The 57671-nt window shown below is 42.6% G+C and carries 55 protein-coding genes, 1 pseudogene and 1 riboswitch (1 of these 57 running past the window's edge); of the genes and pseudogenes, 50 read left to right on the forward strand and 6 right to left on the reverse strand.

All coding sequences use genetic code 11. The features are described 5' to 3' along the window. Positions 1 to 322: 322 nt before the first annotated feature. Positions 323 to 1486, forward strand: coding sequence for a TolC family protein (locus L1765_RS05170; RefSeq protein WP_236405592.1), 1164 nt, complete (start codon positions 323 to 325; stop codon positions 1484 to 1486). Positions 1487 to 1650: 164 nt separating this feature from the next. Next, entirely contained in the window at positions 1651 to 2502 is an 852-nt protein-coding gene (locus L1765_RS05175; RefSeq protein WP_236405593.1) for a hypothetical protein, read from the forward strand. Positions 2503 to 2508: 6 nt separating this feature from the next. On the opposite strand, the pseudogene L1765_RS05180 reads toward L1765_RS05175, so the two are convergent. Beyond that, positions 2509 to 2655: pseudogene (locus L1765_RS05180) on the reverse strand (DUF86 domain-containing protein); the annotation flags it as partial. A 338-nt stretch (positions 2656 to 2993) separates the two neighbouring features. Here L1765_RS05180 and L1765_RS05185 point away from each other — a divergent pair. From L1765_RS05185 to L1765_RS05210, 6 genes are all read left to right on the forward strand, one after another. Beyond that, positions 2994 to 4475, forward strand: coding sequence for a S41 family peptidase (locus L1765_RS05185; protein WP_236405594.1), 1482 nt, complete (start codon positions 2994 to 2996; stop codon positions 4473 to 4475). Positions 4476 to 4614: 139 nt separating this feature from the next. Next, entirely contained in the window at positions 4615 to 7419 is a 2805-nt protein-coding gene (locus L1765_RS05190) for a S8 family serine peptidase (RefSeq protein ID WP_236405595.1), read from the forward strand. Positions 7420 to 7446: 27 nt separating this feature from the next. Beyond that, on the forward strand, positions 7447 to 8019 hold the full coding sequence (locus tag L1765_RS05195; RefSeq protein WP_236405596.1) for a hypothetical protein: 573 nt from the start codon (positions 7447 to 7449) through the stop codon (positions 8017 to 8019). Between the two features lie 343 nt (positions 8020 to 8362). Next, positions 8363 to 9904 carry a copper amine oxidase N-terminal domain-containing protein gene (locus L1765_RS05200; RefSeq protein WP_236405597.1) on the forward strand — a complete coding sequence of 514 codons (1542 nt, stop codon included), beginning with the start codon at positions 8363 to 8365 and terminating at the stop codon, positions 9902 to 9904. Between the two features lie 186 nt (positions 9905 to 10090). Next, a complete protein-coding gene (gene metK, locus L1765_RS05205) occupies positions 10091 to 11296 on the forward strand; it encodes a methionine adenosyltransferase (RefSeq protein WP_236405598.1) in 1206 nt (401 codons plus the stop codon). A 248-nt stretch (positions 11297 to 11544) separates the two neighbouring features. Beyond that, positions 11545 to 12492, forward strand: a complete 948-nt coding sequence (locus L1765_RS05210) for a cytochrome c (protein ID WP_236405599.1) — start codon at positions 11545 to 11547, stop codon at positions 12490 to 12492. Positions 12493 to 12570: 78 nt separating this feature from the next. Here the strand turns inward: L1765_RS05210 and L1765_RS05215 are convergent, their stop codons facing one another. Beyond that, on the reverse strand, positions 12571 to 13137 hold the full coding sequence (locus L1765_RS05215) for a DUF502 domain-containing protein (RefSeq protein ID WP_236405600.1): 567 nt from the start codon (positions 13135 to 13137) through the stop codon (positions 12571 to 12573). A gap of 227 nt (positions 13138 to 13364) precedes the next feature. On the opposite strand from L1765_RS05215, the gene L1765_RS05220 reads away from it, so the two are divergent. From L1765_RS05220 to L1765_RS05355, 28 genes are all read left to right on the forward strand, one after another. Further along, the gene (locus L1765_RS05220; protein ID WP_407942204.1) at positions 13365 to 14153 is read left to right on the forward strand and encodes an ABC transporter ATP-binding protein; all 789 of its coding nucleotides are present in this window, start codon (positions 13365 to 13367) and stop codon (positions 14151 to 14153) included. Further along, the gene (locus L1765_RS05225) at positions 14150 to 15598 is read left to right on the forward strand and encodes an ABC transporter permease (protein WP_236405602.1); all 1449 of its coding nucleotides are present in this window, start codon (positions 14150 to 14152) and stop codon (positions 15596 to 15598) included. The genes L1765_RS05220 and L1765_RS05225 overlap by 4 nt, the downstream gene beginning before the upstream one ends. Positions 15599 to 15836: 238 nt before the next feature. After that, a complete protein-coding gene (locus L1765_RS05230; protein WP_236405603.1) occupies positions 15837 to 17348 on the forward strand; it encodes an HlyD family efflux transporter periplasmic adaptor subunit in 1512 nt (503 codons plus the stop codon). A 313-nt stretch (positions 17349 to 17661) separates the two neighbouring features. Then, positions 17662 to 18813 carry a sensor histidine kinase gene (locus L1765_RS05235; RefSeq protein WP_236405654.1) on the forward strand — a complete coding sequence of 384 codons (1152 nt, stop codon included), beginning with the start codon at positions 17662 to 17664 and terminating at the stop codon, positions 18811 to 18813. A gap of 29 nt (positions 18814 to 18842) precedes the next feature. After that, complete coding sequence (locus L1765_RS05240) at positions 18843 to 19517, forward strand: response regulator (RefSeq protein ID WP_236405604.1); 675 nt, start codon at positions 18843 to 18845, stop codon at positions 19515 to 19517. A 57-nt stretch (positions 19518 to 19574) separates the two neighbouring features. Then, positions 19575 to 19994 (forward strand): glycosyltransferase family protein, encoded by a 420-nt coding sequence (locus L1765_RS05245; RefSeq protein WP_236405605.1) that lies wholly within the window; start codon positions 19575 to 19577, stop codon positions 19992 to 19994. A gap of 79 nt (positions 19995 to 20073) precedes the next feature. Next, positions 20074 to 21732 carry a GGDEF domain-containing protein gene (locus L1765_RS05250; RefSeq protein ID WP_236405606.1) on the forward strand — a complete coding sequence of 553 codons (1659 nt, stop codon included), beginning with the start codon at positions 20074 to 20076 and terminating at the stop codon, positions 21730 to 21732. A gap of 107 nt (positions 21733 to 21839) precedes the next feature. Further along, positions 21840 to 22685 carry a DegV family protein gene (locus L1765_RS05255; protein WP_236405607.1) on the forward strand — a complete coding sequence of 282 codons (846 nt, stop codon included), beginning with the start codon at positions 21840 to 21842 and terminating at the stop codon, positions 22683 to 22685. 146 nt (positions 22686 to 22831) lie between these two features. After that, positions 22832 to 24649 (forward strand): DEAD/DEAH box helicase, encoded by a 1818-nt coding sequence (locus L1765_RS16095; protein ID WP_236405608.1) that lies wholly within the window; start codon positions 22832 to 22834, stop codon positions 24647 to 24649. A 248-nt stretch (positions 24650 to 24897) separates the two neighbouring features. Next, positions 24898 to 25488 (forward strand): ComF family protein, encoded by a 591-nt coding sequence (locus L1765_RS05265; RefSeq protein WP_236405609.1) that lies wholly within the window; start codon positions 24898 to 24900, stop codon positions 25486 to 25488. 184 nt (positions 25489 to 25672) lie between these two features. Beyond that, complete coding sequence (locus tag L1765_RS05270) at positions 25673 to 26632, forward strand: metal ABC transporter substrate-binding protein (protein WP_236405610.1); 960 nt, start codon at positions 25673 to 25675, stop codon at positions 26630 to 26632. Between the two features lie 44 nt (positions 26633 to 26676). Further along, entirely contained in the window at positions 26677 to 27444 is a 768-nt protein-coding gene (locus tag L1765_RS05275) for a metal ABC transporter ATP-binding protein (protein ID WP_236405611.1), read from the forward strand. Positions 27445 to 27478: 34 nt separating this feature from the next. Next, the gene (locus L1765_RS05280) at positions 27479 to 28321 is read left to right on the forward strand and encodes a metal ABC transporter permease (protein ID WP_236405612.1); all 843 of its coding nucleotides are present in this window, start codon (positions 27479 to 27481) and stop codon (positions 28319 to 28321) included. Between the two features lie 51 nt (positions 28322 to 28372). Beyond that, positions 28373 to 29209 carry a metal ABC transporter permease gene (locus tag L1765_RS05285; RefSeq protein ID WP_236405613.1) on the forward strand — a complete coding sequence of 279 codons (837 nt, stop codon included), beginning with the start codon at positions 28373 to 28375 and terminating at the stop codon, positions 29207 to 29209. 17 nt (positions 29210 to 29226) lie between these two features. Then, positions 29227 to 29640, forward strand: coding sequence for a Fur family transcriptional regulator (locus L1765_RS05290; RefSeq protein WP_236405614.1), 414 nt, complete (start codon positions 29227 to 29229; stop codon positions 29638 to 29640). Between the two features lie 199 nt (positions 29641 to 29839). Next, positions 29840 to 30025, forward strand: a complete 186-nt coding sequence (locus tag L1765_RS05295) for a hypothetical protein (protein WP_236405615.1) — start codon at positions 29840 to 29842, stop codon at positions 30023 to 30025. Between the two features lie 67 nt (positions 30026 to 30092). Continuing rightward, positions 30093 to 30178, forward strand: a riboswitch (cyclic di-GMP riboswitch). 86 nt (positions 30179 to 30264) lie between these two features. Further along, positions 30265 to 30807, forward strand: coding sequence for an HD-GYP domain-containing protein (locus L1765_RS05300; protein WP_236405616.1), 543 nt, complete (start codon positions 30265 to 30267; stop codon positions 30805 to 30807). 76 nt (positions 30808 to 30883) lie between these two features. Then, positions 30884 to 31315 carry a TIGR03826 family flagellar region protein gene (locus L1765_RS05305; RefSeq protein ID WP_236405617.1) on the forward strand — a complete coding sequence of 144 codons (432 nt, stop codon included), beginning with the start codon at positions 30884 to 30886 and terminating at the stop codon, positions 31313 to 31315. 175 nt (positions 31316 to 31490) lie between these two features. Then, positions 31491 to 31763, forward strand: a complete 273-nt coding sequence (gene flgM / locus L1765_RS05310; RefSeq protein ID WP_236405618.1) for a flagellar biosynthesis anti-sigma factor FlgM — start codon at positions 31491 to 31493, stop codon at positions 31761 to 31763. 29 nt (positions 31764 to 31792) lie between these two features. Next, positions 31793 to 32314, forward strand: coding sequence for a flagellar protein FlgN (locus tag L1765_RS05315; RefSeq protein WP_236405619.1), 522 nt, complete (start codon positions 31793 to 31795; stop codon positions 32312 to 32314). 14 nt (positions 32315 to 32328) lie between these two features. Then, entirely contained in the window at positions 32329 to 33960 is a 1632-nt protein-coding gene (flgK, locus tag L1765_RS05320) for a flagellar hook-associated protein FlgK (RefSeq protein WP_236405620.1), read from the forward strand. A 244-nt stretch (positions 33961 to 34204) separates the two neighbouring features. Next, entirely contained in the window at positions 34205 to 35104 is a 900-nt protein-coding gene (flgL, locus tag L1765_RS05325; protein ID WP_236405621.1) for a flagellar hook-associated protein FlgL, read from the forward strand. Positions 35105 to 35187: 83 nt separating this feature from the next. After that, positions 35188 to 35763: a DUF6470 family protein gene (locus tag L1765_RS05330; RefSeq protein WP_236405622.1), complete on the forward strand. Its 576-nt coding sequence runs from the start codon at positions 35188 to 35190 to the stop codon at positions 35761 to 35763. A 51-nt stretch (positions 35764 to 35814) separates the two neighbouring features. Beyond that, entirely contained in the window at positions 35815 to 36111 is a 297-nt protein-coding gene (locus L1765_RS05335) for a nucleotidyltransferase family protein (protein ID WP_236405623.1), read from the forward strand. Next, positions 36099 to 36500, forward strand: coding sequence for an HI0074 family nucleotidyltransferase substrate-binding subunit (locus L1765_RS05340; protein ID WP_236405624.1), 402 nt, complete (start codon positions 36099 to 36101; stop codon positions 36498 to 36500). The genes L1765_RS05335 and L1765_RS05340 overlap by 13 nt, the downstream gene beginning before the upstream one ends. A gap of 13 nt (positions 36501 to 36513) precedes the next feature. After that, complete coding sequence (gene fliW, locus L1765_RS05345; RefSeq protein ID WP_236405625.1) at positions 36514 to 36960, forward strand: flagellar assembly protein FliW; 447 nt, start codon at positions 36514 to 36516, stop codon at positions 36958 to 36960. 11 nt (positions 36961 to 36971) lie between these two features. After that, entirely contained in the window at positions 36972 to 37226 is a 255-nt protein-coding gene (csrA, locus tag L1765_RS05350) for a carbon storage regulator CsrA (protein ID WP_236405626.1), read from the forward strand. Positions 37227 to 37385: 159 nt separating this feature from the next. Then, entirely contained in the window at positions 37386 to 38735 is a 1350-nt protein-coding gene (locus L1765_RS05355; protein WP_236405627.1) for a flagellin N-terminal helical domain-containing protein, read from the forward strand. A gap of 426 nt (positions 38736 to 39161) precedes the next feature. Here the strand turns inward: L1765_RS05355 and L1765_RS05360 are convergent, their stop codons facing one another. Then, positions 39162 to 40232, reverse strand: coding sequence for a DNA endonuclease (locus L1765_RS05360; protein ID WP_236405628.1), 1071 nt, complete (start codon positions 40230 to 40232; stop codon positions 39162 to 39164). Between the two features lie 158 nt (positions 40233 to 40390). On the opposite strand from L1765_RS05360, the gene flaG reads away from it, so the two are divergent. From flaG to prfB, 10 genes are all read left to right on the forward strand, one after another. Continuing rightward, entirely contained in the window at positions 40391 to 40765 is a 375-nt protein-coding gene (gene flaG, locus L1765_RS05365; RefSeq protein WP_236405629.1) for a flagellar protein FlaG, read from the forward strand. Positions 40766 to 40777: 12 nt separating this feature from the next. Beyond that, a complete protein-coding gene (locus L1765_RS05370) occupies positions 40778 to 42319 on the forward strand; it encodes a flagellar hook-associated protein 2 (protein WP_236405630.1) in 1542 nt (513 codons plus the stop codon). A gap of 340 nt (positions 42320 to 42659) precedes the next feature. Further along, entirely contained in the window at positions 42660 to 43040 is a 381-nt protein-coding gene (fliS, locus tag L1765_RS05375) for a flagellar export chaperone FliS (protein WP_236405631.1), read from the forward strand. A gap of 3 nt (positions 43041 to 43043) precedes the next feature. Next, entirely contained in the window at positions 43044 to 43433 is a 390-nt protein-coding gene (locus tag L1765_RS05380; protein WP_236405632.1) for a flagellar protein FliT, read from the forward strand. A 544-nt stretch (positions 43434 to 43977) separates the two neighbouring features. Beyond that, entirely contained in the window at positions 43978 to 44820 is an 843-nt protein-coding gene (locus L1765_RS05385; protein WP_236405633.1) for a basic amino acid ABC transporter substrate-binding protein, read from the forward strand. Positions 44821 to 45023: 203 nt separating this feature from the next. Next, the gene (locus tag L1765_RS05390) at positions 45024 to 45695 is read left to right on the forward strand and encodes an amino acid ABC transporter permease (RefSeq protein ID WP_236405634.1); all 672 of its coding nucleotides are present in this window, start codon (positions 45024 to 45026) and stop codon (positions 45693 to 45695) included. A gap of 125 nt (positions 45696 to 45820) precedes the next feature. Next, positions 45821 to 46018 (forward strand): cold shock domain-containing protein, encoded by a 198-nt coding sequence (locus tag L1765_RS05395; protein WP_236405635.1) that lies wholly within the window; start codon positions 45821 to 45823, stop codon positions 46016 to 46018. A gap of 278 nt (positions 46019 to 46296) precedes the next feature. Then, positions 46297 to 46845, forward strand: coding sequence for a ribosome hibernation-promoting factor, HPF/YfiA family (gene hpf / locus L1765_RS05400; protein WP_236405655.1), 549 nt, complete (start codon positions 46297 to 46299; stop codon positions 46843 to 46845). A gap of 203 nt (positions 46846 to 47048) precedes the next feature. Further along, the gene (secA2, locus tag L1765_RS05405) at positions 47049 to 49550 is read left to right on the forward strand and encodes an accessory Sec system translocase SecA2 (protein ID WP_236405636.1); all 2502 of its coding nucleotides are present in this window, start codon (positions 47049 to 47051) and stop codon (positions 49548 to 49550) included. A 45-nt stretch (positions 49551 to 49595) separates the two neighbouring features. Continuing rightward, positions 49596 to 50670 (forward strand): peptide chain release factor 2 gene (gene prfB / locus L1765_RS05410; protein ID WP_407942205.1). Its coding sequence is split into 2 segments (ribosomal slippage): positions 49596 to 49640 and positions 49642 to 50670, totalling 1074 coding nucleotides; the frame shifts between segments, so codons are not numbered across the junction. A gap of 138 nt (positions 50671 to 50808) precedes the next feature. Here the strand turns inward: prfB and L1765_RS05415 are convergent. From L1765_RS05415 to L1765_RS05425, 3 genes are all read right to left on the reverse strand, one after another. Beyond that, positions 50809 to 51399, reverse strand: coding sequence for a Uma2 family endonuclease (locus tag L1765_RS05415; RefSeq protein WP_236405638.1), 591 nt, complete (start codon positions 51397 to 51399; stop codon positions 50809 to 50811). 97 nt (positions 51400 to 51496) lie between these two features. Then, positions 51497 to 52741 carry an MFS transporter gene (locus tag L1765_RS05420; protein WP_236405639.1) on the reverse strand — a complete coding sequence of 415 codons (1245 nt, stop codon included), beginning with the start codon at positions 52739 to 52741 and terminating at the stop codon, positions 51497 to 51499. A gap of 303 nt (positions 52742 to 53044) precedes the next feature. Then, positions 53045 to 53635 (reverse strand): VanZ family protein, encoded by a 591-nt coding sequence (locus L1765_RS05425; RefSeq protein ID WP_236405640.1) that lies wholly within the window; start codon positions 53633 to 53635, stop codon positions 53045 to 53047. A gap of 147 nt (positions 53636 to 53782) precedes the next feature. Between L1765_RS05425 and L1765_RS05430 the strand changes: the two genes are divergently transcribed. The 4 genes from L1765_RS05430 to L1765_RS05445 all read left to right on the forward strand — a co-directional run. Continuing rightward, a complete protein-coding gene (locus tag L1765_RS05430) occupies positions 53783 to 54625 on the forward strand; it encodes a transketolase (protein WP_329609991.1) in 843 nt (280 codons plus the stop codon). Further along, entirely contained in the window at positions 54625 to 55566 is a 942-nt protein-coding gene (locus tag L1765_RS05435; RefSeq protein ID WP_236405641.1) for a transketolase family protein, read from the forward strand. The genes L1765_RS05430 and L1765_RS05435 overlap by 1 nt, the downstream gene beginning before the upstream one ends. A gap of 417 nt (positions 55567 to 55983) precedes the next feature. Further along, positions 55984 to 57156, forward strand: coding sequence for an HlyD family secretion protein (locus L1765_RS05440; RefSeq protein ID WP_236405642.1), 1173 nt, complete (start codon positions 55984 to 55986; stop codon positions 57154 to 57156). A gap of 12 nt (positions 57157 to 57168) precedes the next feature. Next, positions 57169 to 57671, forward strand: partial view of an ATP-binding cassette domain-containing protein gene (locus tag L1765_RS05445; protein WP_236405643.1) — the beginning only. It continues 1255 nt past the right edge of the window; the window shows 503 of its 1758 coding nt (coding positions 1-503); it begins with the start codon at positions 57169 to 57171; the stop codon falls past the right edge of the window.

A 57671-nucleotide genomic window follows, 5' to 3' on the forward strand; every position in this document is an offset into this window, starting at 1 on the left:
GATCAGAGACAAACAGTAATTTGATATTCGTGCTCGCAGCAACAGGAATTTGTGCTCAATGATCGATGCTGTCCGTTTAGTTCGCGGGGTCTGATATTGCTACCACCATAAAGATTTACGACTTACCCATTCCCCTGTTCAATTTCAATTATGGAAAGATAACGATGATACAGTAACTAGGTAACTACTGGATGGAATTATTTTCATGCGAATTTGTGACCCTGCGGGTCATGTATGTTTAGTTAAAACAAATATATTGACTGAGCAGTCAACATGAATTACAATTCAATTGTAAACAAAAGAGTAAGAGGAGAGGATAACCATGCTCCAAAAAAAATACAAGGCTAGTTTTATAATTTTAGTTGCAATGCTAATAGTTAGTACTACTGGTATCGTTGGTTTTGCGAATAATGATAGTGCTCCTAAAGAACCAGTAGCAACATTTTCATTGGCTGAAGCGATTCAAATAGCTAATAATGAGTCACTAATCTTAAATAAGCTTGTATTTGACATTGAATTAGCAAAATCAAAGTTGGATGATGCAGAAAAGCTTGAAGATATGGAAATTGAAGATATTGTAATGTTTGTGATAGGTAGTCAAACAAGTACTCCAAGTGCAGTTTCAGAAGCTAAGATTCAAAAAACTGTCGGACTAAAACTTGCTAAAGACGGTGTATATCTAGCAGAGAAGAATTACGAATTTAATAAGTTAAAGACAAAGAAGGAGACTGAGGATGCTTATTTTACTTTTCTTGAGGCACAAGAAGGATTAGTTATAGCCCAGGAGAATGTTAAAAGGGCTCAGAGGGCATTAGAATATACTAATGTTCAATTCGAACAAGGTTTAGTAGCTAAATCTGCTGTTCTTGACTCAGAAGTATTGGTAGAACAAGCAAAAATGGGTCTTATAGGTGCAGAAACTCAGTTAAAGCTAGCGAAAAAAACCTTAAATGATAAACTAGGTAGAAAATTAAATGAGGAACTTAAGGTAGAACAAGTTTCATTAGATGGATTGCCTAATAGTTTAAATGTAGAAGAATTAGAGGAAAAGGCGTTATTGAATCGACCTGACTATTTAGCTACAGTAAAGACAGCAGAAAGCGAAAAAATGAAATATGATATATATAAAAATATTTATGTGTCAGAACAGAATTCAAAAGTAAAAGAACAAAATTACACATATTTAAAAGCAGAATTAGATAAACAAGCGAAAGAGCGTGAAATCAGACTCCAAGTTAATCAAGCTGTAGAAGGATACCTTACATCAAAAGCGAAACTATCAATGTTGGAAAAGAGTGTAGAAAAGGCAAAAGAATCTCTCCGCTTAGCAGAACTTCGTTATCAAAACGGTATGGGTACAAATTTAGAAGTACAATCCGCACGAGTTGGGCTATACCAAGCAGAACTTGACCTATCAAAGGGTAAGTACGATATTCTCCGTGCTAAATCCGCTTTAGAAAATGCAATTGGCACCACTTTAGAATAAATCCATTAAACGATCAATGAACCAGCCAAGTCGAAAGAATGGTTGGTTCATTTCTATTTTCCATATTTACACAGGTCTGGATATGGTATAATGGAACCAACAAATAGCATCATGTAACGGGATGGTACAATATTAAATGAAATAGTCAGGGGAGGTATAATCCCATGAAAAAAAAGATACTTTTCATTTGTTTCCTTTTGCTTGCCGTAACGTTGGGGGCTTCCGTCTACGCCTATTCCGATCACAGTTTGTATGGAGAACTATATGGATTCCCATTGTATAAACTTCTGATTGACGGCAAGGAAAACTCCCTCAAAGCTCTGAACATCTATGGTAAAATCTACATTCCGGCAGACGTCTATTTACAAAAGGTAAATGGCACGATGATTATCGATGATAATAGGAGCGAAATCAGAATTAAAACCAACATCAGGATTCCTAGCAGTTCAGATAATAATAGCACCCATGCTAACAATACCGCTTCAAATCGTTCAGGAACCAACTCAAACACCTTTATCGACGTCATCAATCCAAAGCCTGTGGAGAATTATACGGTAGGCATGCTGTCCCAGGATTTAAAATCCCTGAAACAAATTACCCAGCTTCTGCTAAAAACATCGGACCAGTTTAAACTGCTCTCCTTTAGCGTCATTCAAAATAGGGATGATGCCATCACTTTAAATACGGTAAAGAATCACTGGGAAGTTAGAAAGAGTAACTATGAAGCTTTTGAGGACCGTTTAGATGACATGAAGGATGCGATCAAAGAACTGTTGGGGAGTACAACATCAAGGAATTTTGAGAAAGATACCCTGGATCATATTGAGGATGCCATCTATTACAAGGGGAAAGCGTTGGATAATTTGGAAGACTGGTACAACACCAGCGATGAGGATGATTATGAAGACTATAAAGATTATGACCGCAAAGCAAATGGTGAACTGGAAAGGGCTATCCGCGAAATCGAAAGCCTGGAAACCCGGGCAAAAGGAGCCTTGATCGACTACCTCCGATAGAGCCTGTCACTTCCCGGAATTTGTCGAATTCAGAATCATACGGCTAAAGGATTTAAAGTCATCTAAATGTTCTTCAATGATCTTTCTAACAATCTCAAGGTTGATGGTTTGGTAATCATGAACTGCTATATTTCGAAAACCAACCATTACTTTTCAACATCTTGATTAACCATAGAGTGAACCCCTTTCTTTCACTTTAACCAAAATGCACTGTCTTTCTTCATTCAATAGAGCATACTCTTTCAAAGACTGGTATGCAAACGTCATTCTCTTATGGGGATCATTCTCAAAAATAACTATTATATCCTAAAATAAGTGCCTGTAACTTCCATAATTTTTTTAACTACCAAATGTATTTATTTGGTTCTTCATCTGGTATTTTTCCTCCATTTTCTTGCAGGAGTCAGAAGGTCAATGTCGAAGAGGTAGGGAATATGTTTAATTGTACATAAACGACAATCAACGCTATTGAAGGAGAGGGGACATCAAGAATGGAAAAGGGAACCGCGAGAGAAAGTCTTGTCAAGAGGAGATGGGTCACGTTTATTGCCCTTACATTTTTATTCTTGCAGCTGGTCATTTTTCAGCCAGTTGCAGCAGCCGCCCATCAAATTGACACCACGGAACAGAAAAAAAAGCTAAACGACATCTTCGACTATATCACCCAATACCATGTCAGTGACATCGACCCCGATGCCTTACTGCAAGGGGCCATCAAAGGGATGCTGGATGTGTTGGGAGATAAGTATACCAATTACTTTTCCAATGAAGAATATGAAGCCTTCATAAACAGCATTGAAGGGTCATTTACCGGTGTGGGAATGTATGTGGACCAGAAGGACGATTACATTATTGTCCAGTCCCCGATCAAAGATTCTCCAGCCGAAAAGGCAGGTCTACAAACCGGGGACAAAATCATCAAGGTGAATGATGAAGATGTGGTGGGGCAGGACATCGAAATCGTGACTTCCAAGATCAAGGGAGTGGAAGGGACAACCGTAACCATTACGGTATTGAGGGAAGGAGTAAAGGATCCGCTTACCTTTACCCTGGTTAGACAGAGAATACAGCTCCCGTTGGTGGAATCCAAATTATTAGACGGGAACATCGGCTATTTGCAGGTGTATACCTTTGGTTCAACCTCAGGAAGTCAATTTAAGGAACAGTTAAAATCCCTCGAAGGGGAGGGGGCAGCAGGATACATTATAGACCTGCGGAATAATCCCGGTGGACTTCTAGATGCTGCCCTCTCCATCATTGAAAACTTTGTAGATGAAGGCCCTGGGGTCATCGTAAAGGACGGTCAGGGAAGGGAAAAAAGCCTCAATGTTGACGGGCCCTCAAACTGGACCAAACCGATCGTCGTTTTGGTCAATGAAAATTCAGCCAGTGCCTCTGAAATTGTAGCCGGAGCGCTGAAGGATTATGGCGTGGCATTGGTTGTAGGAACCCAATCCTTTGGAAAAGGAACGGTTCAACAGCTTCTTCCATTGGAATCGGGCGGCGTGTTAAAATTAACCATTGAGGAGTATTTTACCCCGAACCGAGTAAAAATTAACGGAGTTGGGGTTACCCCGGATTTATATGTGACGGATCCGGAACAGCAGCTCCAACAGGCGAAGCATCTCATCCTGAAGGACAATATCATCACCCTAGATTCAAATGACTCCGTTCAACTAAACGGGATCAACCTGGAAAAACCGGAACAGGTTGCAGTTCAGGATAAGGGAGAGTGGTTCGTTTCCCTCCGTAAATTATCTCAGTTATTTGGTGGTAAGCTGGATTGGGACGGGCAAAATCTTCAAATCACTTATGAGTTAAATGGAAATAAAAATCAGTTTTCTTTAAATGATCATCGGATTATGATAACCAATGGAACCTCTTATCTAAAAGTGAAAGAGCTAACAGTTCTGTATCCTTCCTTGAAAGTACAAAACAACGGCATGTCGTTAGAGATCAGCACAACTAGATAAGATAAATTGGACGGAGTTAAAGCATTCACTAAGGACAGTCTTCGAATTCGAACGAAGCGGAAAGTCTAAAGGGCTCTATATAAAAAGAGGAACTTAAAAGAGTAAAAGAAAAATAAAATGGAAAGAATGGGACGGTATGATGGGTCTAAAAAAATTAAGACGTCTGATCCTCGGTATGGGAGTTCTTAGTATCGCCTTACAACTTTTTTTCCCGATATCAGCATATGCTGAATTAAAGAAACCGGAGAACTTGCAACATAACCTGTCTCAGACTGAATGGATAGTGAAGTGGAAGGGAGAAGTATCTCAAAGTTTTTTAAAAAGCGTGGAAGTACTTGCAAAAAACGAAAGCGAGAATATATGGTTAGTTCGCCCGCGACAAATTTCCTCCCGGGAGGAATTGGAGCAGTGGCGATTATCCTGGTTGACCCATCCCCAAGTGGGCTACATTCAATCTAACGGGAAGGTCCATGTATTTGCCATGCCCAATGACCCCGAAGCCGTGAAACAAAATTATTTAAATCAGATCAAGGCGGTTGAAGGATGGGATCAGCAAAATAAAAGCCCGGATGTCACTGTGGCTGTCGTAGACACTGGCGTAGATTTAAGACATCCCGATCTAATACCAAATCTGGTGGCTGGTATTAACCTGTTGGAAGCGAATGCCCCTCCCCAGGATGACAACGGACACGGCACCCATGTGGCCGGTATTGTGGCTGCTGTGGGAAACAACGGAGTGGGGGTGACTGGTGTCTCCTGGAAGGCCAAAATCATGCCGATCAAAGCCCTGGACAAAAATGGGGAAGGAGATGAATTCCTCGTCGGGGAAGGAATCAAACAGGCTGTAAACAATGGGGCCAATATCGTGCTCCTCTCACTGGGAGATCCCATCTACTCTCCATATATGGAGGAAGCCGTTCGTTATGCCGAAGAAGAGGGAGTATTGGTGATTTCAGCGACGGGCAACAAAGGGGATCGGGTGGAATATCCAGCTGCTTTTCCGAAGGTTTTATCGGTGGGGGCTGTAGACACCAGGGACCGGGTGACTCCCTATTCCAACTATGGACCTGAGCTGGATGTGGTAGCGCCGGGAAAAAATATTTATACAACGGTACTTGGCGGGAAGTATGGGTATGCCGCTGACGGGACCTCCATGGCAGCACCCCAGGTGGCTGGAATGGCTGCCCTGCTATGGGCACAAAATCCCAAATGGACCCCTGCCCAAATCAGGCAACAGATCATGTCCACCACCGATGATCTGGATAAACCCGGATGGGACATGAAATCGGGATACGGACGGATCAATATAACCAAAGCGCTAACCACTCCGTTCCCCCAAGATATTCATGAGCCCAATGATCGGATCGATAAGGCCAAGAGCCTGACGATATCGACGGAAAGGTTTGGCATCTTAAGCGGGAAAGATGATGTGGACTGGTATCGAATAGATGCTCCCTATGCCGGAGAATTGAGCTTAAATATTGACTTTCCACAAATATTTGAAAGTGGAGTAAATATCGTTTATTTTCCCGGTGGGATTACCTCCGGGATCATGTATAAGTCAAAAGAATCTACACGAATACGATTGGAGATTCCAAAGGGAACCTCCTATATTCAAGTCAAATACGACATCATGGAGGAAAACACAGGTAATCTGAACTATCGCCTAGAAACAGGATTTCAGATCCATGCGGATCCATATGAACCCAACGACAGTCGTGAAAAGGCAAAGGGTATAGCCTTTAATGAATCGCTTACCGGCACCATTCACAGTTCGACCGATGTGGACTGGTTCAAGTTGAATATTCCGAAAAAAGGGAAACTGACCATTCAGGTGAATACAGATACTTTACGTATGGACCCGGTGATCTATATCCTCAAGGAGGGAGATCAGGACGGACTCTCGATTGATAACCAGGGCATCTCCTCGGGAAGCCAGGATGAACAGGTTACTTTACAGGTATCTGAAGGAACCTATTTCATCAGAATTACAGACTTTTATTCCAATCCAGTGAATGGGGAGTACCAGCTGATCACCTCATTTGTTCCTGACTTTATTGATGTATACGAGCCCAACGACTTATCTGTGCAGGCTGCGCCGATTGGATTTAACAGAACCATCCAGGGTAGTTTATCTACGGCTGCAGATTTTGATTGGTACCGATTCCAGATTAGTCAGGAACAGCTTATAGATATCCAGGCATGGGATATCCCCCCAAACATTGGCTTAAGGGCTACCTGGTTTGACAGTAATCTAAATGTAGTGGCCGAGAAAAAATTGGGGAGGAATGAAGATACCCTTCAACTAATAAAGCCCGTACCCCAAGGAATATATTTTTTAAGAATTATGGGAGACAAGTCCACGGAGAATCAACCCTATAGCTTCATGCTGACTCGATATAACTCCTATGGCGGATTTACGGATATCTCCTCCCATTGGGCGAAAGAATCCATTGCTCAATTAAGCAAAGAAAAAGTTATCAACGGGTATCAGGATTTCACATTTCGGCCCAATCAACCCATTACCAGGGCCCAGGTGGCAGCCATATTGGTCAGAACTTTAAACAAAACTGATGTTGAGCAAAAACCTTTTAATTTTTCAGACGTAAAAAAGGGTTACTGGGCATATGATTCTCTGAAGCAGGCCTATTATTTGGGGATACTTTCCGGTTATGATGATGGAACCTTAAGGCCGGATCAGCCGATATCCCGTGCTGAAATGGCAGTCATGGTAGCAAGGGCAGCCAATCTTGATTTACCCCTGTTTATCCTACGGCCTTCCTTTACAGACGTACCAAGAAAGCACTGGGCAGCCAAGGAAATTCAGGCCATGTCAAAGAATGGGTATATCAATGGATATACAGATGGTTCATTTAAACCGAATGGCCGTGCAACCCGGGCAGAATTTGCGGTCATCATTGAAAGGATTTGGTTTAAACAGTAAAATGGAAGCAGTGCAAAAACAGTTCACATGAAGTTGGAAAGGAAAATGAGCAAACCCATGGAAAAGCAGATGAATGTCATGAAAAAGCGGAAGTGGATCATCGGTTCATTATTTGGTGCAAGCATTTTATCTGTGGCCCTTTTAACAGGCAACGTTTGGGCGGGGACCAATAATGCCATCCCTGGCTCAGTTGATGATCCCATCGTGAGCAAAAGCTATGTGGATGAGCAGATTGCTCTCATGAAAGCCCAATTAAAGCAGGAGTTAACCACTGAGCTGAACGAGCAGTTTAAGGATTCCTTGTCTAAAGGGGCGGGAGATCTCGCCCTCTCTGTAGTGGAATTAAAGCCGGGTCAAACATTGATTGGCTTTGAAGGGACCGAAATTATTGTCCGGACGGGAAAAGTGATCGCCAAACAAGGAGACAATGGGGATGGTCTTCCTAACTTGACGGCAGGCTCCAATATCGAGGGGGGACAGTTTGTTCCATTGAATCACCTGATTCTTCTTCCCAGAAATGACAATCGTGGGATCATCGTGGTTCCGGATGCAAAGCAAAATTCCTGGGTGATGATACGGGGCAAATACGAAGTAAAGTAAGAATCTATATGGACGAAGCTAAAGAATTAAGGCTCCGTTCATTCGCCTCGAAGTGGACATGTATCACTTCTGGGTCGAACTTAACTAGCCGACGTGTGAATCTTTAGTTCTACATCTATAGAGCGACTTTTATCCAATACATTAGGACAAAAGTCGCTATTTTATTTTCAGAATGTGACGAAAGATTTATTTTGCGCATAGGACAACTATGTTAGGATAAAAGTACCCCCTAAAAAAAAGAGGTGGCTTCGAATTACATAATGAAACAGAACATATCTGTTCTTTATAACCAAATGATACCAAAGACAGATGAAAGAAAAAAAAGTTAGGGAGGAGAATGAAAATGAATGGAAAAATTACAGGGATTATGAAAGTGTTGTCTGTTCTCTTCGTATTTACTCTCATCTTTTATCCCATCAATTATTCATTGGCCGCTAGCCATGTAACAGTAGGGGCTGATGTAGAAGGGGATATTTCGGCTGATACCAAGGATGAAGCAGCAGAGGATATTAACGAGGATGGTGTGATGGAGGATGAAAGCGGAGATGAAGATGAAATGAGCGATGAAGATGAAATAAACGATGAAGATGAAATAAACGATGGAGATGAAATAAACGATGAAAGTGAAGTAGATGATGAATTAGAAGATGAAGATGAATCCATCGAAGAGGATGAATCCGGTGATGGGGAAGAAGGCAAGGATAAAGGGAAAGGCAAGAATAAAGGAAAAGGCAAGGAATTGAAAGACGATAAAGGGAAAAAAGATGATGACGGTGACCTGGAAGACGAAGAAGATGAAGATTCTGACCAAAAAGATGATGATAAGGATAAGAAAAAAGATGAATTAGAGAAAAAAGCGAAAAAACTTAAAAAAATGAAAGAAGAAGTGGTTAAGAAGGAAGCTCAATTGAGGGCCCTTTTGGAAAGAGCAAAAGGAACCAGAGCAGAAGCTTATATCCAGGCCTTATTAAACCTCATAGATTCCAATAACACAGAAAATGCCACCTCTAGCTCTGAAGCAACCGACGGAACAACAGAAGGAAACATCACATCCGATGCAGGGGCAATGGCAGAGGTGGATTTAACCAAAGGATTGGTAAAAGCCCTCCTAAAGACAATTGGAACACCCGCTGAAACAGTGATTCTTGCAGTATTGTCTGGGGATGGATCCGTTTCTGAGGTTGCCAAACAGTTTAAAGAGATGATGAAAGAACAACGATCTGTAACCAATGACGTATATGGAGAAGACCGCGATATCGAACAAAATGATGATGGAGACGGAAGTAAAAATGAAAACATCGACGAGGAAGCCTTTGAAGAAGCATTGGATGGTCTGGAAGAATACTTGGAGGAAATAGGGATTGAAGGGGAAAATGAGGTTGAAATAGAAGAGTCCTATGAAGCCCTGATTTCCATCAAGTTGAAACAGAAAAAGATAGATGAGGCCATTAAATTACAGGAGGAAATTTTCAGTAAAACCAAAGGGGACGAACAACAGAAGCAGAAATTAAAGCAGCTGTATAAATCCCTTGGCAAAGCAGAATTGAAGGCATTTGTAAACGGAAATGTACCTTCCTTTGACGTTCCGCCCCGCATTGAGAATAATCGCACCATTGTTCCAATCCGGCCTTTGACAGAAGCGTTGGGAGCTGAGGTCAACTATGATACGAAAACAAAGACGGTTGAGATCATCAAAGGGGATGTTACCATTCAATTTGTTGTCGGGGCCGATGTAGCCTATGTCAACGGGGTGGAGATGAAGTTAGATCAGGCTTCCAAAGTGGAAAATGGACGCACCCTCGTTCCATTGCGCTTTATCAGTCAAAGCTTAAAATCCAAGGTAGAATATGATCCTGAGACAAGATTAATTTTTATCGAAGATTAATGATATCCATTGACACCTGAATGTGAATGGGTTATGATATGTCCCGAAAAGGACCATGCATCGATTTTGCCAACCTTTTCCCCGCGACGGGAAAAGGTTTTTTCATCATTTTCAAACATGGGATTTCAAATTAATGTTCATATGGATTCTTGGGTTGAACATACTAAGGGTAAGGAGGATTAACCAATGAAAAAAGGGCGTTATCTATTTACTTCCGAGTCCGTAACCGAAGGACATCCGGATAAAATATGTGACCAAATTTCTGATGCGGTATTGGATGCTATTTTGGCTCAGGATCCCAATGCAAGGGTAGCTTGTGAAACATCTGTGACCACTGGTCTTGTTTTAGTGGCAGGGGAAATTACCACAACTTGCTATGTAGATATCCCGAAAATTGTTCGGGAAACCATAAAGGATATTGGATACACCAGAGCCAAGTATGGGTTTGACTACGAAACATGTGCCGTTCTTACTTCCATCGATGAGCAATCTCCAGATATTGCCGCCGGCGTAAACCGAGCGTTGGAGGCCAGGGAAGGCCAAATGACCGATGAAGAAATCGAAGCGATTGGTGCAGGGGACCAGGGATTAATGTTTGGGTTTGCCGTCAATGAGACCCCTGAATTGATGCCTTTACCCATCTATTTATCCCACCGGTTGGCCCGCCGTTTAAGTGAAGTGAGAAAAGAAGGTAAATTGGACTATCTCCGTCCAGACGGGAAAACTCAGGTGACGGTTGAATATGAAGGAGATAAGCCAATACGCATTGATACCATCGTTATCTCAACCCAGCATCATCCAGATGTCACACAACAGCAAATTGCCAATGACTTAAAAGAGCATGTGATCAAACCGGTGGTTCCTCCTGAGCTCCTTGATGAGAAAACCAAATATCTTATCAATCCTACGGGTCGTTTTGTCATTGGAGGACCTCAAGGAGATGCCGGGTTAACCGGTCGTAAAATTATTGTAGATACCTATGGCGGATATGCCCGTCATGGCGGGGGCGCATTCTCCGGGAAAGATCCGACAAAAGTGGACCGCTCTGGTGCCTATGCCGCCCGCTATGTAGCCAAAAATATTGTGGCTTCGGGTCTGGCAGAGAAATGTGAAGTTCAAGTCGCTTATGCCATTGGTGTGGCACAGCCCGTTTCCATCAATGTGGACACCTTCGGGACTGGAAAGGTAAGTGAGGAAATATTGGTAGATTTGGTAAGGAAGCATTTCGACTTGCGTCCTGCCGGAATTATTAAAGCGCTGGATTTGCGCAGACCTATCTATAAGCAAACGGCTGCCTATGGACATTTTGGACGTAATGATTTGGATCTTCCATGGGAGAGAACAGATAAAGCGGAAATTTTAAAGGCGGAAGCCGCAGCCTATCAGGCATAAAGCCATTGGAGAATAATATTTAGTGAGCCTTACCTATTTCACAGGTAAGGCTTTTCACTTTATAATCGAAATCACAAATAAATATTAAATAATAAAAGGTTAAATATACTGTATATTGTATGATTGCAAATACTACCAGAAGTAATTTTTTATTATTCTTTGTGAAAAGAAAATCACTCTTTCTGCTACTTTATCTACATAAATTCTTCACATATGATGGAATTAGAATACAAGGGAGAGTGATAGAGATGTACAAGAAGAATTTAAAAAGAATGCTTCTTGTCGTTATGTTGGTATTACTGGCAGGTTTACTGGTTGCCTGCGGCAGTAAGCAAACCACAGAAGAAATAAAGACAGAAGAACCTGCTCAAACCGAACAAGCTGCCGAACAAGCACAACCAGCAGAGCAGCCTAAAGAAGAGCCAAAGCAAGAACAACCAGTTGAAGAGCCAAAGGCAGAGGAACCTGTGCAAATTACCTTTGATCCGGCCAAAACTGCCCAATTGACCGCTTCCTGTAAAGGATGTCATGGTCAGAATTTGGAAGGCTTAAAGGGTGACGGTCCACAACTGACCAATGTTGGTTCCAGATTATCTGCAGATGAAATCAGAAATATTCTAACCAATGGGAAGGATGAAATGCCTGGTGGTCTCGTAAAAGGGGATGACCTTGAATATTTAGTACAATGGTTGGCTGAGCAAAAAGGTGAAGCTAAAGCTGAACAACCGGCGGAACAGCCTAAAGAAGAACCAAAGCAAGAAGCTGCCCCTGCCCCTGCTCCAAAGCCGGCAGAACAGCCTAAAGAAGAACCAAAGCAAGAAGCAGCCCCTGCACCAAAACCAGCTGAACAGCCCAAGGAAGAAGCAGCCCCTGCACCAAAACCAGCTGAGCAGCCCAAGGAAGAAGCAGCCCCTGCTCCGGAACCGACACCTGCGCCTGCACCCGCTCCACAGCCAGCAGCCTATGATCCATCCAAAATCCTTAATACCTGTAAGGCTTGTCATGGATTTGATCTAAAAGGTGTGGAAGCGATGGATGGAATGCCTGCTGTCCCAGGATTATTAGATATTGGATCAAGATATTCTGAAGCCCAAATTAAGAATATCCTGGTGAATGGTAAGGGTGAAATGCCTGGCGGCATGGTACCTGCAGCCGAAGTTGATCAATTGGCCAAGTGGTTATCTCAGCAGAAATGATGAAATCAATTGAAGCAAAATAGATGATTAAAAACGAATCCTCCTTGGAACCCAAGGAGGATTTTTTTCTTCTGCTCTTTATTTCCCCGATATTCCCGCAGACACAATAAACTTCATCACTTCTTCCACGTTGGCGTCTACAATTTCCACATCTTCCTTCGGAATCAACAGGGTGAACCCGGCCCATTGCATCGACTGAAGGATATAAACCGCTACATGGTTGGAAGCAAAGTCTCCCAACTTGGACACTTCTTCAGCCGTAAGAAAACCCAGAAGTTTTGAATTGGTTCCGGGAATTCTTACCAGGACGACTTTGGAGAAGGAACGCTTTTCACCGAAAAAAGAGTTGACGGTATCCTTTATGACCCCATAAAGGGTTCTGATCAGCGGGAGGCGGTGAAACAATTGATCTATGAGTTGAAACAACCTTTTTCCCAACCATCCGGATGCCAAAAAGCCGACCAAGGTTATTCCTGCCAAGGTAAGGATGAGTCCAAGCCCGGGAAAGTAAAAGGGCAAATCTCGCATATATTTTCCCAGGAGATTATCCAACGTTGTAAAAAGCAGACTGATAATATAAACAGTAAGCCCCACTGGGGCCAGGGTAGCAATTCCCACCAAAAACCACTTTGCCAATCGATTCATAAAAATCTCCTTTCACTTTTACAATTTAAAACGAACCACTGATGTATTCAATTCACACGTCTATATATACGGTCATTCCTTCTCCTGGATTCAAATGATAATCAAAAAAATCTAAATATGAAACCTTTTTTCTCTTTTTTTCGTCTATAATAGAGTATGAGAAAAAAATGGTAGATTCATACAGTAAAAGTTAAATGAGGGAGGTTAAACCTTTGGGTGGAGAGATTATGATTCAACAGGTATCCCATTCATTCATGATGGGGAAGATAGAAGTTCCTGTACTTCATCAGATATCCCTCTCCATAAAAAGAGGAGAGCTGGTTTCCCTTTGCGGGACATCAGGTTCCGGAAAATCTACCCTGCTCAACCTTATGGCAGGATTAATGAAACCAACGAGCGGAGAGGTGATCGTAAACGGGGAAATCATATCCAGGATGACGGAGAACCAGCTTTGTCTCTTCCGCCGCAAATACATGGGTTTCATCTTTCAATCTTATCACCTGTTGCCCAATTTGACCGCATTGGAAAATGTAGAATTGCCCTTGGTTTTTTCCGGGGAATCTCCTAAAACTCGAAGAAAGAAAGCGACTGAAATCCTGGAAAGGGTAGGGTTGGGGGATCGCATGAAACATAAGCCCAATGAACTGAGTGGAGGGCAACAGCAGCGGGTCAGTATTGCCAGAGCCCTGATCAATCAGCCTGCCATTGTCCTGGCAGATGAACCTACGGGGAATCTGGACAGTGGCACGGAAGCAGAGATTTTATCCATGTTAAAACAGATGAATCAGGAATTGGGCTCTACATTTGTCATTGTCACCCATGATGAGGCCGTGGCTGCCCAATCCCATCGAACGATTTATCTCAGGGATGGGAAGATTGCAAGATCACTTAGGGAACCCATCGTGAAGCCAGATCATAACCCGTCTCCCCTAAGAGACTCACCTGAACCCCAGAGGGAGTCAACGGTTGACGAAAAATTGACAGTTTCTGCTGAAACCCGGGAGGTGGATAGATGAGAAGCTTGGATTCCTTACGTCTGGTATGGCGAAATTTGTGGAGAATGAAACTGAGAACCTTCTTAACGTCAATTGGGGTAGCCATAGGGACTGCTGCCATCGTGGCCATGATTTCATTGGGGTTGGGCTTAAAGGCTAATGCGGTGAAGAGCTTTGAGAATTTTGCCAACATCACCGAGCTAAATGTGATGCCCGCTTATCCGGAAATGGGTGGACCTGGAGGTTCGGCTCCCTTTGGTCCCGGGGACATGAAGCAGTTGACCCAAAAAACCGTCCAAGAATTAAAGGCAATTCCAGGGGTGGAAGCGGTGATGGCGGTGAATCGTCTGAGGGGACAATCCAATATCAGCTTTGGCAGAAAGGAAGGTTTTGTGAATCTGGTTGGCGTAGAAGTGGCAGAAGCTGCACGATTTGATCAAAAAGTAGAAAAGGGCACCTATTTGACAGGAAAGAAGAATGAAATTGTGATTTCTGCTGATATCCCGCAAAATTTGCGCGATTTGGAGCAGGAGAGAAGACAGGCTAGAAAAAGCAGGAGGGGCACAGGAGGAAGTTCCGAGTTCTCTGGAGCAAATGGTCCCAGTTATGGCCCTGTTTATGAGGGTCGATTCCCGGGTTCTGTGAATCAAAATCGTCCTTCCGTTGAGTTGGTCAATAAAACAGTGACCCTTGTCTTAACCCGCTATGCCGGGGAGAATCAAATTGAAAAAAAAGAAATCAAAGTAAGGGTCGTTGGCCAGCTTGCTGAAGGACAGCGGGAATGGGGGGCTGCTTATGCACCCATTGAGCTGGTCAATGAATTAAATCAATGGTTAGAGCGGTCGGGAAGCAGGGGAAAGGGCGTATACGGAGAAAACCGCCGGGGGAGTAGCAAAATCAATGGGCCCGACTATGAACAGATCACCGTAAAAGTGGCCTCCAGGGAACAGGTGGAGCAGGTGGTTCAGCGGATTAAGGAAATTGGCTACAACACTTGGTCCCCCACGGAGCAGTTAAAAGAGATTAACCGTTTCTTCTTGGTGGTAGAACTCATTCTGGGCGGGGTTGCTGCCATCTCGCTGCTCGTGGCTTCCATCGGCATCACCAATACGATGATCATGTCCATTCTGGAAAGAACCCGGGAAATCGGGGTGATGAAAGTGATTGGAGCGACGGTATATAATATCCGATGGTTGTTCCTGTTGGAATCGGGGAGTATTGGCTTTTTTGGTGGTGTGATAGGCCTCCTTGCAGGAATGGGTATTGGCAAAGTAGCCAATATGATAGCGGCCAGTCAGCCGGATTTTCGCATGTTTGGAGATGAGATGACACAGATTGCGGTGATGCCCCTGTGGTTGATCCTCTCCGCAGTTGGATTTGCCACCTTTGTAGGGGTGATATCGGGATTGTTTCCGGCGATTCGGGCTTCCCGTTTAAGTCCGATTCAAGCGATTCGAACGGAGTAAATCACTCACCGTTTGAAGTTTTATCTCCATTTTTCAAGTCAGAATCCTCCAATAGACGGAACTAAAGAATTCACTAAGGTCCGTTCTTTAGACTTGAAGCGGACTTGAACAACTTCTTTGAAAGAACTTGACTAGCGGACTTGTGAATCTTTAGTTCTGCTCTATCGTTTGAAGATCATAAACGATTTAGTGGGAGTGTTAGAAACACACCGAAGATAAAATGGGACAGGTGAAACCTATGAAAAAAAGATGGATCATTATTTTCATTCTGCTGGTCGTGATTGCAGTTGTATGGGGAGTGTGGAAATGGAAGATTAGCAAACCCGTTGATGGCGTTATGACGGAAGGTCCAGCTGACTTTCCGCCCATGCCGACGGTAGTGGTGGATAAGGGGGATGTGGTGAAGTCTATCTACACCACTGGAGTGATCGAAGCGGAAGCCCAAAAAGAAGTATATCCTGAAGTGAACGCAACGGTGAAAAAAGTGTTTGTGCAAAAGGGGGCACAGGTAAACGAGGGAGACCTTCTTTTCGTGATGGATGATACTGAAGCATACCTTCAGTACATGCAGACAGAGCTGGAATGGAGGAAGCAATACCGTTCCTGGTCTGAATGGCAGGGATATGCCTCAGAAATCATCAGCCCATATGAGGGCAGAGTAAAAGAGATAAAAATATCCCAAGGGGACCAAGTGGAAGAAAGAACAACGGTGATGACGTTGACCCAACCTGATGATTTGGTGGTTACGGTCCCCTTTCGCAAAAATGATATAGCGTATATTAAAGAAGGCGAAAATGTAACGGTTTTCTTGGTGGATTTTCTTTCATATACCGAAGGAAGGGTTAAAAAGGTGGACCGCAAAGGGAGAAGTGCCGTGGGGGGAGGAATCCTCTATGATGTCACCGTCACCGTCAAGAATTTGGGTGCTTTATACCCAGGAGTAAAGGCATCTGTTGAAAAGAAACTTCCTTCGGGGACAGTCATACAAGGCGTGGAAAGGGGTGAACTGGCACAGGATGAAGAGGTTCAGGTAGAAGCCAAAACGGTAGGAACGATTTCCCAAATCAAGGTGGCCGAGGGGGATTATATTCGCCCCGGACAAGTCATCGCTTTGCTGGATATGGAAAAGCGGGATCTGGATCGGGTAAGTCAGGAAATTACATTAAAACAAACCCAGATCCAGTTGGAACAGCAAAAAAATGCATTAAAAAAATATCAAGTGACTGCTCCTATCAGTGGACGGGTGGTGGAAGTGAATGTATCACCGGGCCAAACCCCTGAAAGTGGAAAACCTGCGGTGGTGATTATAAACGATAGTGCCCTCTATATGAAGGCTAGTGTGGACGAGGTGGATATCCCCTATGTATCCAAAGGACAAAAGGTGGATGTGTATGTCACCGCCTTTGGAGATGAAAAGTTTACTGGAGAAGTGGTGGAAGTCTCTGAAGTGGGAAAGGCAGAGGGAAATAGTGTGTCATTTCCGGTAAAAATTAAGGTGGAAAGCTCAGAGAAGCTAAAGCCGGGAATGACCGGCGATGCGGATATTCTGATCCGTCGGGCTGAACAGGTGCTGCGTCTTCCATATAATGCGGTAAATGTTTTGGGTAATGGAAGGGGTTCGGTGATGATTCCCGGGAAACCAGGAGAACCGCCAACACCGAAGGAAGTGGAAATTGGAGTGGAAGGTCAGGATTTCATAGAAATTAGGTCTGGTCTTCAACTCGGTGATGGAGTGATTCTCACGTATTAGTCTATATTAGAATCAAGAAGATGGCAGATTATATCCGCCATCTTTTTTAAATGGGTCTAAAGTCCTATTTGGACAATGGATAGAATGGGAAACCCTTCCTAGCTCTTTCCTTGAAAAACTATGGTAATATAGGAAAAAAGAGCGATTTTGTGCTTAACCCGCTGTACTGACTCCACCTTTGGAATGCCCAGATGTTTTTGAGGGCTCCGTTCTTTAGACATGAAGCGGATTCTATAGTTCACCGCTATAGTTTTGGAAGTTCAGGCAAATTTTTAAGATGAGATGTTCTGGGGATGAGGGGGAAGAACAATTGTTGCAGGAACAAATCGATACGGCCATCCTGGAGAAGGTGATAAAAAAGACGATACATACCGTAGAAAAGAGTAAGGAACAGATTTTTGACATTGCTGAATCTGCCAGAGAAGAAGCCAATAATCTTTTACAAGAAATTGAACAGGTAAAAAAGGAAGTTTCTGAAATCATAGAACAGGCGGATCAATTGGAAAAAAGATGGCGGAATGCCAGGGTCAGGTTAAGTGAGGTCAGCCGCCATTTCAGCCGATTCAGCGAGGAAGACATTCGAAAAGCATATGAAACAGCCCAGCAGATCCAGGTTAACCTTATTCTGACCAGGGAGAGGGAAAGCAATCTAAGAAAGAAAAGGGATGAACTGGAGCTTCGATTGCGAAATATTGAAAAAACCATCGAACGTGCCGAAAATCTGATGACGCAAATCGGCGTAGTCCTTGATTATCTGACTGGGGATATCAGCAAAATTACCCGTGTCCTAGAGACAGCCCAACATCGTCAACAGTTGGGACTTCAGGTGATACAGGCCCAGGAAGAGGAACGAAAGCGAGTAGCCAGGGACATCCATGACGGCCCTGCCCAATCCATGGCGAATGTGGTATTGCGGTCCGAAATCGTAGAACGGTTGTTAAGTCAAGGAAATTTAGATGCGGTCAGACAGGAATTAAAAGAACTGAAGGAAATGGTTCGAAACAGCTTAGCCGATGTCCGAAAAATTATATTTGATCTAAGACCGATGGCCTTGGATGACCTGGGACTCGTACCTACATTAAAGAAATTTATACAGGATTATGAAACCAGATACCGTATGGAAACAGAATTTGTGGTTTTTGGAAGAGAGAAAAAGCTGCCCACTTCCATGGAAGTGGCTGTTTTCCGGTTGATCCAGGAATGCTTAAATAATGCAGCGAAACATGCGAAAGCCAGGATGGTGCAGGTGAAATTAGAGTATGCCAAGGATATGATCCACGTCATCGTAAAGGATGATGGAGTTGGTTTTGCCGCCCCTGAGAAAGGGGCCAGGCCTCAGTTTGGCATTATGGGGATGAGGGAGAGAACCCACTTGCTGGAAGGGGAAATGGAAATTACCTCGGAAATCAATCGTGGGACCAAGGTGTATTTTACCATCCCATTCAAATATGAAAAGGAAGAATAAGGAATGGAACTAAAGGTGGGGGAATATGTATGGGAGATAGGAAAATAACAATTCTGCTGGTAGACGACCATCAGTTATTCCGTGAGGGGATTAAACGGATTTTAAATATGGAGGCAGATTTTTCAGTAGTTGGTGAAGCGGGGGATGGAGAAACTGCTTGCCAATTGGCCCAGGTACTGCAACCGGATGTCATACTGATGGATGTCAATATGCCCCATATGAACGGGGTAGAAGCAACAGAAATAATTCACCAATACACACCTGAAAGTAAGGTGATTATTCTCTCCATTCATGATGATGAAGGATATGTCCAGAAAACCCTTCGCTCAGGGGCATCGGGTTATTTGTTAAAGGAAATGGAAGCAGAGGAACTGATTGATGCGGTAAAAGCCGTGTCAAGGGGGGAAGCCTATATTCACCCCAAAGTAACCGGTCCCCTTATCGAAGAGTTGAGACGCCTGAGTGAGAAGGAACAGGTCATGGAAGGGACCAGTGATGGGATCGATTATCTGTTAAGTCCACGGGAATTGGAGGTTCTTCAATTAATGGCTGAAGGAATGAGCAACCGTTCCATCGGCGAAAAGTTGTTTATTAGTGAAAAAACCGTAAAAAATCATGTGAGCAGTATATTGGCCAAGATGGAGGTTCAGGATCGGACCCATGCCGTTGTCACTGCCATTAAAAAAGGCTGGATACATCTCTAGACGAAAGCACATTCTTCTCTCATTCGGCATACCTATAAGTAGGAGGAGGTATTCCGGATGATTTTTTTTATTCTTTTTCTGCTAGCCGTCTATGGATTAACCTCTATCGTTATTCAATTGATCAGTTATTTTCAATGGGGATTTCATCCGACGACAACCAAACATTATACTCTTTTGATCTATCAGTCACAAAGAAATATTGAAGCTGTGATGCGATCCTTATATTCCTGGTCAAGGTTAAAGGGGATACCCATATCCATCACCATTATTGATTTCGGCTCCACAGATGATTCTCTGAAAATTGTCCAACGTTTACTGATAAAGTTTAACTTTCAGCAGGTGAATTGGGAATACCGGAGCATGGAAGAGAGATTCCTTCCTGCCGACCATTTTTTATTGAAAGAGAATTGTGTATTAATCGACGTACGAGGTGCCTGTCACCTCCCGGATTTTGTCGAACTTTGTAGAAATGTGTAGAAAATTTTAGAAATATTTTTCTCAAATTTCTCATAAGGTTGAGTTATAATGAGCATGTCGGGCAGAAAGGAGAGTGGGTATGGGGCGAGCAGTGGTTGTTGGAATCGCTTTAATTTCCTTCCTTTCATTTCTGGGGATATCTTTGTCCTTTCCTCCGGTTTTAACTATAGACGATATCCTTATTTTGTTGTTTCTTTTTTTGGTCCTTCTGTTAATTGACAGTTTTCCTCTCAGAACAAAACATGCCATGATCAGCCTGCAATCCTTTATCTTGATCGCTGTCTTTTTAAGCTATGGGATTGTGGTTGAGACGCTCATGGGCTTGTTGTCCTTGCTTATTGTTCTAACCGTCAGAAGAAAAATGAGCTGGTATCGATTTTTCCTCATTCAATCGATGATCATCTGGAAGTCTCTGTTAGCTGCAGCGGTTTATTATATTCTTTATCCCTTCTATTCTGCTTTGAATATTTTTGACGTCCCCTTGATTGCCCTTTTGGGTTATGTTGTGACGGGATTTGTGACCAATCACTTGTTTTTATCCATGATCAGACGCTTTTACGACAGGCTTCCGTATCCGTTGACCTGGAATAATTTAAAGTGGGATGTTTATTCTACCCTTTTGTCCTTTCCTCTAGGACTTCTTTTATATTCTGTTCATCATTCCGTAGGATTTACCGGAATACTTCTGGTGGCTGTCCCCATTCTTTTCGTGACGTATGTTTTTCGTTTATATCATGATCTATACCTTGCCCACGGGCAGTTGAAAGCCTTAAATGATCTTACTACCCGGTTCACTGCCCAGTTAGATTTAGAACATACCCTTGCAGAAATTTGTAAAGGGATGAAGAGTATGGTGAATGTTGATGCCTTTTTACTCTTTCTCAAAGATGAGAAGGATGAACTGGTTTTGGTTCATCATGACGGAGAATGTTCACTCTTTTCTTCCATTTACTCTCCATCCCATATCATCAAAAACGAGCCGGTTAAGGCCGATGATCTGATTCGTCAAGTGGCACAGGATGGACGGGTGTATGTCGATGAGAAAAAATCTAAGGTAGTAGTTCCGATGATTTGGGATCATCAAACGGTAGGGGTGATTTGTCTTGCTGCAAGAAGAACCTTTCGTTTTACAGATCGCGATGTAACCCTGATTCAAATTTTGGCCAGCCAGGCGGCGATTGCCCTGCAAAATGCCCAGCGGTTTACCCAATCTGAGCGAAGGAGTAAAATGGATGAACTAACGGGGCTGTATAACTACCGAACCTTCGACTCGATGATCCATCGGATGGTCAGGGAATCTGAAAAGGAGTCAAAACCTTTATCCCTTCTGATTTTGGATATTGATTATTTTAAACAGGTAAATGATCGATTTGGACATCTGGTTGGCAATGATGTGCTAAAGCATGTTGCACAGATCATACAATCCAATGTCCGAAAGGGGGATATTGTTTCCCGATATGGCGGGGAAGAATTTACAGTACTGCTTCCTGACACGGATCAAGAAGAAGCCGTAGAAATTGCTGAAAGAATTCGTTCGGCTATTCAAAAATTGCCACTAAAGGTACATCAGTCCCTCAAAGGGAAGGGAGAAATGATGATTCAGGTGACTGCCAGTATCGGTATTGCTACTTACCCTACCTGTGCCGATTCTACGATGTCGCTCATTCGTCATGCGGACCGGGCCATGTATTTGGGAGCAAAACAATCGGGAAGAAATAAGGTGAGCTGCTATCAGTAGGATTCCTTCAGTAGGGTTGCTCCAGTAAGGTGAATGATATATTATCAGTAGTAATGCTGTAGTTTCATCCATATCAAATTCAAGAGTAGAAAAAGGGGAAAATAGGGATGTCGTCCATTGCCATTATTACAGATAGTACAAGCTACATTCCCAAAGAGGAACTGGAGAAATACGAGATTTCCATTGTCCCTCTGCAAGTGATTTTTGGTGCCGAGTCCTATCGGGAAGGATATGACTTGGATGTAGATGAGTTTTATAAAAAACTGGAGCATGCTAAACATCTTCCGACCACCTCTCAACCGCCAGTTGGTGAATTTGTTGAAACTTATGAAAAGCTGTCTCAACAGGCCGATCATTTAATATCGATCCATCTGTCCAGCGGAATCAGCGGAACCTATCAATCAGCAAAAACAGCAGCCTCCATGCTGTCCCATATTTCCATCGATGTAGTAGATTCAGAGATTGCTTGTTATGCTTTGGGTTTTATGGTGGTTGAAGCAGCGAAGATGGCAAAAGAGGGGAGATCTAGGGAAGAGATTCTGGAGCGGGTGGATTATATTAGAAAAACGCGAAGAGCCTATTTTCTTGTAGAAGATTTGAATCACTTGTATCGGGGAGGAAGATTGACCGCCGCCCAAATGATGGTGGGAAATCTACTGCGGATTAAACCCATTTTGATGTTTGAAAACAAAAAAATTCAGCCCTTTGAAAAGATAAGAACCCATAGGAGAGCAAAAGAAAGAATTATGGGTTTTTTTGAAGAGGATGCAAAAAAGGGGAAACCGATTCGCCTCTCTATTATTCAAGCCAATGTTTATGAAGAAGCAAAAGAGTGGCTGGAGGAAATTCAAAATAAATATCCCCATGTGGATGGAAACATCACTCCTTTTGGACCGGTTATCGGTACCCATACCGGACCTGGAACAATCGGAATCACCTGGTATTTTGTTTAGGAGCTATCCAAACACTGGATAGCTTTTTTGTTGACCTTTGAATTTTCAGTATTGCTGGATCTAAACAATTTTGGAAAAAAGGGAATCCGAGGGAAATGTAGAAATATAGAAAATGAGGAATTTGTTGAAAAATGGAGGGGTGCATCGTGTATTTACCTGAATGGACCTTATATGTGGTAAGGGAGGAAGGGAAGTGGCAGACACGAATTACCTCCAATCTTGAAGTGGATCTTACTTTTTGGAATCGAGATCTTTGGGTGATGGAGGGGACGTTTTCGTCCTTGGGAAGGTTAAGGGATATTCAACTGCAATTGGAACGAACTCAATCGGGACACCTCCATCGAAATGATTGGTATCGACCCCCTCATAGGGAGGGTATTTCCTTTTATACGGCCTCCTCCAACCAACAATTGTCACGACTTGCTCTCATTCAGGAAAACTCGCAAATGGTTTTGCCCGTTATCGCAGGAAGAATTTTATTGGTAGAGGAAGTGAGGAGGCGAATTTCTGTTTCTTCCGCTGTTTTTATGGATGAGAGAACTTTTTGGGATACCCTCCAATGGCTGTATTTGCAAGGAACGATCGATCTTCGGGCCAGTATAGAAATGACAAAGGAACAAAAATTGGTGTGTATCCGTTGTGGAAGTACAGAAAAAGCCATTATTCCCGTTGCCTGTGGGATATGTGGCACTTCTTGTGCAACCTGCGAGGCCTGTATCATGCTGGGAAGAAGTAAACGATGCACTCCTCTTATCATTGGACATGTAAGGGAGCATGGAGAAACAGCATTTGCCTCTGCACGGGAAGGAAGCAAGGCCCATTCGATGATGTCTCTGGAAAAATCCTCCTCTCCCCTTTTGGAGGATTTATCACCTCCCCAACGCCATGCGGCTTTACAATCCTTGCACTTCATTAAAACTGATCCTTACCCTCAAACGAACCGGGAATTTTTGATTTGGGCGGTGTGTGGAGCAGGGAAAACAGAGGTGATTTTTCCTTCGGTGGAGGAAACCATAAAGACGGGGAAAAAAGTCCTGTTGGCAACTCCAAGGAAAGATGTGGTGAATGAGCTGGTTCCCCGATTCCGCAAAGCTTTTCCTTTAACGAGGGTAGTTGCACTTCATGGAGAAAGTCAGGAAAAGTGGGAAGATGGCCACATCTATATTGCAACCACCCATCAGACCCTCAGATTTTATCATCATTTTCCCCTTGTAATCGTGGATGAAGTGGATGCGTACCCTTTTCATCATGATCCGATGCTTTATTATGGGGTTCATCGAGCAAAGCATCCGCAGGGAAAGGTGATTTATCTGTCGGCTACTCCCCCTCGTGAACTTCAGAAAAAGTGGAAACGTGGATTAATCAAGGGGACCACCATTCCTGTTCGACATCATAAACATCCCCTTCCCGTTCCAAAGATATTCTGTGGATATCATCTTCAGCGTTATTTGGAGCAACATCATGGATCCCTAGACTGCTATAGGAAAATTCCAATTCTTGATCAGTTTTTACATCAAGTCGTCGATCAAGATCGGCAAGCCTTCCTCTTTGCTTCTTCCTTAAGAGAAGTGGATCAATTGTATCGATATTTAACCACTCTTTATCCCCAGTGGAAGGAAATCATCGGGTTGGCCCATTCGCGACGCAAGGATCGGACGGAGACCGTAGAAAAAATTCGCCGGGGGGAGATTCGGTTTTTGGTGACCACAACCATTATGGAGAGAGGAGTAACGGTGCCAAAAGTTGATGTGTTAGTTTGGAAAGCCGATTCTCCCATTTTTGATGAGACCAGTCTGGTCCAAATTGCCGGAAGAGTCGGCCGATCGTCGGATTTTCCTGATGGGACGGTCATTTTCCTGGCCAGAGAAAAAACCAGGGCTCAGATAAGGGCAATTCGGCACATCCGGAAAATGAATCGATTGGCAGAAAAGATGGGGTACTTATTAATGGGGAGGAAACAGTAATGAAAAAATGGATAGATCTACTTCGGACAGAGTGGGTTAAACTTTTTTCTTATTCATATATATGCATGCTGTGCCAGTCCCCTTTCTCGCCACAAAATGATTCCCAATCAGGAAACCATCCTTCGTCAGGGGAGAATTCCGCCCAGTATATTCCTCATTCGATTTTAAAATCCCTTTGCGCAACCTGTATTCATGAATTAGAATGGATCACTGGTAAAAGTAGGATTTGTTTACATTGCGGGAGGAAGTTGGAAAAAACCATGGAGGCCTCGTTAAAATTTGTTCGAATGGGAGGGGTGAGGAGGCTTTGCTGGGATTGCGAAAGATTAACAAATACATCCTTGAATTATAATCGTTCCCTTTTATGTTATACCGACGCCCTGCGTCAGTGGATGTATTTATACAAATATAAAGGGAAAGAAACCCTCTCTTCTGCCTTTTCCAAGCTGTTGGCTACCGGTTTTAGTGAATTTTATTTAGATGTTCACATTGATCTTATCACATCTGTTCCCCTTCATCCAACCCGCCTGCTGGAGAGGGGATTTAATCAATCGGAACAAATGGCAAAGGGATTGTCTGGGATGATAAAGATTCCTTATCGCCCGCTCTTGCTCAGGCAGAAACCAACAGAGAAACAAAGCAAAAAGGACAGGCAGTCCCGTTTAATTTCGATAAGAGGAACATTTCATCCTCTGCTTCAGTCCAGTTCCATGATTCAACCAAAACATGTGCTTATCGTGGATGATGTTTATACCACCGGTGCCACCTTGGAAGAAGCAGCAAAGGTGTTGAAAGGATGTGGCGTCCAAAGAGTTTATTCTCTCACAGTGGCCAGGTAATCCGTAATAATTCCGTATTTACAGGCATAATCTTAAAATATACACTAAAAATAAAGGGTATTAGTGGCCTTTAGCCAGCAAATAAATCGTAATAATTCCTATTTACTTCTGCGGCGAAGAGGGTTATAATAAGCAAGATCCGCTCTATTACGGAAAAGACGAAAAACGGAGGGAGTACAATTAAATGTGGCGAAACTTTAGGAAAATCACGTTTATTATATTAGGTCTCATTAGCATATTCATCCTATTGTCGGCATGTGGCGGACAACAAGAATCTCAACAGTCAGCTCAACAACCACTCAACCCATCAAGTTCAAAGGAATCCACTGAAGAATCTGCAAAGGTAAACGGGAAGATATTGGTTTATACCACCATCTACCCCTTATATGATTTTGCCGCAAAAATTGGTGGGGATCAGGCAGAGGTTGTCGTCATGGTTCCCCCTGGAGTGGAATCCCATGATTTTGAGCCCAAGCCCAAAGATGTGGCTCAATTGAACAAAGCAAATATTTTTATTTACAATGGGAGCAATTTTGAACCATGGGCAGAGGATGTGCTGCAGGCGATCAACACAACGAATCTAAATGTAGTTAATGTCAGCGATCACGTTGAAATATTGGATAATGATCCCCATGTTTGGTTGGATCCCTTAAGGGCAAAGGATATGGCTCGTGCAATCAAGGAGGCCTTTGTTCAGGCTGATCCTGGGAATCAGGATGTTTATGAGGTCAATTATAATCAGGTCGTCGCAGAACTGGACAAATTGGATAAGGAATATCAACAAGGGCTGGAGAATGTGATGAGTCGTGATATCATTGTATCCCATGAGGCGTTCGGATATTTGGCCAACCGCTACAATTTGAAGCAAATTCCAATTGCTGGACTATCTCCTTCCGATGAGCCCAGTCAAAAGGAATTGGCCGAAATTATTTCTTATGCCAAGGAAAAAAATATAAAATATATCTTTTTTGAAACCTTGGTTAGCGGAAAGGTTGCAAAAATGGTTCAAGAGCAAATAGGGGCAGAGCCCCTGACACTAAATCCTTTAGAAGGATTGACAAAGGAGGAACAAGCCCAGGGTAAAGATTATTTCTCTGTTATGAGGGAGAATCTTGAAAACTTGACAAAAGCCCTTGGGCAATAAACATGAATAACAAAGGCAAAGATCTATATGGCCCATCAAATCACATGTCCTCTGAAAATCATGTGCCAATCATTGAGTTAAAACAGGTCTCTTTTTCCTATGGTAAGGAGAAGGTGTTGGAGATGGTGGATATGACCTTGGAAAGAGGGGAGTTCTTGGGATTGGTCGGACCAAACGGAGCAGGAAAATCCACCTTAATCAAAATTATCCTGGGTCTATTAAAGCCTGATGAAGGGGAAGTGAGGCTGTTTGGTCAGCCGATGGCGTCTTTTCAAGACTGGTCCAAAATCGGATATGTGTCCCAAAAGGCCAACAGCTTCAACTCCGGTTTTCCGGCTACGGTCTTTGAAGTGGTCTCCATGGGCTTGTTTGGAAAAATGGGGCTGTTTAAGTGGATGGGACGAAAGGAAAAAGAAAGGGTGAAAGAAGCCATTCACATGGTTGGTCTTTCCGATTATGCCAAGAAAAATATCGGGATGCTTTCAGGCGGACAGCAACAGCGGGTCTTTATTGCCAGAGCCCTTGTCAGTGACCCGGAGCTCCTGATCTTGGATGAGCCTACTGTTGGGGTAGATGAGCCCTCGGTCAATCAATTTTATCAATTGCTGCAAAATATGCATCAGAAAATGGGTCTTTCCCTCTTGTTGATCTCCCATGATATTGGAGTGATCAGCTCAAAGGTTGATACCATCGCCTGTTTAAACCGGACCCTGTATTTCCACGGGGGGCCGGAGGAATTTTTGGAAGAACAGCAGCAAATTTTAGACAAAACCTATGATCATGATGTTCGGGTGATCCAACACAACCATTGATTGTGGGCGATAATTTAGATATGGGGTGCCGCGGATGATTCAACAACTATTACAGTTTCCGTTTATGCAACATGCGTTCCTTGCCGGAATGGTAATCGGGTTGATTTCTCCGGTGATTGGGGTTTTTCTGGTGGTAAGAAGAATATCTCTTATCGCCGATACATTGGCTCATGTGACTTTGGCAGGGGTGGCGGCAGGGATCTTTATAAATTCCTCCAATTTTATCATGCAATCCGCGAATCCGTTTTTGGTCAATCCTGTTTATATGGGAATGGGGTTTGCAGCGGCAGGCTCGTTGTTTGTTGAACGGATGCAAAAGGTGTATCGGTATTATCAAGAGTTATCCTTACCCATTATCTTATCGGCAGGTACAGGGCTTGCCGTGATTTTTATCAGCTTGTCCAGCGGTTTTACCCAAGATTTATCCGGATACTTATTTGGAAGTCTGATTGCGGTCTCCAAGTTTAACCTTCTGGTAATTATACTGATCGCCTTTCTGGTGATTGGGACCGTTCTTTTACTGTATAAAGAGTTGTTTTATTTGTCGTTCGATCAGGATGGGGCGGTAACAGCCGGGATTCCCAAGAGGGTAATCAATCGATTGTTTATCCTGCTGGTGGCCCTTGTTATTGGCATTTCCATGAATATTGTCGGTATTTTGTTGGTTTCATCCCTGATTACGTTGCCGGTAGCCGCCAGTTTGCAAATTGCCCGCAGCTTTAAACAAACCTTTTTGTATGCAATTATTTTTTCCCAGGTTTCTGTACTGGGCGGACTCGTTGTATCCTATTGGATGAATTGGTCTACCGGGGGAACCATCGTTTTATTTGCTGCAGTTATTTTATCTGCAGTGACCATTGTAAAGAAACTCATTTAAGAGGATGTTCAAAAAGGACAGACTCTTTCACAGGCATCCGGAGGATTTATTATGATTTCATTTTTGCTTCAGTATGAATTTGCCCAACGGGCCCTTTTGACGGGGATCCTCATCGGAGCGATTACCCCTCTTGTCGGTGTTTTTATTGTGGCCAGAAGGCTTTCCGTCATCGGAGAGGTGCTCTCCCAAATGAATCTAGCCGGTATGGCTTTCGGTTCCATTCTCGGGGCTTCCGTTTCATTTTTTCAGCCGATTGGCCCGGCAGTCTATGGAATGCTCTTTGCGGTGATAGGGGCTCTTCTGGTTGAGGTTCTTCGGCGGATTTACCGACATTTTTCAGAATTGACCATACCGATTATTCTGTCATTTAGCTTGGGACTTAGCGTGGTTTTATTTAGTGCCAGCGGCGGATTTAATGCGGATTTTTATGGATATTTATTTGGAAATCTGATGGCGGTGACACAGGACGAGTTTAAATTAACCATCGGAGTGGCCATACTAGTCCTGGTTACCATCAGTCTGTTTTATAAGGATTTTCTCATTCTTACCTTTGATGAGGAATACGCATCTGCTTCAGGAGTTCGCATTCGCTTGGTCCAATGGATTTTTATCCTGCTGATGGCCCTAGTAATATCCGTTGCGGTCAGGGCAGTCGGAGTTCTCTTGGTATCCGGTTTGATGGTTCTTCCGGTGGCTGCCATGTGGATGCTTCCCGGTGGGTTCAGAAAAATTATGTGGTTATCCGTTCTTGTTAGTGAGCTTTCTATTTTGATTGGATTTGCAGCATCCTATTACTTCAATTTGGCTTCCGGTGGAGCGATCATTTGGGCGGCGTTTCTCATTCTTTTAATGGTAATGGTCGGACGTCGATGGCTAAGGAAACATTAGCATAGGGAGAGATGATGATGAATGTGGAGATGGCACTACAGCGTTTGAAGGATCGCGGATACAAGTTTACTGATAAAAGGGAAAAACTGGTCAGTATCTTTGCACAGGAGAAAAGGTACTTGTCTGCTAAAGAAGTATTGGAACGGATGCAGGAGGATTTTCCCAATCTCAGCTTTGATACCATATACCGTAATTTATCCCTGTTTGAGGAGTTAGGTATTCTGGAGGAGACGGAGTTAAAAGGAGAAAAACAGTTCCGTTTGGCTTGTTCAGGAGAGGAACATCATCATCATTTGATCTGCACCCGATGCGGAACGACCAAAAAAATTAGTTTATGTCCGATGAACGCCGTCCTTGGTTCTCCCGAGGGCTTTTATATCACCGGACATAAATTTGAAATCTACGGGTTTTGTGAAAACTGCTATGAATAGAAGATGAATAAACCCAAGATTAGACAATACTAGTGATGATTCGATAAAGGGTTTGACACAAGTCCAGTGGAATTAATATATAGTTGCATGATACTAAGTCACTATTGCTTAACCTTAATTTCTATCTTATGACCTACTGTTCTTCTGTTTTGTATTCATTAAGATGAATGATATAAGATTGAATCATGGGAGTCTGATTATGAAAAAAAAGAAATGTCCTTCCTGCGGGAAAACATCATATGGAAGTCGTGATGAAAATTGGCATTGTCCTTATTGCGGCAAGGACATCTCCGATGTTCCCAGTGAACCTGTAGAGGGTGATATGGCTGAAATTCATGATATTTTATCCGAGGAAGAAATTATAAGAATATTAAAAGGATTATAAATGATGGTTGTAACTTTTCCATCTTTTAGTTATAATTTACGCAAAGAATACACGATATATATACTCCCTTCGATAAAGGCAAACCCGTTCGAAAGGCGGGGACGCAAAGCCACAGGTCTAAGGTCACGGGACTAGGACAGCTGGGTTACCGAAAAGGTAGGTTTTTGACCATCCTTTTAGCGATTAAGCAGATTCATCGAAGGATGGTTTTTTATTTGTACAGGGGAGAGAATATTTTAATGAAGGATCGCCTATTACATGAGTTAAAATATTATCATATCGAAACATTTTATCATTCCATTCGCGTTGCCAGTTTGTCAGTGAGAATGGCCAAACATATGTTGTATCCCGAGGAACGATTGGAAGCGCTTTACCACGGGGCTTTATTGCACGATATCGGAAAACTGAAAATCGAAGAGGCTATTTTAAATAAGCCGGGCAAACTTACCAATGATGAGTGGTGCATGATTATGAAGCATCCCATTATTGGTTATGAAATCTTAAAAAAGTATGATTTCAATTCAGATGTAAAGAGTGTTGTGCTCTTTCATCATGAAAGATGTGACGGATCCGGTTATCCTTTTCAACTTGAAGATTCCCAAATTCCTTTGAATGCCAAAATTGTGGCGGTTGCTGACAGCTTTGATGCAATGACTCATCACAGGGTTTACAGCCGAGCAAAATCTATAAGGAAGGCCCTTGAAGAATTAAACGGGCAAAAGGGTCTAAAATACGATTCTAAAGTAGTGGATACCCTTCAGCAAATTCTTCCCCCGTATTGAGACGAATTTCCTATGACAAAGGGAAGGGGTTGTAGTAAAATATGGATAAATCCTATACCTGATGGGAGGGGGAGACATGGGGTTAGGACAATTGGCGAATTGTCCCCAATGTGGGAAGCTTTTTGTAAAAACGATCCATGACATTTGTCCCGATTGTTACAAAGAGATTGAAGAGGATTATGAAAAATGTGTCGCTTATCTAAAAAAGAAAGAAAACCGCACCGCCAATATCTATGAATTAAGTGATGGAACTGGTGTATCTGTCAGCCGTATCACCCGGTTTATCCGGGAGGGGAGAATCTCTGTGTTGGGATTCCCTAATCTGGGATATCCCTGTGAATCCTGTGGAAAGATCATACGTAAAGGCCACTTGTGTGACGATTGTGCCAACCGGTTAAAAAAGGAATGGAAGTTGGCTGCTGAGGATGAAAAAAGATTGCGAGATGCGAAGAATAAAGATTACGGTGGATATTATCAGGTGAAGGAAAAGTTTAAGGAAAAAGATTAGGAAAACGGGAATGCCCCCAGCCTCCAGAGGCGGGGGCATCCTGCTTCCAAGACTCTGGGCCAACCGTTTGATCGGTTTAAGATGAAAAAGGGCTAAATGTTTTTCTCTCTTTTACCGACAATGTTAATAAGAGACTTTCGACGTAGAAGGCTGTACTAATTTGAGGTGAATAAATATGAGAATCAATGAACCGAATCGTATCGGTGCGTTAAATGCGTACCAGAAGACCCAGGGTGTTCAGAAAAAAGGTAAAAATGAACTGATGAAAAGGGACCAAGTGGAAATTTCTACAGAGGCCAAGGCCATGTTGGAACAAGCTGCTCCACTGTCTGGTCCTGAGCGTCAGCAAAAGATTAATCAGTTGAAGGAACAGGTACAGTCCGGCCAATATCAGGTGAATTCAGAAAAAGTGGCGGATAAGGTTCTTCGCTTTTGGAAGGGAATCTGAAATTTCTTTGGCAAATGGGGTGAATTGCTGTGACTGCCATACAGCCTTTAATTGCAGTGATGGATGATTTGGTTGAACAGCATCAGGAATTACTGAAGCTAGGATACCGCAAGAAGGAAAGCTTAATTTCAGGAACCATCGATGAATTGGCCAAAATTGTTCAGGAAGAAGGTCGTATCGTCCGATCGGTGGCAAAACTGGAAGACGAAAGGCAGAAAACAGTGGAGCTCTTCCTCTGTTCATCAGGATTGTCGTTAAGTGATGTGACGATGACCGATGTCATTCAATTTGTCACCCATTCCAAGGAAAAGAAACAATTGCTGGAGATTCAGGAGAAGTTGACGCAAACGATCCAGGAGATTCAAGAGCTAAACCAACTAAATCAGCAATTACTGGAACAGTCCCTAGCCTTTGTTAACCATTCGATACAGTTGATGACAGAAACCCCTGAGCAAAACATGATATATAAAAAACCAAACCAAAAACGGATGGGTCAGGATGCACAGCATCATCCGGGATCATCCAGGGGTTTTTTTGATGCAAAAGCTTAAATGAGGTGTGTTCGATGCGGTCAACCTTTTCAGGTTTAGAAATAGGAAAGAGAGCGCTGTTTGCCCAGCAAACCGCCCTAAGCGTAACCGGGCATAATATTGCCAATGCCAATACAGAAGGCTATACTCGGCAGAGTGCAGTTATGAAAACCACCAGCCCCCAGCCTGCTCCCGGAATCAGCAATGCTAGAATTCCTGGCCAGATGGGTACGGGGGTTCAGGTAACGGAATTGGTTCGCCTTCGGGAGGATTTTCTTGATCTGCAGTTCAGGGGGGAAAACCAGTGGTACGGCTATTGGGAAGCAAAATCAGATACCCTGTCCAAGGTGGAAGTAATTTTAAATGAACCTTCCGAAACCGGACTACAAAATACATTGGATAAGTTTTGGCAGGCGTGGCAAGACTTGACGAAGGAACCGGAAAGCCTGGCTGCCAGGGCTGTAGTGAGACAGAGAGGGATTGCGGTGGCGGAAACCTTCTCATTTATTTCCCGCTCATTGGGACAACTGGAATCAGATATTGATACCATTATTAAAGTGAAGGTGTCTGAAATTAATTCAATCGCTACCCAAATTAAAGATTTGAATGACCAAATTTCCCGCGTAGTTCCCCATGGTTATCAGCCAAATGATTTGTATGATCAGCGGGATTTATTGATTGATAAGCTGTCCAAGCTGGTGGATGTAAAAGTGACACCAGCTCAATATGGTATGGTCAATGTGACGATCAGCGGCCAAGCCTTGGTAACGGGAACCAATACGGTAACGATGGAAGCCACTCCTGATCCTGGGAATAATAATCTGGTAAATGTTACCCTTGGCGGAGCAGACTTTACTCCTGCTTCCGGTGAATTGTTGGGGTTAATGGAATCCCGTGGGATGCAACAGGATGGGCAATGGAAAGGGATTATCGCGGATATTAAGAATCGCATCAATCAGCTAGCGACAACCTTTACCCGTGAGTTGAATACGGTTCACCGCCGCGGGATGAATATGGATGACATTAACGCTAGAAAGGAATATGATGCGTTGATGAATGATTCTGATCCGTCTAATGACCCATCATCTCCTCCACAGTTGGATAATTTGCCGTTCTTCGTGGATAAAACGTGGTATGAGGCGAATAAGGGGCAGTATACTTTGGTCAATGATGGCTACAAATCGATAGATCCCAATACCATTCCTGATCCTAGCACTGCGGATAACATGATGGTAAATCCGTTAATTTTGAGTCGCCTCGACAAGATTGCCGCTGCAAAGCCGGAGGAAATGACCGCTGAGGAGCAGCTTCAATTTGGAACCTCCTTTGAAGGGGATGGCCGTAATGCCAGGGACATTGCCGCCCTGAAGTACAAGCTGATACCTGAGGGGTTAGGGGATACCTCCACCATGGATGATTTCTACCGCTATACCATTTCACAGTTGGGGGTGGATTCCCAGGAAGCCCAGCGTCTGATGCAGAATGCTGAGGTATTAAGGGGGCAGGTGGACAACCGCCGTCAATCGGTTTCCGGGGTATCCCTTGATGAAGAAATGGCGAACATGATCAAGTTCCAGCAGGCCTATAACGCTGCTGCCCGCAGCATTACCACAGTGGATGAGATGCTGGATCGGGTGATTAACGGGATGGGACGGGTAGGCTTGTAGATGATGTTGAAAAAGTACGCCAATTGATAAGCGGCCAATTTCTTCGTTCCGTTGTACCTGTGCTGCTCACGTAGCTTCATCTACGCTTCGCTGCTCGGTACTGCCGTGCCTTGAAATTCTTGCTTCTGAATTATCTTTTTTTCAACTTAATTTATATGTCGCTTAGCTAGATTTACAAATTAAATAATCGCAGCTACTGGATGCAAGAATCTAGACAGTTTAACCTATTAGGTAGGTGAGAGAAATGAGTTTGCGTATCACTCAAAGTATGTTAAACAACGATATGCTTCGCAACCTGTCCAAAAGCTACAGAACGATGGGAAAATATCAGGATCAACTGGCTTCAGGCAAGAAGATAAATAAACCCTCAGATGATCCTGTGGTTGCAGCAAGGGGGATGTTTTATCGATCCCAATTGATGGAAATCGAACAGTTTCAGCGTAATGTGAATGAAGCTCAGAATTGGATGGAAATTACTGATACATCAATGGGAGAAGCGAATGATGTATTACAACGTGCAAGAGAATTGCTAATTCAAGCTAGCAATGATACCTATGCCCAGGGCTCCATTGACGCCATCGCTGCAGAAATTGAACAGTTAAAAGGGCAATTAGGGACCATTGCCAATGCCAGTATTGGTGGAAGATATATCTTTAATGGAACATTAACGAAGTCCCCCCCATATGATACAAAAGCAGGCAAATGGGCAAGTCAGACCAGTAGTCAAGATATTCGTTTGGAAATGAATAAAGGGATTTATTTGGCGGTTAACGTGGTGGGGAACCGTATCTTTGCGAATCCATCTGCTAGTGACGGAATGTTTGGATTGTTAGATAAGATTGTCAATGATCTTCGTTCTGGGGATAAGAGTCAATTGGGAAATTATTTATCTCAACTTGATGATCAGATTGATAACCTCCTCTCAGAACGTGCAGCATTAGGGGCCAGGATAAATCGTATAGAGTTAGTAAAGTCCCGTCTGGATGCGGCACAGGTAAATACAACCAAACTGATGTCTAATGAAGAGGATGCTGACATAGCGAAAGTAATTACTGACTTAAAGGCGCAAGAAAATGTGCATCGAGCTGCGTTATCTGCAGGGGCAAGAATTATTCAACCTTCGTTGGTGGATTTTATTAGGTAGTTGTTAAATTGACCAAGGAAATTAGTCAAGTTTTTCTAAAAAGGCTTTTATATTGATATTGATCATATGAATGGGGTGATTGGATGCAGCTGCCCCGTATTCAAATTGAACAAACCTATGCCCAAATTGGCATAAAAACAACGCCATCCACACAAGAAATCCGTCAACCTCAAGCTGACTTAAATTTAAGACAGATTCCCGCCAAATTGGAAATTGAACGGATACCTTCCAGGCTAAACATTGATCAGAGCCAAGCATGGGCAGAAGTTAATTTAAAAGATCCGATTCAATTGACAAGGGATGAATCCGAAAGGGCAAAGCAATTAGCCTTGGAAGGAATTGCTCGCATTGTTGAGGAAGGAAACCAACTGGCCGCCATTGAAAATCAGGGAGATTCAATCGCGGAAATTGCTCTTCAAAATACCATCACAGGGCCGGTTGACTATAACGTTGGGTTTATCCCATCCTATGGGTCGGTACGTATTGATTATCAACCAGCTCAACTGAACTTCAATTGGACCATCAACGGTGTTGAAATGAATCCAGTGATTAAACAGCCGGAAATTTCATATCAACCTGGGAAGGTAGAAGTGTATGTAAAACAGAAAAATAGTATATCCTTTCAAGTAGTAGGATTATATAAAGATTTAAGAATTTAGGGCTGAATAAGGTATATTCTGCTCAATGAAAAGAATGGAGTTATTTATAAAATGCGGAGAGATCTAATTTTAAATCAAGTAAAAGAAATCTTATCAAAACACCTCCATCATTTACCCGTTAGAGTTTATTTATTTGGTTCATGGGCCAAAAATGAAGAAAAGAGATCCTCAGACATCGATATAGCAATTTGGTATAAACAACCACTGCCAGAAAATACATTATTCAAAATCCGTGAGGCATTTGAAGAATCTGCCATTCCTTATAAGGTGGATGTTGTAGATTTAGTTGAAGCTGCCCCCTATCTATCTGAAAAGGTGTTTAAGGAGGGAATTGAGTGGAACGTTTAAGAGAGAGGTTAACTTTAGCTGACCATGCATTAAAGACATTAGAAGAGGTATTGAAAATTAATAAACCAACAGCAATTGAACGTGATGCTTCAATCCAGAGATTTGAATACACCTTTGAGGTGGTATGGAAAGCAGTAAAACAATATTTGTATGATATTGAAGGGCTGGATATTGCTTCTCCAAAAGGGGTAGTACGAACTTGCCGTGAAATCGGGATTCTAAATGATGAAGAAACCATTAAGGCTTTAAAAATGATAGATGATAGAAATCTTACAGTTCATACGTATAATGAATCTCTTGCTAAAGAGATACTGAAACGTTTGCCAAATCATATGAGCTTAATGAAAAATTGGCTTAAAGAAGTGAACACGAGAATCAGTAACGATTAGGAGGAAATCGGACATGCTCATACAAACCTCCATGTTTGGGGAAATGACGATTGAGGAAAATGATATTATCCTTTTTCCCGAAGGGATCCCAGGTTTTTTGGAAGAAAAGCAGTTTGTGATCATTCCCATTTCTGAAGAGAGCCCTTTTTTGGTATTACAGTCTATAACCAGCAAGGAAGTCACTTTTGTGATGATCAACCCCTTTCTTTTTTATCCGAATTATGATATTACCCTGCCGGAATCTGCAGTAAGTCTGTTAAGGCTTAAGAAACCCGAAGAGGCCCTTGTTTACTCGATTGTTGTTGTAAAACAGCCCCTAAACCAATCCACGGTTAATCTTCAGGCACCCATTATCATTCATCCGTCTGAAAAATTGGGAAAACAAGTGGTGCTTAATGATCCCCGTTATCAGGTAAAAACTCCGCTTATCCTGCCCCAGCGCAAAGTTTCCAATGGATAGGGGGAAAAACGATGCTTGTATTGACCAGAAAAAGCAAAGAATCCATTATGATTGGAAGTGACATTGAGGTTACGATTCTTTCAATAGAAGGAGATCAGGTGAAGCTGGGGATATCCGCTCCTAAGGAGATTGATATTCATCGAAAGGAAATTTATCTCACGATCCAAAATGAGAATCAATTAGCCTTAACACAGTTATCTAAGCAGCAATTGAATCAAATATTGTCCCATTTGAATGACGCGGGAGAAAGAAATGAAGAAAGGTGAGCAAAAAGTTCATCTTTTTTTATTTTCCTATTAAAGGTTATAAAAAAAATGACGATACAATACATGTGAGGCTTTTTCTCTTTAAGGGCGCGCGACTTAAAAGAGAGAGGTTTCCAATATCCACAAGGATGTGGGCAAAAAATTCAAGGAGGAATGAAAATGAGAATTAACAACAACATCATGGCTATGAACACCTATCGGCAATTGACAAACAACACATTTAACACTTCCAAGTCATTGGAAAAATTGTCTTCTGGTCTCCGTATCAACCGTGCTGGGGACGATGCAGCGGGACTAGCCATCTCCGAAAAAATGCGAGGTCAGATTCGGGGGTTAGAGCAAGCAAATCGAAATGCTCAGGATGGTATTTCACTAATTCAAACAGCTGAAGGCGCATTAAATGAAACACAAGCTATTTTACAACGTATGCGAGAATTAGCCGTTCAAGCGGCAAACGATACAAATACAGCTGATGATCGGGCTGAAATACAAAAAGAAATTGATCAGCTAACCCAGGAAATTGACCGAATTGGAAATGCCACTGAATTTAACACTAAAAAATTGTTAAATGGTAGTGCAACGGTTAGTGCTAATATTAGTGACTCAGATGGTACAGATTCTTCCGAATTAGTTATTGTAGGGGGTACCGGCGATACACAAGCTGGAGCATCAATTACAATTGATGATATTAATGCTGCAACGGCAGCTTCAGATGTCACTACAGCAACTTTTGCTAATGCATCAACCACTTTAAGTGGCCCATCTGTACTTACAATTAATGGAACTCAATTTAGTTTTGATAGTACTAACACGGTGCAGAATGTATTAGACACAATTAATAATGCCGGAATTGGAGTAACAGCTACGTTTACTGATGGTGCCGGAATTACAATTTCCTCCAATAACGTCGGTAGTGCAGCTTCATTTACAGTATCAACAGCGACTGGTGATTTTGTTGGTATAGGTTCTGCTACTGGAACAGATGCTTCTTTAACAGCTGGTTATACTGGTTTTACTCAATATACTGCTAAGGGCGATGTTATTACCATTCAGGATGGTAGTGCGAAAGGGTTGTCATTTAAGTTAGCAAGTGGTGGTGATTTAGATCCTACTAACGATACAACTATTACAGTAGCAAATAACGGCGGCTTGTTTATGCAAATAGGTGCTAATGAAGATCAAAATATGTATGTAAGTATTAGTGATATGCGTTCTGCTGCTCTTGGGGTTAGCGGAATAGATGTTTCTACTCAATCCAATGCGAATAGTGCGATTACTACAATTGATGATGCAATTAAAACAGTATCTAGTGAACGTTCTAAACTTGGTGCTTACCAAAACCGTTTGGAAAAGACAATTAATAACCTGAGTACTTCTGCTGAAAACTTAACTGCAGCTGAGTCTCGTATCCGTGATGCCGATCTGGCAAAAGAAATGATGGCATTTACCAAAAACAACATTTTACAGCAAGCTGCACAAGCCATGTTGGCTCAACTTCTTGTTGCATAACAAGAAAGGGCGTCTAATTTGGAAACAGATTAGATTATCACTGGGTGAATTGCTGGAACTTCCTAAAGCCTTGTCTACCACAACGCAGCTGGAAACGGCAAACGTGAGGGTTTGAGAATGATAAGGATGATACAATGGATAATCAGCAGCCAAGCTCCTGTCTCGAAAGAGTGGAGAAGGTTCAACGACTAGGACATACCACCTAAAGCAAGATGCTAATTGGTGATGAAGTCCGTAGGGTGGCAATAAACACCACTCGAAGTGCCCAGCCCCTAACAGATCATGCTGAGGGTGAAGATATAGTCTACACAATGACCGAAAGGCATTGAGGCATGGCAAGCCAATCAACAACCTCAGGGAATACTTCAGTTACTTCGATAAAAACCCAATTCATAACAAAATGGCCACAAGAGTTTCTCTTGTGGCTCAACTTTTTTTAAGGAAATCATTATTCTTAACAGACTTTCTCAAATCGGCAAACTTATAAACAATAGACCAATAAGTTCGGTTTAATTGATCTGCAATTTCTTGGTCAGTATAACCTTCCTTTTTCATGGTTGTCATCACCTTAATCTCTTTGTTAGTATACGGTCTTTTTCTGGTAGACGAACTCAATTGTAATTGGACTGTTTCACTAAAAGTAGAGTTAATTTTTTCTTGTTCCTTTTTAAGGCGGTATTTAAGATCATACTTATAGAGAAATTCAGGAATTTGAGATACATAGGGTTTTACAATGGATAAGAAATGTTCGACTTCTTGAACTTTATTTAATTTTAGTATGTAATGATTACCATGAGGATGTTTTGAAAGGACGAATTTCGTTTTGAATGTCTCGTTAAGATGATTCGCGAGCATTTCATTTTCTCCCTTGCTGAAGTTTAAAGTATACAGGACAATAGTGGGATGAACATAAATGATATTTTGGCGATTTTTTGGTCTATGACTAAGTATGAGGCTTCCGTCATCCATATAAAGTGTGGCCAGGAAAATGGGATGAGTCATTAATGGTAACAATTCTCTAGGCACAATTTTTAGATTGTCCTTATAAAATGAACGATATAGTTTTGAAAAATATGGATGGGAATATGATCGGAGATGATTGTAATGGGTAAAATGAAAACCAAGTGAGGATAAGATTTTCTGTTTCCACTTGCGATAGGGTAACTGATTGGGAGAAAAATGTTCTTTATAGCTGCAATGGCGGCTTCTTTTAGTTCCTTTTGTTAATCCTCCGTCACCCAATAGACTTCCAAAAATGATTTGCTCTTGAATAAAAGTGGGCTTCAATACTGGTATTTGCTTTAAATACCATTTTCGACGGCTAGAAACCAGATTTTTTTGTAATTCTTTTAAATAATGAGTATCTTTTTTGATTTTTAGTTGAGAAGCTATCTTTCGAACCTGATGAATGGAGAGCCCCAATTTTTTCGCAATTATTTCTGTTGGTGTATTAGGAAAATGGTCCCGAATATATTTTTTAATTTCATTTTTTGTCATAATTCTTTTCACCTCAAAAAGATTACAGAACAAACGTTCTAACAAAAAACTAACATATTTTTATTTAAAAGTCCATAGCAAATGGTCGATTAATCTCTTAACATTAACCTCATTTATGCCGATACCCATATATATAGTTTCTTTAGGAGGGCGGTATGATGGATATCCCAAAGATTAATTCTTCATCCTCTGGTATTAAAATTGAACCGATAGATACGGAGGTTCAAATCAAAGGCGATATTAATCACAACCCTTCAACATCTAATCAAGTTGAGGATGAAGCTCAATATGCCAAAGTTTCTTTAAGCAAAACGGATGCTCAAAAAGTAGTGGATGGATTAAACAAAGTACTAGAAGCATCTTCTCAAACCCATCTTAAGTTTCAACTTCACGAGAAACTAAATGAATACTATGTGACCATCGTGGATGACCGAACTAATCAAGTAATCCGGGAAATTCCGCCCAAAAAGCTATTGGATATCGTGGCCAATATCCAGGAGGCCTTGGGGCTTTTAGTAGATAAAAAGATTTAGGAGGTGACGTGAATGATCAATGACCTTCGCTTTTCCGGACTCGCTTCGGGAATTGATACTGAGTCAATCGTACAGAAATTAATGAATGCTGAACGAATCCCCTTGGATAAAATGGAGCAGAAAAAACAAACCCTGGAGTGGCAGCGTGATGCGTATCGGGAAATGAATACATCCCTCTTGGAATTGAGAAACATGGCCTTTGATATGAAACTTCAATCCACTTACCTGAGTAAATCGGCAAGCTCCTCAAATGAGACGATTGTAAAAGCCACAGCCAGCTCCAGTGCAGTGGACGGGGTTCATACCGTTGAGGTACAAAAGATAGCAAGGGGGGTTTCGGCAACCAGTACGGCTGCCCTTGGATCTAATCTAGATGCAAACGGAAATATAGATACTTCCTCATTAAGCAATCAATTTGGCATCACAGGCACCGTAGCGTTTACCCTGAACGGTGTTGCGTTTTCCTATGACACATCCACAAAAACGATCTATGATGTTGTGAATGATATAAACAATTATAAGGATGCCAATGGAAATGGATTGGGCGTAAAAGTGTCTTATGACAAAAATTTGGACCGCTTTTTTCTAAACTCAACCGGAACGGGTTCATCAGCGCAAATCAATCTTCAAGATACAACGGGAACATTATTTGGAACCACATTAAAGATTGATTTTACCGCTGATTCTGATGGAGACCCTAGCAAACTTACACTAACTGGACAAGATGCTCAAATCGTATATAATGGGGCAAGCTTCACGATGTCAACCAATCAATTTACGATCAATGGAATTAATTTTGATCTGCAAAGTGAAGCTCCTGGAACAACGGTTAACTTAAATGTTTCAAGCAATACGGAACAGGTTTTTGACAAAATCGTTGAATTTATTGGGAAATATAATGAAGTGATCGACAAAATCAATACCAAGCTTTCTGAAGAGAAATATCGGGACTATCCTCCTTTAACGGAAAAGCAAAAGGAAGAGATGTCCGAAAAACAAATTGAGCTATGGGAAGAAAAGGCCAAAAGCGGGTTATTACGAAGTGACACCATCCTTTCCAATGCCCTGGCTCAATTTAGAAATGATTTTGCCAACAGTGTAACGGGATTGCCATCAGACATGGACAGTATGTTTGACATTGGTTTTAAGACCGGTTCCTACGACCAGAAAGGGAAAATCATTATTGATGAAGATAAGCTGCGACAAGCATTGACTGATAATCCTGAGAAAGTGATGAATTTGTTTACCCAGACCCATGATACAGACCAAAGTCAGCGAGGAATAGCAGCCCGGCTTTATGAAAGTATAAAAGATGCGATGGACAAAATTACCGATAAGGCAGGCAGCAGCAACAGTTATTCTACCGTAGACCAAAGCGTTCTCGGAAAAGCATTGGATCGATTAGAGAATGATATGAATGAATTTGAAGACCGTTTAATTGAAATCGAAAACCGCTATTGGAGGCAGTTTACCGCCATGGAAAGGGCGATCAGTCAGTATAATTCCCAAGCAGGTTGGCTGATGCAGCAATTCGGTGGTGGAGCACAATCATAGATTTTCAAACTAAACATCCATGACCCTACGGGTCACAAATTGATATGAAAAGGTATTTTCATATCAAATCTTTGATGATCAATCCTTGGATATTTAGACGGAATTAAAGATTCATACGGACAGCCTTCGAGTTCGTGCTTTAGCGTTGAGGCTAAAGAACGGGAATTAGCCCTCAAACTGACTCCACCTTTGATATTCCCAGATGTTTTTGAGGGCTCCGTTCTTTAGACTTGAAGCGGACCTGAATCACTTCCTGACGAACTCGACTAGCGGACGTGGGAATCTTTAATTCCAGATCTATAGCAATATGGGTGAAAAAAATATATAAGGGAGTGGGAACATGGCTGTAAATAACCCTTACCAGACTTACCAAAACAATCAGGTCACTACATCAACTCCAGCTGAGCTGACGCTAATGTTATACAATGGGGCCATTCGTTTTATTAAGCAGACGAAATTGGCGATTGACGAAGGAAAAATGGATAAAGCCAATGAATACAATATTCGGGCTCAGGATATTATTACCGAATTGATGATCACCTTAAATATGGATTATGAGATCTCCCATCAACTATTGCCATTATATGACTACATGAAAAATCGGTTGATAGAAGCCAATCTTAAAAAGGACAAAGAAATTTTAACAGAAGTTGAAGGTTTTGTGGTTGAATTAAGGGATACCTGGTCCCAGGCGATGAAGCTGGCGAAACAGCAGGGATAAGGGATGGAAATGGATTTTTCAAGAGAAAAGCGGGTATTGCAGGATTACCAACAATTGCTGACCCTTACTCTACAATTAAAAGAAGCCGTTCGTCAGAACGATTATGATGTGTTGGAGAACCTTTTTTCAAGAAGAAAAGAGATGATGAATAAAATTGATCATCTGCAAAAGCAGATCAACCTGTCCCATTTATCTCACACTTTTCTCCATGAGAAGCAGTTGATATTAAAAAAGATCATGGCACATGATCAGCAGTTAAAAAAACTGCTGGAAGAGAAGAAAAACGAAGCGTCCAAACAACTTAAAAAGATTAAGCAAGGGAAGCAGCTGCCAAAGGCGTATGGGCCTGTTCCTTATCAAACGGACGGCATATTCTTTGATAAGAAAAAGTAAAACCTCTGACATCGCAGGTCGTGGGTCAGAGGTTGCTATTTTGTCATTGGTTGAGTCCAGAAAATATCCCAACTGGGGTTGACCATAAAAAATATGATGAAGCAGAAGGAATTTCTTTATTGTTATCGAAATAAATTTATAACACTAATATTCAAAATATTATTCATTATGCAATTTGAGGAAAAAGTCCTATAAAGGTGAAAAAAGACCTATGGTGCAGAAAGGAATTGAAACCCTTTTCATGTGGATAAAAAGGATCTATTTTTGTGGATAATGTGGATAAGTCTGTGCATAACCCAGCAAATCAACCTTTTTGTTGTGGATAATCTAGTGGATAATCCAGTAGATAGTCCCATTGATGAAGGAAAGTAAATAGTTTACCAATAAACGATTGATTTATTATGCATATCCTTGTATAATTTCACATGTGATGATCTTTGTCCAGTTTAAAGCTTTAAAATGATAGCATGTAGAAAGGTATGGATGGAACAGAAGGATTCATATGTACTACTTTATACGTATATCTAAAAAAGGGGGACTTTTAATGAGGAACAGTAAACTGATGGTGCTTTTTATTCTGCTTCTCGGATTGGCCGTGATCGCCATCGGATGCGGAACAGCGAAAGAGGAAGCAAAACCTGCTGAATCACAAAAAGCAGAAGGACAAGAGCAGCAGCCAGCCCAAGGGCCTGCAGCTGAAAAGAAAGTGTACAAGGTAGGAACAGATGCCGCTTATCCGCCATTTGAACTTCAAGGTCCAGATGGGAAGCCTGTGGGTTTTGACATGGACATCATTAAAGCGATTGCTGAAGTACAAGGTATCGAACTTGATATTCAGCATACCGGATGGGATGGATTATTCGAAGGAATTGATAAGGGTCGTGTAGATATCGGTATCTCTGCCATCACCATTACAGAGGATCGCAAGCAGACCTATGACTTCTCTGATCCCTATTTTGAAGCCTATCAATTGATCATGGTGCCAAAGGATTCTCCCGTAGAGAAATTGGCAGATTTGCAGGGGTTGAAAATAGGTGTTCAGGCCGCTACTACCGGTGCAATTGTTGTAGAAGAGGCGTTTGGAAAAACTTATGAAGGCCTTCAAGCCTATGATGATACGCCAGCAGCGGTAGAGGATTTGCTAACCGGACGTGTCAATGCCGTAGTAGCAGATAATGCGGTTATGCAGGATTATCTGAAAACGAAGCCAGGTGTAGCCGACAACTACAAGCTGATTAAGGATGACAGCTTTGAGACCGAGTATTACGGCATGATGGTCAAAAAAGGAAACCAAGAAGTATTGGATGTATTCAATGAAGGGTTAAAGAAAATTAAAGAAAATGGCACTTATGACAAGATTTACAATCAATACTTCGGAGAAAAGTAATGTTAAAATGATATAGTGGGGAAATGCGCAGAGATTCTCCTGCGCATTTCTTTTCCATTTTCTCTGAATTGCCAGATGATTCAAATCCGCTTCATAAGTGCAACTAGACTTTCGTCTTACTTGCCTATTGGACAAAAGACGTTTGCCCAAAAGGCAAGGGACGAAACCATACATAATTAAAGGGAAACGAGGAGATTATTTGCATGAGATGGGAAATTATTATTCAGTATCAGGAAATGTTTATTAGAGGGATCGGATTTACCATCCTTTTTACCAGCGTGGGAATATTTTTTGGAACCATATTGGGATTGCTTTTTGGAATGGGAAGATTATCTAAAAACTGGTTATTCACGTATCCTTCCAGAGCATATATTACTCTTTTCCGCGGAACCCCTCTTTTTGTTCAAATACTGATCATTCATTACGCAGCCATTCCATCGGTGTGGGAGCTGATTTATCCTGGATCTGTTCCTCCGTCTGCCATCTTTTCTGGATTTGTTGCTCTTTCCTTAAATGCAGGCGCTTACATTGCGGAAATTTTCCGTGCCGGAATTCAATCCATTGATAGGGGGCAGATGGAAGCGGCCCGGTCCCTAGGGATGACCCATGGGCAGGCCATGAGGCATATTATTTTGCCCCAAGCCTTTAAGCGGATGATTCCTCCCTTAGGGAATGAATTTATTGCCTTGCTTAAGGATTCTTCCTTGTTGGCAATTATTGCTGCTCCGGAGCTCGCATATACCGGGTCAACCGTTGCAAAATCCACCTTTGCCCGCTGGGAGTCATACTTAACCATGGCGGCGGCTTATTTAACCCTCACCGTGGTTATTTCCAGATTTGTCAGCTTCCTTGAAAAAAAATATAGCACCGATTAAAAAAGATAAGCGTAGTTTTACAGTTGCTACTATTCTTTTGTTTGACTTACAATTCGTGGAATGATATAGTCAAACTGTGGGATACTATCTCATGTATTTTATTTACGAAAGGATTGTGTAATTGAATGCAAGGAAAAGTAAAATGGTTCAACGCGGAAAAAGGTTATGGATTTATTGAGCGCGAAGAAGGCGGCGATGTATTTGTACATTATTCAGCGATCAATTCTGAAGGTTTCAAATCTTTGGAAGAAGGTCAAGCCGTAGAATTTGATATCGTTGAAGGACCTCGTGGACCTCAAGCGGCCAACGTTACAAAGCTATAATTCCCCGGTAAATCAAAGGATTTCAAAATAGAGCCCAAAGGCTTCATTTTATGTAAATCTGATATATATTTGAAAGAAACGGTAAGATTATAGTTGTAACAGTAAAACCCTGGGATGATCCCAGGGTTTTCTAATGAATGCCAGCTATCGTGAAGGGTCAAAGATGTAAAAAAATTGTCATAATCCCCCGATTTCTTACCTAAAAAATATTGAACATGGGAAGGATTTTTGGGGGGATTTAGGGAATATAGATAAGTAGGAAGGAGGAGTTATTCATGATGAAGTACAACATTCGTGGTGAAAATTTAGAGGTGACCCCAGCCTTGCGGGAATACGTAGAGAAAAAAGTAGGGCGCTTAGAAAAGTACTTTGACACCCCTCCAAACAGCGATGTATATGTGACATTAAGGGTTGAAAGGGATGAGCATGATGTGGAGGTAACCATCCCGATGCCTAGACTCACCCTAAGAGCTGAGGAGTCCAGCGGTGATATGTATGCTTCCATTGACCTGGTGGTGGAGAAGCTGGAGCGTCAAATTCGAAAACACAAAACAAAAATAAATCGCAAATTCCGTCAGGATGGCAGTTTAAAAGTACTATTTAAAATAGATTCTCCTGAGTCGAGCGAGGATCTCACGACAGATGATGGAATTCCCATTGTAAGAACCAAGCGGTTTAACCTGAAACCGATGGATGCAGAGGAAGCTGTTTTACAGATGGATATGTTAGGTCATAGCTTCTTTGTATTTTCTAATGCAGACAATAATAAAGTAAATGTGGTTTATCGCAGAAAAGACGGAAAGTATGGGCTTATTGAGCCGGAGTGATCAATTTAAAGCGACAAAAAACAGGCTCAAGAATGGAAATTAAGGGACTTGCTGAAAAGGCAGGTCCCTTGCCTTGTTTTATGCGGGATACCCTGTTACAATTTTAATGTTGAGGTTTTTTAGGACGAATACGACTGGTGGACGTGTCAATCCTAAGTTCCGTATCGAGAGAAATAGGAAGAATCGGAAGGAGATGACCCTTTATGTTGGGGGTTTTAAAAAAAGTATTTGGAGACAGCAACGAACGTGAAGTAAAAAGACTAAATAGATTGGTAGATCAAGTGAATGGTTATGAAGAAGAGATTTCCCGCTTAACCGATGATCAATTAAAAGGAAAGACCATTGAATTTAAATCCCGTTTGGACCGGGGTGAGGAATTGGATCAACTTCTTCCAGAAGCCTTTGCCGTGGTAAGGGAAGCCTCAAAGCGGGTACTGGGTATGCGTCACTTTGATGTGCAAATTATGGGTGGAATTGTCCTCCATCAGGGCCGAATTGCTGAGATGAAGACGGGGGAAGGAAAAACCCTTGTGGCTACACTGCCTACATATCTGAATGCGTTAACCGGAAAAGGGGTACATGTGGTTACGGTCAATGAATATTTGGCTAGCCGTGATGCGGAACAGATGGGTCGGGTTTACCATTTTCTCGGATTAACCGTTGGGCTTAATGCCCATGGCCTATCTCCGGAAGAAAAGAAGGAAGCCTATGCTGCTGATATTACCTATGGGACCAATAATGAATTTGGTTTCGATTATCTCCGGGACAACATGGTTTTGTACAAGGAACATATGGTACAGCGTCCCTTAAACTATGCCATCATCGATGAAGTAGACAGCATTCTAATTGACGAAGCCCGGACTCCCTTGATCATTTCTGGTCAAGCTGCGAAATCTACCGATTTGTATTATTTGGCGGATCGCTTTGTTAGACGATTAAAGATCAATGAAGATTTCACCATGGATGAAAAAGCCCGTTCTGTTTCTCTTACCGAAGAAGGGGTGGAAAAGGCTGAAAAGGCTTTTAACATCGATAATCTCTTTGATACCTCTCACATGACTCTGAATCACCACATTACCCAAGCCTTAAAGGCCCACAGCTTAATGAAACGGGATGTGGATTATGTGGTGGAAGATGGAGAAGTCATTATTGTTGATGAATTTACTGGAAGATTGATGCATGGACGCCGCTATAGCGATGGACTTCATCAAGCCATTGAAGCCAAAGAGGGGCTGAAGGTTCAAAATGAGAGCATGACACTGGCTACCATTACGCTGCAAAACTATTTCCGCATGTATAAAAAATTGGCGGGTATGACCGGTACAGCCAAAACGGAAGAAGAAGAATTTCGCAAGATATATGGGTTGGATGTTGTGGTGATTCCCACCAATCGACCGATGATCCGGGTTGATATGGCCGATGTCGTATACAAGTCTGAGGCTGGGAAATATAAAGCGGTGGTTGAAGAAATTGCCAGAAGACATGAAAAGGGACAGCCGGTTCTCGTGGGGACCATCTCAATTGAGAATTCGGAATTGCTTTCCGAGATGCTGAAGAAAAGAGGGATTCCCCATAAGGTGCTGAATGCCAAGCATCATGCCGAAGAGGCAGAAATTGTTGCAAAGGCTGGACAGGCAGGTGCGGTAACCATTGCCACCAACATGGCTGGCCGGGGTACGGATATTGTGTTGGGAGAGGGAGTATCAGATAAGGGCGGATTGCATATTATTGGCACGGAAAGACATGAAAGCCGCAGGATTGACAATCAGCTCCGAGGACGTTCCGGCCGCCAAGGGGATCCCGGTTCTACCCAATTTTTCCTTTCCCTTGAGGATGACCTGATGAGAAAATTTGGATCTGAGAATATCATGGGAATGATGGAAAAGCTGGGCATGGATGAGGATCAGCCCATCGAAAGCCGCATGATCACCAGAGCCATTGAAACCGCCCAAAAACGGGTGGAAGGAGCCAACTTTGACACCCGACGCATTGTTCTTCAATATGATGATGTGATGAACCAGCAGCGTGAGATTATCTATAAGCAGCGCCGGGAAGTTTTGGAAAGCGATAATTTAAGACCGATTATCATGAATATGATCATGAGCTTTGTAGAACGATTGGTGGAGACCCATTGTCCGAAGGAGCAAGTTCCCGAAGAGTGGGATCTGAAAGCGTTGATCGACCATGCCAACGGTACGTTCCTCTATGAAGGAACCCTCACAGAAAAGGATATCTGGGGAAAAGAACCGGAAGAAATCATTGAAACCTTTCGGGATGTCATTACCAGGCAATATGACGAGCGGGAAGAGCAAATGGGTTCCGAGACCATGAGGGAGTTTGAAAAGGTAGTTCTCCTTCGCTCTGTGGACAGCAAATGGATGGATCACATTGATGCCATGGACCAATTGAGACAGGGAATTCATCTCCGGGCCTATGCCCAAACAGACCCGCTACGGGAGTACCAATTTGAGGGTTTTGCCATGTTTGAAGAAATGATTGCCCGGATTGAAGAAGAAGTATCCACCTATATTATGAAAGCAACGGTTCAAAACAACCTTCAACGGGAAGAAGTGGCCAAGGGGCAAGCGGTAGACCCCAAGGAAGAACAAAGGCCGAAGCGCCCTGTAAGAAGTGAAAAAATAGGGAGAAATGAACCATGTCCCTGCGGCAGCGGCAAAAAATACAAGCACTGCCACGGAAAATAAATCTAAGAGGTGATTCAATTGCCACTAGTTGAACTGAAACAGCAGATGCAAATCATGGCCAAGAAATTGGCGGATATCAGGGGGTCCCTTTGACATCGAAGGGAAGCAGAAGAAAGTAGCCGAGTTGGAAGAGAAGATGGCAGCCCCCGATTTTTGGGATGATAACGAGAAGGCCCAACAAGTGATCAGTGAAGTAAACGGCCTTAAAGATATGGTTGAGAAAATTAATGGACTGATGTCAGCATATGAAGACTTGCAGGTGATGGTTGAGCTCATTCAGGAGGAAGAAGATGAGTCTTTGATACCTGATCTCCGGGCCGGCGTGAAGAAGCTGTCTAAAGATCTGGAACAATTTGAACTACAATTGGTTTTAAGTGAACCCTATGATAAAAATAACGCGATTTTGGAGCTTCATCCCGGGGCAGGGGGGACGGAATCCCAGGATTGGGCGGAAATGCTCCTTCGCATGTATACCAGATGGGCTGAGGATCACGGATATAAGGTAGAAACCCTTGATTACCTGCCTGGGGAAGAAGCAGGGGTAAAAAGCGTTACCCTTCTGATTAAGGGCCATAATGCCTATGGATATTTAAAGGCCGAAAAGGGAGTTCACCGTTTAGTTCGCATCTCTCCGTTTGATGCTTCTGGGAGAAGACATACCTCCTTTGTTTCCTGTAATGTTCTCCCTGAAATGGATGACGACGTAGAAATTGAAATAAAGACAGAGGATTTGAAAGTAGACACCTATCGTTCCAGCGGAGCCGGAGGTCAGCACGTGAATACCACTGACTCGGCAGTAAGGATTACCCATATTCCCACAGGAATCGTGGTGACTTGTCAGTCGGAACGTTCCCAGATCAAAAACAGGGAAAAGGCGATGAAAATTTTAAAGGCCAGATTGTATGAAAAGCAATTGGAGGAACAGGAAAAACAGCTGGCAGAAATTCGTGGAGAGCAGAAGGAGATTGGATGGGGAAGCCAAATCCGCTCCTATGTTTTTCATCCGTACAGTATGGTGAAAGATCATCGGACAGGGGTGGAAACGGGGAATATTCAGGCGGTGATGGATGGAGAAATCGATGTATTTATTGATGCCTATCTTCGTCAGAAAGTTAAATAATTCCACTCCATCAAAAATTGTTCCAATGTATTATGCTGGAGTAAATGAAAAGAGCAGGCAAACCTGCTCTTTCATGCTTTTAGGTAAAGTAAGTTTTCTATGTTGAACTCCACTTCTAATGTTACTGAATGGATTCACTCACTTCTGTTGAGCTAACGGATTTCCTTTTTGGAACAGTTGCTTAACATAATAACGAACACAATTGATGTTGGGTGAAGTGACCTCATCAGTTTCACCGTAAGCGGAGTGAAAGGTATATTTCGACGTTTTCCCGTCAAGGAGATACTGTTCCACCGTACGGTAATACATATCCACAATCCAATATTCTTTTACACCATATTTTGCGTAAATTTCGGACTTGATAAAGCGATCCCTGATTGCAGTGCCAGGTGAGAGAATCTCCACAATAAGATCTGGTGGACCTTCCACACCCCGCTTGGAAACGATTGATTCCCGGCTAAAGTGAACCATCAGTAAATCTGGCTGTCGTATTTCGTCATCGGCAAAAATCACGTCGATGGGAGCTTCCAGGATAATGTATTCATTGCTACATGAAGACATCAAGAGATAGGACAATCGGATGCTGACCATCTGGTGTTCGGAAGAAGGGGAAGGAGTGAGTAATTCCAAACGTCCTCCAGTAATTTCGTATCGATTTCCATCGTCTGGCAATTTAGTATAGTCCTCATATGTCCAACCAGTTTCCTTAATGCGATCCTCTTTTTTCATCCGTCCCACCTCACTTGACGAAACACGCGAATATAGGTTCTGTTTATATTCTATCACAATTCTCAAAGCAGGACAATAAATAAGACTTCGTTCCAACTTACTTATTAGGATTCGGATAGTCTTCCTGCAGCTTATCTTCCAAAATCGGTCGTACCCAGATGATGAAGTAAAGATAACCGAACAATAGAACCCCAGCCGTAAGCAGGAAGGGCAGTTGGTAGTTCTTCATTGCCAGGATAACACCTGAGAGATAGGTGGAGATCGCCGTCCCAACGCTCCGGGAAACGGAACGGATCCCCGCAAATAAATTTCTTTCCTGTTCATCAACTGCGGACATTGCCTGGCTTTCAATCAGGTTATTCAGCAGCATGAAGCTACCGTTCCGGAACAGCCAAAAAAAGACAAAAAGCAGGATAGGGATGGTAAAAAAAAGCAGCCATGCTAATAGGATGTTAAGGAGGTAAACGCGAAAATAAGTCCTTCGTATCCCCCAGCGTTCCAGCACATACGGCGTGAGCAGCGAGCCAAGAAATAGAAACACGCCGGTGGCTGTTAGCATGACAGAAACCCGTTCATCGCTCCAGTCAAATCGGAACTTGATAATCACATTATTGAACGGTCCGATAAAAGCAAAAGTAATTCCTGATATGAAGGTATAAATGGAAAAGATCCATACCGGTTTGCCAAGTCGCCCCCTCGTAGTCGGAGGTTTTTTGACTACCTTTCCTTCTTCATTGGCCAGTTTCAAGTTTTCTTTAGGCAATAAGATTCCGCGAAGGAGTGCTGCTAGAAAGAAAAACCCGGCAGCAACTAAGACAGAGCTCTGATAAATCGATGTGACTCCACCCAACCAGTTGGGGATAAATCCGCCTAGTAGCGTACCCACGCCAGTAAAAAGGGTAAAAACGGCAAACAATATGCTGTAGGCCTGGGTTTCTTCCTTTTTGGAGCGGCTGTAATGAAATAGAAGTTGAATTTCTGAAGTAACCAAAGAACTAATTCCTAGGGATAGGATGACTTGTGCCGACAAAAATACCATATATGAGGTCCCTAATCCAAAGAGGGTATATCCTAAACCCATCATGATCAATCCGGTAACAAGGATTTTCTTCCGTCCCGTTCGATTGGCCAAGAGCCCAGTCGGTATGGCTGCAGCACCAACAATCAGCATGCCAATGGATGTGATTTCCCCGATCTTCTCTTCATCCAATCCAACGGCCAGAAGATGCAGATTAAGCACCAAACTAAACAAGCCAATCCCAACCCCTAACAAGGCTTCGCTAATCACAAAGCGGCGTACACCGGAAGACATCTCTAGCAGTTGCTGTACGTATCCTCTCATATTTCACAGTACCTTTCCTAAGACGAACTATACACGTGAACGTGTGATTTTTTAGTTTCATCGGAAGTTTTAGTGACAATTTGCTATTGGTCGAAGAAAACTTCGAAACACTAAATAATAGTATAAAACGGAATATACAACTTTGCTAGAGTTAAAATAGAAAATCCAAGAATTGTGTTATAATACAGTTAAGTAAAAATACATTTTGGGGGGAAGATGATTGATTTGAAGAAACATGATAAAGAAGCCCGATTTATTCGTGAAGAGCCATTATTCAATGTGTTTCATTTTCGATGAACGAGATTATGAGCCAGATTCCGAATATTTCTTTTGAATGAACCTACCATTTGATGTTAACCGTATGACAAGTAACACACTTGCCGCTCCCAGCCCATCCACCAAGACATCCTGTATACGGGATGATCTCCCCGGAAGATAATATTGTATCCATTCATCCATTAAGGCGATACTAAGGGAAAGAAGCAATGTCCAAAGATATGGGGATGCTGTTTGCCTCCATATGGTAAAATAAATCAGTAGGGCCAATATCCCATACACGGTGAAGTGGCCAAGTTTTCTATACAAAAGATTAAGGGCCGACCACTTGCCTTTATACTCCAGACCATAAAACAGGTAGAGCAATTGCACCGGCTGGCTTTCTAATGCCAAGGAAACCCATTGTTTTAAATAGGCAGTTTGTGAAGAGAGGAATCCTAATTCATTATCGTACCGTATCACTTCTTTTACAGGGTAAGTGACATCCAGAGGAAGCCGGGATTGAAAAGAAAAAGTAAAAAGGATCAAAATCCAAATGATCAATAAGAGTAGATATGTTCTCAAATTGTTTGTTGTTCTTGTTTCAGCTGAAGATCGCTGATTCGTGAGATGATCCATGTGTATCCCTCCTACCATCATTCTTTTCAAGGGGAAGGGATTCTAAACCTTTACCTGCCATTGGCAGGATGCTATACTTGGATAGATCAAGAACGAGTCTAATCCCAATCAGGGATTGAAATACATAGGTTAATGGAGGGAATCATTGTGACCAAAGTTGTGGATCAACAACTCCTGTCCGAACTTAAGGTTCGTGCCAATCACATAAGACAGGAAATTGTCAAAATGGTAACAGAAGCCCAGTCGGGGCACCCTGGAGGTTCTTTGTCTGCTGCAGACATCTTGACGGTTCTCTATTTTCATGTGATGAACGTGGATCCGGAAAACCCAAGGATGCCTGATAGAGATCGTTTTGTATTGAGCAAAGGGCATGCCAGCCCTGTCCTTTACGCTACTTTGGCGGAGAAAGGGTATCTTCCAAAAGAGGAGCTTGCCACTTTTCGTAAAATCAACTCCCGCCTTCAGGGGCATCCAAGCTATAAGTCCCTTCCAGGGGTGGATATGAGTACCGGGTCATTGGGGCAAGGCCTTTCTGCGGCAAATGGAATGGCCTTAGCGGCAAAATTGGACAAAAAGCCCTTTCGCGTGTATGCCCTTTTAGGAGACGGTGAAGTTCAGGAAGGAATGATTTGGGAAGCGGCGATGGCAGCCGGACATTACAAACTGGACAATCTCACGGCATTTCTTGACTACAACGGACTGCAAATCGATGGAGAAGTGGATCAAATCATGAATCCTGCGCCATTAGATGAAAAATTCCGAGCCTTTAACTGGCATGTGTTGGTCATTGACGGCCATGATCTGGAACAAATTATTGGGGCTATCGAAGAAGCGAAGGCTACAAAAGGGAAACCGACCATGATTATCGCCAACACTGTGAAGGGGAAAGGGGTTTCCTTTATGGAAAATCAATGCGGATGGCATGGGAGTGCGCCCAATCGTGAACAATGCGAACAAGCGTTAAAGGAACTGTTGGGAGGGATGGAGTGATGAGCGTAAAAAAAATGGAAATGAAAGCAACCCGTGATGCGTATGGAGAAGTTCTCGCAGAATTGGGGGCTGAAAATAAAGATATCGTTGTATTAGATGCAGATTTGGCCAAGTCCACAAAAACGGTGGATTTTGCCAAAAAATTCCCTGACAGATTCTTTGACGTGGGGATTGCCGAGGCTAATATGATTGGAATGGCTGCCGGGTTGGCTACTGCCGGGAAGATTCCCTTTGCCAGTACCTTTGCCCTGTTTGGAACTTTAAGGGTTGGTGATCAAATCCGCAATTCCATCTGCTACCCCAATTTAAATGTGAAAATCGCAGTGACCCACTCGGGGCTGACCTTGGGAGAAGACGGTGCTTCCCATCAGGCAGTAGAAGATGTAGCCTTGATGAGGGCGATTCCTAATATGACCGTGATCGTTCCTGCGGATGCCGTGGAGACCAAAAAAGTGATTCGCACGGCAGCTGAAACGTACGGTCCCATGTATATCCGAATGGGCCGCCCAAAGGTTCCGGTTCTGTTTGATGACTCCTATCAGTTTCAGATTGGAAAAGGAGTCCAAATAAAGGATGGAAGCGATGTGACCATTATCGCCATGGGAGTGATGGCTCATATCGCCCTTGAGGCTGCAGAGGATTTGGCCAAAGAAGGGATTTCAGCAAGAGTCATCAATATGTCTACCATTAAACCAATAGATCAGGAAATCATCATTAGGGCAGCACAGGAAACAAGGGGAATCGTTACAGCTGAAGAAGCCAATATTTATGGAGGCCTTGGCGGAGCGGTTGCGGAAGTTCTCGCTGAAAACTATCCAGCCCCCCTAAGAAGAGTAGGTGTGATGGATACTTTCGGTGAATCGGGAACACCAGATGCCCTTCTGCAAAAGTATGGATTAACCAAAGAAAATATCATGGAGAAGGCCAAGACCCTTCTTTAATCAATCTTAGAGAAGTGGAACTATAGATGTGGAATTAAAGATTCACACGTCCGCTTGTCGAGTTCGGGCAAGAAGTGATTCAATTCCGCTTCTAGGCTAAAGAACGGAGCCCTCAAAAACATCTGTGTATTTCAAAGATGGAGTCAGTTTGAGGGCTAATTCCCGTTCTTCTGCCTCAACGCTAAAGCACGAACTCGAAGGCTGTCCGTATGAATTCTTTAATTCCGTCTATATAAATTCTTTAGTTCCACTTTTAACGTAAAAAAATGTCATAAAAAACGAATTGACGTATCAGTCAATTAACTGTAAAATAATAGCTGCGAAAATAAAGTGCCTTTCAACAAGGCACTTTATTTTCCGGACTTATATTACCGTACGGGGGTAGAGTAAAATTATGAGCGATAGAGGTGAGGAGAAATGAATTGGAAAAAGAAAGTGATGGGCATCACAGGTCTTGTCGTGATAGTCCTTGTCGGGTATGGGGTGTTTCAATGGTTTACCGTATCGAAAGAAACACCGGGAATTATTTCTGCCTATGGAACGGTTGAAGGGGAAGAAGTAATGGTGAGCAGCGAGACCAGCGGTCAAGTTATTGATGTAAATATAAAAGAGGGGGATTTGGTCAAAAAAGGAGACCCTTTGATTACCGTGGATGACGAAGCATTAAAAATTAAATTAGAACAGGCAAAAGTCCAGGTTAAAATGGCGGAGGTTCAGATGAAACAGGCTTTAGGACAGGTGGAGGCTATGAAATGGCAAGTAAAGCAAGCCGACTTGGGTTCCAGTTATGCTGAAACGGAAGTGGCCCAAAGACAAAGGGAAGCAGAAAAAGCTTTAGCTGTTGCCCAGTCGGGTTTAAAGCAGGCTGAAGCCCAATATAATCAGGTAAAAGCGGATATGGAACGGTATAAAGAATTATATAGCCAAAGGGCGATCAGTAAACAGGCTTATGACCAGGCTGAGACGGCTTTTAAACAGGCTGAAGCAGCTTATCAGGCATCCAAACAACAGGTGGAACGGGCGAAAGTGGTGTTGGATATGGTGAAAGCAGGGCAGCTTCAAGCCCAATCTACCGCAGCTGGAGCTCAAGGTTTAGCTGAGCAGCTGGCTGTAGCCGAAATCCAATATCAAGCAGCCGTTGTGCAAAAAGAAACTGCCGAAGCGGTGGTGAAGGAGATTGAATTGGCATTGGATAAGACCGTGATAAAATCTCCCATGGATGGGATAGTAGTAGATAAATTGGTGAAATCAGGAGAATTGGTGATTCCGGGAACTCCGGTAGCTCGATTAATGGATACAAAGGAAATGACGGTCAATGTTTTTATTCCTGAAGTCGATTTAGGTAAAGTGAAAGTGAATGATGAAGCAAGAATTTATTCCGATTCCTTCCCGGATCAATATGCTGAGGGACGTGTCGCCTCCATTGCATCGGAAGCCCAGTTTACACCAAAAAACGTCCATGTGAAGGAAGAGAGGGAACGCTTGGTTTATAAAGTGAAGGTTCGTTTTGTCGATGAAAAAGGAGTCTTTAAATCAGGGATGCCAGTAGATGTTTACATTCGTTGGGACGATCAGGCAAAATGGGAATAAGAGGTGGTCAATTTGACCTGGGCAATTGAAACCAAATCGCTGACGAAAACGTTTAAACAGCATACAGCAGTAAAAGAGGTTAGCTTAACCGTCCCGAAAGGAGAAATTTTTGGACTTTTGGGTCCTGACGGGGCAGGAAAAACTACCCTGACCCAAATGCTCTGCTCTGTCCTTCTTCCCACTTCCGGGGAAGGAAGGGTGGCAGGATTGGATGTGGTGAAGGAAGCTGAGAAATTAAGGGGAAAAATCGGATACATGTCTGAGGGGTTTAGTCTTTATGGCACTCTTTCCGTCGAGGAAAATATCAATTTTTTTGCTGATATGTATCAGGTTCCTGTCAAGGAAAGGGAAAAGAGGAAGGAGCGCCTGTTAAAGGCAAGCCGTCTGGAGGCTTTTACCACACGTAGAGCAGATAACCTTTCAGGAGGAATGAAGAAGAAATTGGCCCTTTGTTGTACTTTGGTTTATCATCCGGAGATTATCTTTCTGGATGAACCGACAACGGGGGTAGATCC

Source organism: Microaerobacter geothermalis (genome assembly GCF_021608135.1).
GTDB classification, from domain to species: domain Bacteria; phylum Bacillota; class Bacilli; order DSM-22679; family DSM-22679; genus Microaerobacter; species Microaerobacter geothermalis.

Excerpts from the sequence above, each read along its gene's own strand:
- L1765_RS05280 (WP_236405612.1), top strand. The coding sequence starts at position 27,479 with ATGATTCAACAACTATTACAGTTTCCGTTTATGCAACATGCGTTCCTT.
- flaG (WP_236405629.1), top strand. The coding sequence starts at position 40,391 with ATGGATATCCCAAAGATTAATTCTTCATCCTCTGGTATTAAAATTGAA.
- L1765_RS05210 (WP_236405599.1), top strand. The coding sequence starts at position 11,545 with ATGTACAAGAAGAATTTAAAAAGAATGCTTCTTGTCGTTATGTTGGTA.
- L1765_RS05330 (WP_236405622.1), top strand. The coding sequence starts at position 35,188 with ATGCAGCTGCCCCGTATTCAAATTGAACAAACCTATGCCCAAATTGGC.
- L1765_RS05195 (WP_236405596.1), top strand. The coding sequence starts at position 7,447 with ATGAAGTTGGAAAGGAAAATGAGCAAACCCATGGAAAAGCAGATGAAT.
- fliW (WP_236405625.1), top strand. The coding sequence starts at position 36,514 with ATGCTCATACAAACCTCCATGTTTGGGGAAATGACGATTGAGGAAAAT.
- L1765_RS05185 (WP_236405594.1), top strand. The coding sequence starts at position 2,994 with ATGGAAAAGGGAACCGCGAGAGAAAGTCTTGTCAAGAGGAGATGGGTC.
- L1765_RS05420 (WP_236405639.1), bottom strand. The coding sequence starts at position 52,741 with ATGAGAGGATACGTACAGCAACTGCTAGAGATGTCTTCCGGTGTACGC.
- L1765_RS05390 (WP_236405634.1), top strand. The coding sequence starts at position 45,024 with ATGAGATGGGAAATTATTATTCAGTATCAGGAAATGTTTATTAGAGGG.
- L1765_RS05275 (WP_236405611.1), top strand. The coding sequence starts at position 26,677 with ATGTCCTCTGAAAATCATGTGCCAATCATTGAGTTAAAACAGGTCTCT.
- L1765_RS05220 (WP_407942204.1), top strand. The coding sequence starts at position 13,365 with ATGATTCAACAGGTATCCCATTCATTCATGATGGGGAAGATAGAAGTT.
- L1765_RS05250 (WP_236405606.1), top strand. The coding sequence starts at position 20,074 with ATGGGGCGAGCAGTGGTTGTTGGAATCGCTTTAATTTCCTTCCTTTCA.
- metK (WP_236405598.1), top strand. The coding sequence starts at position 10,091 with ATGAAAAAAGGGCGTTATCTATTTACTTCCGAGTCCGTAACCGAAGGA.
- L1765_RS05380 (WP_236405632.1), top strand. The coding sequence starts at position 43,044 with ATGGAAATGGATTTTTCAAGAGAAAAGCGGGTATTGCAGGATTACCAA.
- L1765_RS05395 (WP_236405635.1), top strand. The coding sequence starts at position 45,821 with ATGCAAGGAAAAGTAAAATGGTTCAACGCGGAAAAAGGTTATGGATTT.
- secA2 (WP_236405636.1), top strand. The coding sequence starts at position 47,049 with ATGTTGGGGGTTTTAAAAAAAGTATTTGGAGACAGCAACGAACGTGAA.
- L1765_RS05170 (WP_236405592.1), top strand. The coding sequence starts at position 323 with ATGCTCCAAAAAAAATACAAGGCTAGTTTTATAATTTTAGTTGCAATG.
- L1765_RS05200 (WP_236405597.1), top strand. The coding sequence starts at position 8,363 with ATGAATGGAAAAATTACAGGGATTATGAAAGTGTTGTCTGTTCTCTTC.
- L1765_RS05435 (WP_236405641.1), top strand. The coding sequence starts at position 54,625 with ATGAGCGTAAAAAAAATGGAAATGAAAGCAACCCGTGATGCGTATGGA.
- flgK (WP_236405620.1), top strand. The coding sequence starts at position 32,329 with ATGCGGTCAACCTTTTCAGGTTTAGAAATAGGAAAGAGAGCGCTGTTT.
- L1765_RS05370 (WP_236405630.1), top strand. The coding sequence starts at position 40,778 with ATGATCAATGACCTTCGCTTTTCCGGACTCGCTTCGGGAATTGATACT.
- L1765_RS05290 (WP_236405614.1), top strand. The coding sequence starts at position 29,227 with ATGAATGTGGAGATGGCACTACAGCGTTTGAAGGATCGCGGATACAAG.
- hpf (WP_236405655.1), top strand. The coding sequence starts at position 46,297 with ATGAAGTACAACATTCGTGGTGAAAATTTAGAGGTGACCCCAGCCTTG.
- flgL (WP_236405621.1), top strand. The coding sequence starts at position 34,205 with ATGAGTTTGCGTATCACTCAAAGTATGTTAAACAACGATATGCTTCGC.
- L1765_RS05240 (WP_236405604.1), top strand. The coding sequence starts at position 18,843 with ATGGGAGATAGGAAAATAACAATTCTGCTGGTAGACGACCATCAGTTA.
- L1765_RS05190 (WP_236405595.1), top strand. The coding sequence starts at position 4,615 with ATGGGTCTAAAAAAATTAAGACGTCTGATCCTCGGTATGGGAGTTCTT.
- L1765_RS05300 (WP_236405616.1), top strand. The coding sequence starts at position 30,265 with ATGAAGGATCGCCTATTACATGAGTTAAAATATTATCATATCGAAACA.
- L1765_RS05440 (WP_236405642.1), top strand. The coding sequence starts at position 55,984 with ATGAATTGGAAAAAGAAAGTGATGGGCATCACAGGTCTTGTCGTGATA.
- L1765_RS05270 (WP_236405610.1), top strand. The coding sequence starts at position 25,673 with ATGTGGCGAAACTTTAGGAAAATCACGTTTATTATATTAGGTCTCATT.
- L1765_RS05360 (WP_236405628.1), bottom strand. The coding sequence starts at position 40,232 with ATGACAAAAAATGAAATTAAAAAATATATTCGGGACCATTTTCCTAAT.
- L1765_RS05335 (WP_236405623.1), top strand. The coding sequence starts at position 35,815 with ATGCGGAGAGATCTAATTTTAAATCAAGTAAAAGAAATCTTATCAAAA.
- L1765_RS05225 (WP_236405602.1), top strand. The coding sequence starts at position 14,150 with ATGAGAAGCTTGGATTCCTTACGTCTGGTATGGCGAAATTTGTGGAGA.
- L1765_RS05215 (WP_236405600.1), bottom strand. The coding sequence starts at position 13,137 with ATGAATCGATTGGCAAAGTGGTTTTTGGTGGGAATTGCTACCCTGGCC.
- L1765_RS05295 (WP_236405615.1), top strand. The coding sequence starts at position 29,840 with ATGAAAAAAAAGAAATGTCCTTCCTGCGGGAAAACATCATATGGAAGT.
- L1765_RS05415 (WP_236405638.1), bottom strand. The coding sequence starts at position 51,399 with ATGAAAAAAGAGGATCGCATTAAGGAAACTGGTTGGACATATGAGGAC.
- L1765_RS05385 (WP_236405633.1), top strand. The coding sequence starts at position 43,978 with ATGAGGAACAGTAAACTGATGGTGCTTTTTATTCTGCTTCTCGGATTG.
- L1765_RS05355 (WP_236405627.1), top strand. The coding sequence starts at position 37,386 with ATGAGAATTAACAACAACATCATGGCTATGAACACCTATCGGCAATTG.
- flgM (WP_236405618.1), top strand. The coding sequence starts at position 31,491 with ATGAGAATCAATGAACCGAATCGTATCGGTGCGTTAAATGCGTACCAG.
- L1765_RS05425 (WP_236405640.1), bottom strand. The coding sequence starts at position 53,635 with ATGGATCATCTCACGAATCAGCGATCTTCAGCTGAAACAAGAACAACA.
- fliS (WP_236405631.1), top strand. The coding sequence starts at position 42,660 with ATGGCTGTAAATAACCCTTACCAGACTTACCAAAACAATCAGGTCACT.
- L1765_RS05245 (WP_236405605.1), top strand. The coding sequence starts at position 19,575 with ATGATTTTTTTTATTCTTTTTCTGCTAGCCGTCTATGGATTAACCTCT.
- L1765_RS05285 (WP_236405613.1), top strand. The coding sequence starts at position 28,373 with ATGATTTCATTTTTGCTTCAGTATGAATTTGCCCAACGGGCCCTTTTG.
- L1765_RS05175 (WP_236405593.1), top strand. The coding sequence starts at position 1,651 with ATGAAAAAAAAGATACTTTTCATTTGTTTCCTTTTGCTTGCCGTAACG.
- L1765_RS05305 (WP_236405617.1), top strand. The coding sequence starts at position 30,884 with ATGGGGTTAGGACAATTGGCGAATTGTCCCCAATGTGGGAAGCTTTTT.
- L1765_RS05255 (WP_236405607.1), top strand. The coding sequence starts at position 21,840 with ATGTCGTCCATTGCCATTATTACAGATAGTACAAGCTACATTCCCAAA.
- csrA (WP_236405626.1), top strand. The coding sequence starts at position 36,972 with ATGCTTGTATTGACCAGAAAAAGCAAAGAATCCATTATGATTGGAAGT.
- L1765_RS05230 (WP_236405603.1), top strand. The coding sequence starts at position 15,837 with ATGAAAAAAAGATGGATCATTATTTTCATTCTGCTGGTCGTGATTGCA.